Origin of the sequence: Nocardia sp. CY15 (assembly GCF_009829295.1) — a bacterium.
GTDB lineage: Bacteria > Actinomycetota > Actinomycetes > Mycobacteriales > Mycobacteriaceae > Nocardia > Nocardia sputi.
Map to the genome: position 1 here is coordinate 1 of NZ_VUOT01000005.1, position 57,671 is coordinate 57,671.

48 protein-coding genes and 1 pseudogene (1 of these 49 running past the window's edge) are annotated in these 57,671 nt (G+C 67.9%); 37 read left to right on the plus strand and 12 right to left on the minus strand.

Going from position 1 to position 57,671, the window contains the following annotated elements; translation table 11 throughout:
• Window positions 1–8,670, plus strand: an 8,670-nt coding sequence (locus GVY39_RS09405; RefSeq protein WP_159989293.1) for a non-ribosomal peptide synthetase, incomplete at its 5' end; no start/stop codon positions are given.
• Between the two features lie 238 nt (window positions 8,671–8,908).
• Window positions 8,909–9,898, plus strand: a complete 990-nt coding sequence (locus GVY39_RS09410; protein ID WP_159922842.1) for an alpha/beta hydrolase family protein — start codon at window positions 8,909–8,911, stop codon at window positions 9,896–9,898.
• A 114-nt stretch (window positions 9,899–10,012) separates the two neighbouring features.
• Here the strand turns inward: GVY39_RS09410 and GVY39_RS09415 are convergent, their stop codons facing one another.
• Together GVY39_RS09415 and GVY39_RS09420 are read right to left on the minus strand one after the other, a co-directional pair.
• The gene (locus tag GVY39_RS09415) at window positions 10,013–11,038 is read right to left on the minus strand and encodes an SDR family oxidoreductase (RefSeq protein ID WP_159922702.1); all 1,026 of its coding nucleotides are present in this window, start codon (window positions 11,036–11,038) and stop codon (window positions 10,013–10,015) included.
• A 48-nt stretch (window positions 11,039–11,086) separates the two neighbouring features.
• Window positions 11,087–11,899: an enoyl-CoA hydratase gene (locus tag GVY39_RS09420; RefSeq protein WP_159922704.1), complete on the minus strand. Its 813-nt coding sequence runs from the start codon at window positions 11,897–11,899 to the stop codon at window positions 11,087–11,089.
• A gap of 127 nt (window positions 11,900–12,026) precedes the next feature.
• Here GVY39_RS09420 and GVY39_RS09425 point away from each other — a divergent pair, with 127 nt between their 5' ends.
• The gene (locus GVY39_RS09425; RefSeq protein WP_159922706.1) at window positions 12,027–13,256 is read left to right on the plus strand and encodes a TetR/AcrR family transcriptional regulator; all 1,230 of its coding nucleotides are present in this window, start codon (window positions 12,027–12,029) and stop codon (window positions 13,254–13,256) included.
• An 11-nt stretch (window positions 13,257–13,267) separates the two neighbouring features.
• Here GVY39_RS09425 and GVY39_RS09430 read toward each other — a convergent pair whose 3' ends face one another.
• Window positions 13,268–14,794 carry an aldehyde dehydrogenase family protein gene (locus GVY39_RS09430; protein ID WP_159922844.1) on the minus strand — a complete coding sequence of 509 codons (1,527 nt, stop codon included), beginning with the start codon at window positions 14,792–14,794 and terminating at the stop codon, window positions 13,268–13,270.
• A 362-nt stretch (window positions 14,795–15,156) separates the two neighbouring features.
• Between GVY39_RS09430 and GVY39_RS09435 the strand changes: the two genes are divergently transcribed.
• The 3 genes from GVY39_RS09435 to GVY39_RS09445 are packed head-to-tail and all read left to right on the plus strand — an operon-like array spanning window position 15,157 to window position 17,836.
• Window positions 15,157–16,140 carry an ATP-binding cassette domain-containing protein gene (locus GVY39_RS09435; RefSeq protein WP_159922708.1) on the plus strand — a complete coding sequence of 328 codons (984 nt, stop codon included), beginning with the start codon at window positions 15,157–15,159 and terminating at the stop codon, window positions 16,138–16,140.
• Window positions 16,137–16,961 carry an ABC transporter permease gene (locus tag GVY39_RS09440; RefSeq protein ID WP_159922710.1) on the plus strand — a complete coding sequence of 275 codons (825 nt, stop codon included), beginning with the start codon at window positions 16,137–16,139 and terminating at the stop codon, window positions 16,959–16,961. The genes GVY39_RS09435 and GVY39_RS09440 overlap by 4 nt, the downstream gene beginning before the upstream one ends.
• A complete protein-coding gene (locus GVY39_RS09445; RefSeq protein ID WP_159922712.1) occupies window positions 16,958–17,836 on the plus strand; it encodes an ABC transporter permease in 879 nt (292 codons plus the stop codon). Before GVY39_RS09440 ends, GVY39_RS09445 begins: the two co-directional genes overlap by 4 nt.
• Before the next feature lie 40 nt (window positions 17,837–17,876).
• Here GVY39_RS09445 and GVY39_RS09450 read toward each other — a convergent pair whose 3' ends face one another.
• Window positions 17,877–19,073 (minus strand): lycopene cyclase family protein, encoded by a 1,197-nt coding sequence (locus tag GVY39_RS09450; protein ID WP_159922714.1) that lies wholly within the window; start codon window positions 19,071–19,073, stop codon window positions 17,877–17,879.
• Between the two features lie 234 nt (window positions 19,074–19,307).
• Here GVY39_RS09450 and GVY39_RS09455 point away from each other — a divergent pair, with 234 nt between their 5' ends.
• The 3 genes from GVY39_RS09455 to GVY39_RS09465 are packed head-to-tail and all read left to right on the plus strand — an operon-like array spanning window position 19,308 to window position 21,973.
• Complete coding sequence (locus GVY39_RS09455) at window positions 19,308–20,312, plus strand: alpha/beta hydrolase family protein (protein WP_159922716.1); 1,005 nt, start codon at window positions 19,308–19,310, stop codon at window positions 20,310–20,312.
• 17 nt (window positions 20,313–20,329) lie between these two features.
• Complete coding sequence (locus GVY39_RS09460) at window positions 20,330–21,265, plus strand: triacylglycerol lipase (protein WP_236565367.1); 936 nt, start codon at window positions 20,330–20,332, stop codon at window positions 21,263–21,265.
• A 48-nt stretch (window positions 21,266–21,313) separates the two neighbouring features.
• Window positions 21,314–21,973, plus strand: a complete 660-nt coding sequence (locus tag GVY39_RS09465; RefSeq protein ID WP_159922722.1) for an ATP-binding cassette domain-containing protein — start codon at window positions 21,314–21,316, stop codon at window positions 21,971–21,973.
• Between the two features lie 30 nt (window positions 21,974–22,003).
• Here the strand turns inward: GVY39_RS09465 and GVY39_RS09470 are convergent, their stop codons facing one another.
• The gene (locus GVY39_RS09470; RefSeq protein ID WP_159922724.1) at window positions 22,004–22,480 is read right to left on the minus strand and encodes a hotdog fold domain-containing protein; all 477 of its coding nucleotides are present in this window, start codon (window positions 22,478–22,480) and stop codon (window positions 22,004–22,006) included.
• 540 nt (window positions 22,481–23,020) lie between these two features.
• Here GVY39_RS09470 and rpsJ point away from each other — a divergent pair.
• The 12 genes and pseudogenes from rpsJ to GVY39_RS09530 all read left to right on the plus strand — a co-directional run bounded on the left by rpsJ (window position 23,021) and on the right by GVY39_RS09530 (window position 29,341).
• The gene (gene rpsJ, locus GVY39_RS09475) at window positions 23,021–23,326 is read left to right on the plus strand and encodes a 30S ribosomal protein S10 (RefSeq protein WP_003938093.1); all 306 of its coding nucleotides are present in this window, start codon (window positions 23,021–23,023) and stop codon (window positions 23,324–23,326) included.
• 14 nt (window positions 23,327–23,340) lie between these two features.
• Entirely contained in the window at window positions 23,341–24,006 is a 666-nt protein-coding gene (gene rplC, locus GVY39_RS09480; RefSeq protein ID WP_043687243.1) for a 50S ribosomal protein L3, read from the plus strand.
• Window positions 24,003–24,713, plus strand: a complete 711-nt coding sequence (rplD, locus tag GVY39_RS09485) for a 50S ribosomal protein L4 (protein ID WP_159922726.1) — start codon at window positions 24,003–24,005, stop codon at window positions 24,711–24,713. Before rplC ends, rplD begins: the two co-directional genes overlap by 4 nt.
• Window positions 24,710–25,015 (plus strand): 50S ribosomal protein L23, encoded by a 306-nt coding sequence (rplW, locus tag GVY39_RS09490; RefSeq protein WP_011207266.1) that lies wholly within the window; start codon window positions 24,710–24,712, stop codon window positions 25,013–25,015. The genes rplD and rplW overlap by 4 nt, the downstream gene beginning before the upstream one ends.
• A 33-nt stretch (window positions 25,016–25,048) precedes the next feature.
• Window positions 25,049–25,885, plus strand: a complete 837-nt coding sequence (rplB, locus tag GVY39_RS09495) for a 50S ribosomal protein L2 (protein ID WP_043687244.1) — start codon at window positions 25,049–25,051, stop codon at window positions 25,883–25,885.
• Between the two features lie 15 nt (window positions 25,886–25,900).
• The gene (gene rpsS, locus GVY39_RS09500; RefSeq protein WP_159922728.1) at window positions 25,901–26,182 is read left to right on the plus strand and encodes a 30S ribosomal protein S19; all 282 of its coding nucleotides are present in this window, start codon (window positions 25,901–25,903) and stop codon (window positions 26,180–26,182) included.
• Complete coding sequence (gene rplV, locus GVY39_RS09505; RefSeq protein WP_159922730.1) at window positions 26,179–26,607, plus strand: 50S ribosomal protein L22; 429 nt, start codon at window positions 26,179–26,181, stop codon at window positions 26,605–26,607. Before rpsS ends, rplV begins: the two co-directional genes overlap by 4 nt.
• Window positions 26,608–27,402, plus strand: a complete 795-nt coding sequence (rpsC, locus tag GVY39_RS09510; protein ID WP_043687258.1) for a 30S ribosomal protein S3 — start codon at window positions 26,608–26,610, stop codon at window positions 27,400–27,402.
• A 3-nt stretch (window positions 27,403–27,405) separates the two neighbouring features.
• Window positions 27,406–27,822: a 50S ribosomal protein L16 gene (gene rplP, locus GVY39_RS09515; RefSeq protein ID WP_040864842.1), complete on the plus strand. Its 417-nt coding sequence runs from the start codon at window positions 27,406–27,408 to the stop codon at window positions 27,820–27,822.
• Window positions 27,822–28,061, plus strand: coding sequence for a 50S ribosomal protein L29 (gene rpmC / locus GVY39_RS09520; protein ID WP_040864843.1), 240 nt, complete (start codon window positions 27,822–27,824; stop codon window positions 28,059–28,061). Before rplP ends, rpmC begins: the two co-directional genes overlap by 1 nt.
• Before the next feature lie 20 nt (window positions 28,062–28,081).
• Window positions 28,082–28,330, plus strand: a pseudogene (gene rpsQ / locus GVY39_RS09525) (30S ribosomal protein S17); the annotation flags it as partial.
• 189 nt (window positions 28,331–28,519) lie between these two features.
• Entirely contained in the window at window positions 28,520–29,341 is an 822-nt protein-coding gene (locus GVY39_RS09530) for a phosphatase (RefSeq protein ID WP_195071304.1), read from the plus strand.
• Between the two features lies 1 nt (window position 29,342).
• Here GVY39_RS09530 and GVY39_RS09535 read toward each other — a convergent pair whose 3' ends face one another.
• Window positions 29,343–30,254 carry an NAD-dependent epimerase/dehydratase family protein gene (locus GVY39_RS09535; RefSeq protein WP_159922732.1) on the minus strand — a complete coding sequence of 304 codons (912 nt, stop codon included), beginning with the start codon at window positions 30,252–30,254 and terminating at the stop codon, window positions 29,343–29,345.
• A 107-nt stretch (window positions 30,255–30,361) separates the two neighbouring features.
• Between GVY39_RS09535 and GVY39_RS09540 the strand changes: the two genes are divergently transcribed.
• The 5 genes from GVY39_RS09540 to GVY39_RS09560 all read left to right on the plus strand — a co-directional run bounded on the left by GVY39_RS09540 (window position 30,362) and on the right by GVY39_RS09560 (window position 34,427).
• A complete protein-coding gene (locus GVY39_RS09540; protein ID WP_159922734.1) occupies window positions 30,362–30,586 on the plus strand; it encodes a CopG family transcriptional regulator in 225 nt (74 codons plus the stop codon).
• Window positions 30,583–31,029 (plus strand): type II toxin-antitoxin system VapC family toxin, encoded by a 447-nt coding sequence (locus GVY39_RS09545; RefSeq protein WP_159922736.1) that lies wholly within the window; start codon window positions 30,583–30,585, stop codon window positions 31,027–31,029. The genes GVY39_RS09540 and GVY39_RS09545 overlap by 4 nt, the downstream gene beginning before the upstream one ends.
• Before the next feature lie 77 nt (window positions 31,030–31,106).
• On the plus strand, window positions 31,107–31,565 hold the full coding sequence (locus GVY39_RS09550; protein WP_201295190.1) for an NUDIX hydrolase: 459 nt from the start codon (window positions 31,107–31,109) through the stop codon (window positions 31,563–31,565).
• A gap of 191 nt (window positions 31,566–31,756) precedes the next feature.
• Complete coding sequence (locus tag GVY39_RS09555) at window positions 31,757–32,230, plus strand: EXLDI protein (protein WP_159922740.1); 474 nt, start codon at window positions 31,757–31,759, stop codon at window positions 32,228–32,230.
• Window positions 32,231–32,273: 43 nt separating this feature from the next.
• Window positions 32,274–34,427: an MMPL family transporter gene (locus GVY39_RS09560; RefSeq protein WP_159922742.1), complete on the plus strand. Its 2,154-nt coding sequence runs from the start codon at window positions 32,274–32,276 to the stop codon at window positions 34,425–34,427.
• Between the two features lie 233 nt (window positions 34,428–34,660).
• On the opposite strand, the gene GVY39_RS09565 is transcribed toward GVY39_RS09560, so the two are convergent.
• From GVY39_RS09565 to GVY39_RS09590, 6 genes are all read right to left on the minus strand, one after another.
• Window positions 34,661–37,255: a hypothetical protein gene (locus GVY39_RS09565; RefSeq protein WP_159922744.1), complete on the minus strand. Its 2,595-nt coding sequence runs from the start codon at window positions 37,253–37,255 to the stop codon at window positions 34,661–34,663.
• 279 nt (window positions 37,256–37,534) lie between these two features.
• A complete protein-coding gene (locus GVY39_RS09570; RefSeq protein WP_159922746.1) occupies window positions 37,535–38,278 on the minus strand; it encodes a CPBP family intramembrane glutamic endopeptidase in 744 nt (247 codons plus the stop codon).
• A 93-nt stretch (window positions 38,279–38,371) separates the two neighbouring features.
• Window positions 38,372–39,301, minus strand: a complete 930-nt coding sequence (locus tag GVY39_RS09575) for an RluA family pseudouridine synthase (protein WP_159922748.1) — start codon at window positions 39,299–39,301, stop codon at window positions 38,372–38,374.
• Window positions 39,302–39,349: 48 nt separating this feature from the next.
• Complete coding sequence (locus GVY39_RS09580) at window positions 39,350–39,931, minus strand: putative glycolipid-binding domain-containing protein (protein ID WP_159922750.1); 582 nt, start codon at window positions 39,929–39,931, stop codon at window positions 39,350–39,352.
• Between the two features lie 5 nt (window positions 39,932–39,936).
• Window positions 39,937–40,386: a TIGR03667 family PPOX class F420-dependent oxidoreductase gene (locus GVY39_RS09585; RefSeq protein WP_159922752.1), complete on the minus strand. Its 450-nt coding sequence runs from the start codon at window positions 40,384–40,386 to the stop codon at window positions 39,937–39,939.
• A 131-nt stretch (window positions 40,387–40,517) separates the two neighbouring features.
• The gene (locus GVY39_RS09590; protein ID WP_159922754.1) at window positions 40,518–40,670 is read right to left on the minus strand and encodes a hypothetical protein; all 153 of its coding nucleotides are present in this window, start codon (window positions 40,668–40,670) and stop codon (window positions 40,518–40,520) included.
• A 527-nt stretch (window positions 40,671–41,197) separates the two neighbouring features.
• Here GVY39_RS09590 and GVY39_RS09595 point away from each other — a divergent pair.
• From GVY39_RS09595 to GVY39_RS09645, 11 genes are all read left to right on the plus strand, one after another.
• The gene (locus GVY39_RS09595) at window positions 41,198–42,187 is read left to right on the plus strand and encodes an ABC transporter substrate-binding protein (protein WP_159922756.1); all 990 of its coding nucleotides are present in this window, start codon (window positions 41,198–41,200) and stop codon (window positions 42,185–42,187) included.
• Between the two features lie 399 nt (window positions 42,188–42,586).
• The gene (locus GVY39_RS09600; protein ID WP_159922758.1) at window positions 42,587–45,235 is read left to right on the plus strand and encodes an ATP-binding cassette domain-containing protein; all 2,649 of its coding nucleotides are present in this window, start codon (window positions 42,587–42,589) and stop codon (window positions 45,233–45,235) included.
• On the plus strand, window positions 45,235–46,998 hold the full coding sequence (locus GVY39_RS09605) for an ABC transporter ATP-binding protein (RefSeq protein ID WP_159922760.1): 1,764 nt from the start codon (window positions 45,235–45,237) through the stop codon (window positions 46,996–46,998). Before GVY39_RS09600 ends, GVY39_RS09605 begins: the two co-directional genes overlap by 1 nt.
• Before the next feature lie 261 nt (window positions 46,999–47,259).
• A complete protein-coding gene (locus GVY39_RS09610; RefSeq protein WP_159922762.1) occupies window positions 47,260–49,410 on the plus strand; it encodes a GNAT family N-acetyltransferase in 2,151 nt (716 codons plus the stop codon).
• 12 nt (window positions 49,411–49,422) lie between these two features.
• Complete coding sequence (locus GVY39_RS09615) at window positions 49,423–51,240, plus strand: IucA/IucC family siderophore biosynthesis protein (protein WP_159922764.1); 1,818 nt, start codon at window positions 49,423–49,425, stop codon at window positions 51,238–51,240.
• Complete coding sequence (locus tag GVY39_RS09620) at window positions 51,237–53,612, plus strand: penicillin acylase family protein (protein WP_159922766.1); 2,376 nt, start codon at window positions 51,237–51,239, stop codon at window positions 53,610–53,612. Before GVY39_RS09615 ends, GVY39_RS09620 begins: the two co-directional genes overlap by 4 nt.
• 195 nt (window positions 53,613–53,807) lie before the next feature.
• Window positions 53,808–55,352, plus strand: coding sequence for a pyridoxal-dependent decarboxylase (locus GVY39_RS09625; protein WP_236565369.1), 1,545 nt, complete (start codon window positions 53,808–53,810; stop codon window positions 55,350–55,352).
• Window positions 55,345–56,718, plus strand: coding sequence for a lysine N(6)-hydroxylase/L-ornithine N(5)-oxygenase family protein (locus tag GVY39_RS09630; RefSeq protein ID WP_159922768.1), 1,374 nt, complete (start codon window positions 55,345–55,347; stop codon window positions 56,716–56,718). The genes GVY39_RS09625 and GVY39_RS09630 overlap by 8 nt, the downstream gene beginning before the upstream one ends.
• A 32-nt stretch (window positions 56,719–56,750) precedes the next feature.
• Window positions 56,751–57,044 carry an acyl carrier protein gene (locus tag GVY39_RS09635; protein WP_255466141.1) on the plus strand — a complete coding sequence of 98 codons (294 nt, stop codon included), beginning with the start codon at window positions 56,751–56,753 and terminating at the stop codon, window positions 57,042–57,044.
• A gap of 5 nt (window positions 57,045–57,049) precedes the next feature.
• The gene (locus tag GVY39_RS09640) at window positions 57,050–57,466 is read left to right on the plus strand and encodes a hypothetical protein (protein ID WP_159922772.1); all 417 of its coding nucleotides are present in this window, start codon (window positions 57,050–57,052) and stop codon (window positions 57,464–57,466) included.
• Window positions 57,463–57,671, plus strand: partial view of a condensation domain-containing protein gene (locus tag GVY39_RS09645; RefSeq protein ID WP_159922774.1) — the beginning only. Its footprint extends 1,258 nt past the window's final position; 209 of the gene's 1,467 nt are visible here — the first part of the coding sequence; it begins with the start codon at window positions 57,463–57,465; the stop codon falls past the right edge of the window. The genes GVY39_RS09640 and GVY39_RS09645 overlap by 4 nt, the downstream gene beginning before the upstream one ends.

The window sequence follows — 57,671 nt, forward strand, 5'->3', positions numbered from 1 at the left end:
CGTGTCGGTGCGGATGATGATTTCTTCGCTTTGGGTGGTAACTCGTTGTTGGCGACGCAGGTCGCGGCGCGTATCGGCGCGGCGCTGGATGCGCGTGTTCCGGTGCGGGTGCTGTTCGAAGCCTCCACCGTCGCCGGACTGGCGATCAAGGCCGAACGAGGCGCAGGCCGCGAGCGCACGCCGCTGGTCGCCGGGCCGCGCCCCGACCACATCCCCCTGTCGTTCGCGCAGCAGCGCATGTGGTTCCTCAACCAGTTCGACACCTCGGCCTCGGTCTACACCATCCCCGCGGCGATCCGCCTGTCCGGCGACCTGGACGTGGCCGCATTGCAGCAGGCCGTCGCCGACATCGTGGCGCGACACGAGATCCTGCGCACGATCTACCCGCAGACGCCGGACGGCCCGGTGCAGCGGATCCTCGCGCCGCACGAAGTGCCGGTGGAGCTGGCTCCCGCGCAGATCGGCGACGAGCACGTCGCGGGCGAAGTGCAGCGGGTCGTCGCGTCCGGCTTCGACGTGACCACCGAGGTGCCGTTCCGCACAAAGCTGTTCCAGCTAGAGGGCCCCGAGTACGTACTGGTTTTCGTCGCGCACCACATCAGCGCCGACGGCTGGTCGATGGGCCCGCTGACCAGGGACCTGATGCTGGCCTACGTGGCGCGCAGCGGAGGACGGGAGCCGTCCTGGGCGGCGCTGCCCGTCCAGTACGCCGATTACGCGCTGTGGCAGCGCGAGGTGCTCGGCGCCGACGACGATCCCGAGTCACTCGCGGGCACACAATTGGCCTACTGGACGGCCGAACTCGCAGACCTGCCCGACGAGCTGAACCTGCCCGCGGACCGCCCGCGCCCGTCCGCCCAGTCCTTCGTGGGCGGCAAGACCGGTTTCGTCGTCGACGCCGACGTGCACGCCGCGCTGGCGGGTCTCGCGCGGCAGCACAACGCCACGTTGTTCATGGTCGTGCACACCGCGTTCGCCGTGTTCCTGTCCCGTTTGTCGGGCGCCGACGACATCGCCATCGGCACGCCCGTCGCGGGCCGCGGCGAAGCCGAAATCGACGACCTGGTCGGCATGTTCGTCAACACATTGGTACTGCGCACCCGAGTCGCGCCCGGTCTCGGCTTCACCGAACTGCTTACCGCCACCCGGGAAACCGATCTGCGCGCCTTCGCCAACGCCGACATCCCGTTCGAGCGGCTGGTCGATGCGCTCGGCCCCGAGCGCTCGGCAGGCCGCCATCCGCTGTTCCAGGTGGCGTTGTCGTTCGAGAATCTAGCCGCCACCAGCTTCCGACTACCCGGCCTGAGTTTCACCGCCCTCGACCCGGCCGCCGACACCGCGAAGTTCGATCTGCTGCTGACCATGCGCGAGCAGCGCACCGAGTCCGGCGCGGAAGCCGGTCTCGCCGCCGAGTTCACCTACGCCCGCGACCTGTTCGACGAGCAGACCGTGGTCGAGTTCGGCCGCAGGTTCCGTCGCGTCCTGGCCGCCGTGGTCCGGCATCCCGCCGCCGCCGTCGGTGATCTGGAGATCCTGGACGACTCCGAGCGCGCCGACCTGATCGCCCGTGCCGGCGCACCGGCCCTGCCGCCGCGCACGCTACCGGAGCTGATGGCCGCCGCCGTCGCCGCGAACCCGGCCGGAATCGCCGTGGTCGCCGACGGCCGCACCTTCAGTTACGCCGAACTGGACGCGGCCTCCGCGCAATTGGCGCGCGCCCTGATCGACCGCGGCGCGGGACCGGACGTGCTGGTCGCCATCGCGATCCGTCGTTCGGTGGAATCCGTGCTGGCGCTGTGGGCGGTGGCCAAGACCGGTGCGGCCTTCGTCCCGGTCGACCCGACCTATCCTGCCGACCGCATCGCCCACATGGTCGCGGATTCCGGAGTGACCCTCGGCGTGACGCTCACCGCCGAGCTGGGCAACCTGCCCGTCCTCACCGGTGGCGCCTGGGTCGCGTTGGACGACCAGGACTTCACCCTGGACGTCGCCGTGCGCTCGGACCAGCCGCTGCGACCCGGCGAACTGCGCGGGACATTGCGTGCGGGCAACGCCGCGTACGTCATCTACACCTCCGGCTCCACGGGAACGCCCAAGGGCGTCGTGGTCACCCACGCAGGCCTGGCGAACTTCAGCGCCGAACAGGTGGAGCGTTACCGGCTCGACCGATCGACGCGGGCCTTGGCGTTCGCCTCGCCATCGTTCGACGCATCGATGCTGGAACTGCTACTCGCGCTCGGTTCGGCGGGTGGGCTGGTGGTGGCGCCGCCACTGACCTTCGGCGGTGAAGAACTGGCCGAGCTGATCCGCGTCGAGGGCGTCACGCACGCCTTCCTCACTCCATCCGTGCTCGCCTCGCTCGACCCGGACGCGCTGTCGGGGATGCGGGCCATCGTGGCGGGCGGCGAAGCGGTGCCCGTCGATCTGGCGGCCGAGTGGACGGGTGCGCCGGAGCGCGCCTTCCACAACGGTTACGGGCCGACCGAGACCACCATCATGACCAATATCAGCGACCCGCTACAGCCCGGCGAACCGGTCACGATCGGCGGTCCCATCCGCGGCATGCGGTCGCTGGTGCTCGACAGCAGGCTGCGTCCGGTGCCGGAAGGCGTCACGGGCGAACTGTATCTGGGCGGCATCCAGCTGGCGCGCGGCTACCACGCCCGGCCCGGTCTCACCGCCGCTCGGTTCGTGGCCGACCCGTACGCCGCGCCGGGCGAGCGCCTGTACCGCACGGGCGACCTGGTGCGCTGGCGTCGGTCCGGTGCTGCCCCGGTTCTGGAGTACGTGGGCCGCAACGACTTCCAGGTGAAAGTGCGCGGCTTCCGCATCGAACTCGGCGAGATCGACGCCGCGCTCGCGGCTCAGCCCGAAGTCGGCTTCGCCGTCACGCTGGGACGCGAAAGCCGTTCCGGTGCGACGATGCTCGTCTCCTATGTGCTGCCTGCCAAGGGCGCCAGCGTCGACCCGGCCGCGCTGACCGAGCGGATCGGGCGCACGCTGCCGGAGTATATGGTGCCGACGGCGATCGTCGTGCTCGACGCGATCCCGCTGACGCCGGTGGGCAAGCTGGACCGCAAGGCGCTGCCCGAGCCGGAAATGGACGCCCGCGCCTACCGTGCGCCGCGGACCCCGGCCGAACTGGTGATCGCCGAGGTGATCGGCGCGGTGCTCGGCGTCGACCAAGTCGGCCTGGACGACGACTTCTTCGCCCTCGGCGGCGACAGCATCATGTCCATTCAGGTGGTCTCGCGCTCGCGCGCCCGCGGCGTCATTTTCTCCCCGCGTGACGTCTTCGAATGCCGTACGGTGGCCGCTTTGGCCCGCGCGGCCGCGGTAGAGGGCGGATCCGGCGACGAGGCGGGCGAACTACCGCTCACGCCCAACGCGGCCCGGACGGTGGACGAGGGCATCGAGGTGCGGGCCATCGCCCTCGACGTTCCCGAGACCTGCTCCGTCGACACGGTGCGCGCCGCGGTGGCCGCCGTGCTCGACCAGCACCCGATGTTGTGGGTGCGGGTGCGCAACGACGACAAGGGCAGGCCCGTGTTGCGCATCCCGGCTGCCGCCGAGCGCACCGGTGAGGCGTTCCGCCGGCTGGATCCGCAGCGCGGCGAGACCTCGCTGCCCATCGACGACGTGGTGCAGGCGGCCGCGGCCGCGCTGGATCCCGAAGAGGGTCGCAACATCTACTTCGTGCTCACCGGTGATCCTGGAGCCCGCTCGACGCTCATCGTCGTGGCCAGCAGCCTCGTGGTCGACGACGTCTCCTGGCGGACCGTCGTCGACCAGCTCAGCGCGCGATGGAATCGGGCGCGCCATGCCGCGCCCGCGACCCCGGAAACCGGCCTCGGCACGCTCATCCGTGCGCTGTCGGCCAAGGCGCACGATCCGGCCACCCTCGCCGAAATCAATTGGTGGCGACGGGCGCTCGGCACCGTCCCGGAAAGCGCGGGAACCGATGGACGTGATCTGCGCGCCCGCAGCCGGGTATCGCTCACCATCACGGCGGAGGGCGCGGCGGCCGTCGCCGCTGCCGCCGAGGCCTACCACGCCGGGGTGGACGACATCCTGCTCACCGCGCTGGCGCTGGCCCTGCAGACCTCGGCGGGGGAGACCGTCACGCGCGCGATCGGTTCGGTCGTCCGGCTGCCCGCCGACGGTCGGACGGCCACCCATGCCGACGCCCAGAGCATGGTGGGCGGCTTCCTCACCGAGTATCCGCTTCCACTGCGGCTGACCAGGATCGACCTCGATGACGCCCTGATCGGCGGCCCGGCGGCGGGCACGGCGATCGCGCAGATCAAGGAGCTGCGGCGGTCGGTGCCCTCGCGCGGTGTCGGCTACGGCCTGTTGCGCCACCTCGATGCCGAGACCGCCGCCGAACTGCGCGGCCTCGGCCACGGCCGGTTCGCGCTGCGCTACCGGGATCTGCGCCCGGCGCGGGTGCACACCGACATCCCCTCCGACGAGCTGCTGCTGGTGCTGACCGTCGACGCCACCGACGAAGGCCTGCTGGCCCGATTCGACTTCGCCTCCGCCGCGTTCCGCGGCGAGGACGCGAAAACCTTCGCCGAGCACTGGATTCGCGCCCTGGGCGGCCTCGCCGAACACGGCCTGCGTCCGGACGCGGGCGGCTACACCCCGTCGGACTTCCCGCTGGTGCGGCTGAAGCAGCCCGATATCGATCGCTTCGCCCGCGCCTACCCGGACCTGTCCGACGCCTGGCCGCTCACCCCGCTGCAATCGGGCATGCTGTTCCACGCCCTGCTCGCCGAGAATTCGGTGGACGTCTACACCACCCAATTCGTGCTCGATCTCGGCGGCGCGGTGGACCCTCGCCGGATGCGGGCCGCCGCGCAGGCCGTGCTGGACCGGCACGACAACCTGCGCGTCGCCTTCGCCGACGACAGCGAGGGCAATCCCGTGCAGATCGTGCAGGATTCGCTCGAGGCGCCGTGGCGGCTGATCGACCTGTGCCAGCTGGAACCGGCCGCGGCCGCGGCCGAGGTGGAGCGGATCAAGGCGGCCGACCTGGCCGAGCACTTCGACATGCGGACCGCGCCGCTGCTGCGGTTCGCGCTCATCCGTTCCGCCGCCGCCCGGTACCACCTGCTCGTGACCAGCCACCACATCCTCATCGACGGCTGGTCCATGCCGCTGTTGATGAAGGACCTGCTCACCCTGTACGCGTTGGGCGCCAACTCCCGGCACCTACCCGCGGTGCCGTCCTACCGCGACTACTTGGCGTGGCTGGTGGCGCAGGACGCGGAGGCGGCCCGCGCCGCGTGGCGCGCCGCGCTGGCCGGTATCACCGAACCGACGCCGCTGGCTCCGGTCGATCCCGGCCGCGAGATCTCCGCAGGCGTCGGCGAGGTGGGGTTCGAGTGGTCCCCTGCCGACACCACCGCGCTGACCAGGCTCGCGTCGGGTCTCGGCGTCACGGTGAACACCGTTGTGCAGGCGGCCTGGGGTCTGCTGATCGGCCGCACCGTCGACCGCGACGACGTGGTCTTCGGCGCCACCGTATCGGGTCGCCCACCCCAGCTGGACGGCGTCGAGTCGATGGTCGGCCTGTTCCTGAACGCGATCCCCGTGCGGGTGCGGCTCGATCCGACCGGCACCCTGGGCGGGCTGCTGCGCCAGTTGCAGGCCGAGCAGGCCGCACTGCTGGAGCACCACTATCTGGGACTGAGCGACATCCAGGAAGCTGTTGGCGTGGAGGGCCTGTTCGACTCGCTCGTCGTGTTCGAGTCGTTCCCGGTGGACCGGGAGGGCCTGGACCAGGCCGGCGCCATCGACGGAATGAACGTCATCGGCGTCGGCGCGGCCAACGGCACCCATTACCCGTTCACGGTGATGGTGGTGCTGGACAGTCAGCTGCGGGTCTCGGTGAAGTACCTGCGCGACCTGACCGGAGAACCGGCTGCGACGGCGCTCGCGCAGCGGCTCTCGATGCTGATCGGTCGCTTCATGACCACCCCGCAGGCGCGCGTCGGCGACATCGACGCGCTGCTGGACGACGAGCGCGCCGAGCTGGCCGCGCGCAACGCCACCGACGTGCCGGAACTGCTCGACGAGGCGACGCTGCTGTCGCTGTTCGACGCGCAAGTGGCGCGCACGCCGGACGCGCCGGCGGTGCGCTTCGGCGACACCACGCTCAGCTATGCCGAACTCGACTCGCGCGTCCGGTCCCTGGCCGTCGAGCTGATGGGGTGGGGCGTCGGCCCGGAGACGCTGGTCGCCGTGGCCATGCGGCGCGGCATCGACCTCGTCGTCGCGATCTACGCGGTGTTGCGCGCCGGTGGCGGCTATGTCCCGATCGATCCGGACCATCCGGCCGAGCGCAGCGAGTACGTCCTCGACAGCGCCGCGCCGATCTGCGTCCTGACCACCACCGCGGACGCCTTCGACACCGCGACCGGTGTCCCGGTGGTCGCGGTCGATACGCTGTACCTGCCTCCCTACCAGGGCCTTCGGCCCCAGGATCACGTTTATCCGGACACCGTCGCCTACGTCGTCTACACCTCGGGCTCGACCGGTCGCCCCAAAGGCGTGATGATCACGCACCGGCAGATGGTCAACCAGTTCCGCTGGGCGCAGTCGGCCTACCCGCACGACGGCGGTGACGTGGTGCTGCACAAGACGCCGATCACCTTCGACATCTCCACCTGGGAGCTGTTGTGGCCACTGCAAACCGGTGCGTCGATCGTGATCGCCGAGCCCGACGGACATCGCGATCCGGCCTACCTGGCTCGACTCATCGTCGACAACGCCATCACCACGGTGCATTTCGTGCCGTCGATGCTGGAGGCGTTCCTCGACCCGGTCGCCGACCCCACCGCGCGGTACCCGTCGCTGCGGCGGGTGTTCGCCGCGGGGGAAGCGTTGTCCGGGGAGACCGCGGCGGCCTTCGCCGCCACCGCACCCGGCGCCGCGCTGGTCAACTGGTACGGACCCGCCGAGGCCACCGTGGTCACCGATCACCCGGTGCGCGACACCGCGGCGGCGGCGGTACCGATCGGCGTTCCGGTGGCCAACACCCGCGTGCACGTGCTCGACCGGCAGCTGCGCCCGGTGCCGCCGGGCGTGGCGGGCGAACTGTACGTCGCCGGAGTGCAGTTGGCCCGCGGCTATCTCGGCGCCGCGGCCCTCACCGCCGAGCGATTCGTCGCCCATGCCGGCGGCGCCCGGCTCTACCGCACCGGTGACATCGTGCGCTGGCGCAACGGAGCGCTGGAATACCTGGGCCGCAGTGACTTCCAGGTCAAGCTGCGCGGCCAGCGGGTGGAACTCGGAGAGATCGAGGCCGTGCTCGCGCGCCATGCCCAGATCCGGCAAGCGGCGGTCTCGGTGGTGCGCAGCGCCACCGGGGACCGGCTGGTCGCCTATGTGGTCGCCGCGCCGGGAGTGACCGTCGACGAGGCTGCCCTGCTGCTGCACGCCCGCGCCGCGCTGCCGTCCTACATGGTGCCCTCGGCTGTTGTCGCGCTCACCGAACTGCCGCTCAACGCCAGCGGCAAACTCGACCGCAAGGCGCTGCCGGCACCGCGACCGGCCGCGCGTCCGTACCGCGCGCCGGGCACGCCGTTGGAGCGGACCGTGCTGGAGGTGTTCGACGAGGTGCTCGAGCTCGGTGCCGGACAACGGGTCGGCATGGACGACGACTTCTTCGACCTGGGTGGCAACTCGCTGGTCGCCACCCGCGCGGTGAGCAGGTTGCGCACGCTCACCGGCGCCCAGGTGCGGGTGCAGTGGTTCTTCACCGATCCCACCCCGGCGGCGCTGGCGGCCCGGATCCTCGCCGCGCTGGCCGACGACCACGACTACGACCAGGACTCGAACGCGGCGCTCGGTGTGCTGCTGCCGATCCGGACCATGGTGCCGCACGACGTCGCCGCCGCGGGGCCGCTGTTCTGCCTGCATCCGATGTATGGATTGTCCTGGTGCTACGCAGGCCTCGCGCGCTATGTGCCCGCGAGCACCCCGATCTTCGGCCTGCAGTCGCCCGCGTTGACCGAAGAGGGCTACCTGCCGCGGTCGTTGACCGAGATGGCGCACCGCTACGTGGCCGAGATCCGCGCGGTGCAGCCGCACGGGCCTTACCGGCTGCTCGGCTGGTCGCTCGGCGGTGTGCTGGCGCACGCGGTGGCGACCGCGTTGCAGGCCGCGGGTGAGGACATCGGCCTGCTCGCCATGCTCGACAGTCACCCGGACATCGACGTCACGGATTTCCGGGCGGCGATCCGCGAGGCGCTGGCCGAACTCGGTATCGGCGCGGACGCCCTGCTGCCCGGCGACGGTGACATCCACGATCTGAGCGAGGACGCTCTCGCCGCGCTGCACGCCACCATCCCCCCGGACATGGCGGTGCTCACTCCCGACCGGGTCCGCCGGATCTACCGCAGCGCGGTGCGCTCGGCCGAGTTGATCGCCGAGCACCGCCCGGACGTTTTCCGTGGACGATTGGACTACTTCAGCGCGGCCGGTCACGACACCGCGGCCGCGGGCTGGCAACCCTACGTCGAGGGCCGGGTCGACGATCATCCCGTCGGCGTCCCGCACGACCAGATGACTTCGCCGGAAGCGCTGGCGCAGATCGGGCCGCGATTGTCCGAACTGCTGGATCCCCCCGGCTGGGAAATGACACGGAACCCGGGGCGGTCATGATCGACCCGCGACCGTTCCGGCATGATAGGGCAACGGTGCGGTAACGAAGTCCTCTGTTGTGACGACTACATAGGCCGTATGGTCGGGCGTGGTGTCCAGGGCATCCCCCGGCGCGTGGGGCATGCAGAGTGAATCTCGAGACGAAGCGAAGGTGCGAAAATTGATACGTCGACAGACCCGGCGCGGCGGCCTGCGGGCTGCGGCCGCGATCGCGGCAACCGCGGTGCTCGCGGGAGTGATGACCGGTCTCGGCGCGTCCAGCGCGACAGCTGACCCGATCATCGATTCCAAGACCCTGCTGGGCAACCCGGTCGCCCCGGACGGTTCGCGTATCACCAAAGCCGAGTACAAGGACGAGCGCAGCATCCGGTTGTACGTGTACTCGGCGGCGATGGACGAGAAGGTCATCATCGACGTCCAGCGCCCGGCCGACGCGTCCGTGCCGCGTCCCACGCTGTACCTGCTCAACGGGGCGGGCGGCGGCGAGGACGACGCCTCGTGGCAGGCGAAGACCGACGCGCTGGAGTTCTTGTCGGACAAGAACGTGAACGTGATCCAGCCGATCGGCGGCAAGTGGAGCTACTACACCGACTGGATCAAGGACGACCCGGTACTGGGCCGCAACAAGTGGAAGACCTTCTTCACCGAGGAGCTGCCCCCGCTCATCGACGGCGCGCTGGGCACCAACGGCGTGAACGCCATCGCGGGCCTGTCCACCTCGGGCACCACCGTGCTGGCGCTGCCGATCGCCAAGCCGGGCCTGTACAAGGCCGCCGCGGCCTACAGCGGCTGTGCGCAAACCAGTGACCCGGTCGGCTCCCAGTTCGTGAAGCTGACGGTCGAGACCTGGGGCGGCGGCAATACCGACAACATGTGGGGTCCGGAGGGCTCGCCGGACTGGGTGGCCAACGACCCGTACGTGAACGCCGAGGGGCTGCGCGGCCTCGACCTCTACATCTCCACCGGCAACGGCCTGCCCGGCCAGTACGACACGCTCAACGGCCCGTACACCCTTCCCGGCCCCTACGGCCTGGCCAACCAGATCGTCATCGGTGGAGTGATCGAGGCGGGCACCAACTACTGCACGAACAACCTCAAGAACAAACTGGAGCAGCTGGGAATCCCGGCCACCTACAACTTCCGCAACACGGGCACCCACTCGTGGGGCTACTGGCGTGACGAATTCCAGGTGTCGTGGCCCGTGCTGGCGAAGGGCCTCGGTCTCTGATCGCCGCGTAGCCGGTGCATACGGCCGGGAAATCCGGCTGACCTCCATCGACCGCCTGGTTGCGAACCGCGCAACCAGGCGGTCGGTCTTTCACGCGTCACCCGGTGCGTGTGATCAGACCCAGTTCTCGATCCAGTACTTCCAGATCCGCGGCGCGTACGCCTCCAGCGGCGGGACCCTGATGTCGGTGCCGGCCAGGGCCGCGCTGGTGTGCCTGCAATCGAACCAGCAGGCGAATTCGCTGTGCTCCAGAACGTCCAGCGGTACGCCGACCCGGGGCAGCAGCCAGTTGGCGCCGGGGACGCGCAACATCATGTCCAGGGTGCGCTTGGGCACCACCTCGACCAGGTGGGGCGCGCCCGCCTCGTCGGCGAACAGGTTGAGCGCGTCGACCGCGCTCTGCCTGCGCGGATCCACCAGGTGGTAGGTGATCTTGTCCGAACCGGGGCGGTGCGCGATGTGGTCGAGGGCACGGGCGACGAAATCGACCGGGACCATGTTGGTCTCGCCCAGCTTGGGCACCAGGACCGGCAGCAGCCTGGGCAGTTGCGCGCCCATGCGCAGCAGGCGGAAGAAGTAGTACGGGCCGTCGATCCGATCGATCTCACCTGTCCTGGAATGCCCGATCACGATGGACGGCCGGTAGATCCGCCAGCGCAGCGACGATTCCCGGACGATCCGCTCGGCCTCGAACTTCACCCGTTGCACCGGGGTGGCCAGTGTCTGGCCGTGATCGAACATGTCCTCGGTGAACAGGCCCTCGCTGGACCCGGCCACCTCCACCGTCGAGACGTGGTGCAGCAGATCGACACCCAATTCCTCGGCGACATCGACCAAGTGCCTGGTCCCACCGCCGCGTTCGGTGAGGTCGTAGCCGGCGGCCAAGTGGAAGACGTGCTCGATCTCGCCGCGGTGCCGGGTCAGCCAGCTCGGGTCGATGCCCAGCCCCGGGGCGCCCAGATCGCCGCGTACCGGACGGACGCGGTCGCCGCCCGCCCATTCCTGCGCGCAGCAGGCGAACCGGTCGGCCGAGGCGTCGCCCGGCCGTACCAGGACGTGGATGGCACCCTCGCGTTTCAGGAGCTCGGGGATGAGGAACCGACCGATGAACCCAGTTGCCCCGGTAACCAGGTAAGTCATAGCCGATGAACATAGTCGCCTGCCGGTCGGTACGTTCCGGCGGGCTGATCAGTCGGCGAAGACGGCCTTGCGCTTGGTGAGCATGGCGGTGGCGCCCTCGATGAAATCAGGGGAGCGCAGCAGCTCGGTCTGCCCCGCCTTCTCGGCGGCCAATGCGGCGTCGAGGGAGGTCAGCGTGGCCTGGTTCAGCGCCCGCTTGGTGAGTTCCAGCGCGCGGCGCGGCCCGGTCGCGATCTTCTCGACGCCGGCCTCGACCGCGGCATCGAGTTCGTCGTCGGGCACGACCGCGGTGAACAGGCCCGCCGCCGCGGCTTCGCGGGCGGGCAGTCGCTCGCCCAGCAGTGCCATCCGAGCCGCCAGGGGCCGGCCCGCCGCCGCGGCGACCAGCGCGGCCGCCCCGCCGTCGGGCATCAAGCCGATGTTGATGAACGCCAGCAGCAGGTAGGAGTCCTCGCTCGCGTACACCAGATCGGCGGCCAAGGCGATGCCGACGCCGACGCCAGCCGCGGCGCCCCGGATCCGGACGATCACCGGGACCGGCGCGTCGACGATGGCGCGCACCAGCCGATTGGCCGCGTCCATGACCATGTCCGAGGTGATGCCGCGGCGCGCCTCGTCCGCACTCGACGACAGATCGGCCCCGGTGCAGAAATCACCGCCTTCGCCGGCCAGCACGATCGCCCGCACCGCGCGGTTCTCGGCGGCCGCGAGGAAGGTATCCCCGAGGGCGACCATGGTGTCGTAGTCGATCGCGTTCTTCCGCTTGGGGTTGGTGATCGTGACCCGGAGCACCTTGCCGTCCTGGACCGCCGTGAACCGGGTCGCGGGGGCGGCCGGGGCCACGGAATCGTTGGTGCTCATGTTCGCTCCTAAGCTGCAATTCGGCGGACGGCGGGCTGTGAATGATGGTTAACTTTGCGAATTGTGGTTAACTTAGGTTCCATTGTCGGGCGCTGTCAACCAGCGCGGCCGGAGAACGGAGAGGTGCATGGTCGCGGATCGCAGCGAGGTCGGCCTCGCTCCCGCGCGGCCCGAACCGGGCAAGCGGGCGGGTGCGCCGTCGGTGCGACGCCGTCCGAAGGACCGCAAGGTCCAGATCATCCGGGCGGCCGCGCGCGCGTTCAGCGAACGCGGGTACTACCCGGTCGGGGTGGACGAGATCGCCGCCGAGGTGGGCATCTCCGGCCCCGCCCTCTACCGGCATTTCACGAACAAGTACGCGCTGCTGGTCGCGGCCGCCGAGGAGGGCGCGCGGCACCTGCTGACCGTCGCCGAGGCCGCTGACGACACCCGGCTCGACCCCGGGCAGCGCTTGGACGCGCTCATCCGCGCGATCAGCGAGCACACCGTGGAGATCCGCCGCGAGGCCGGGCTCTACCGCTGGGAACGGCGATATCTCGAGCGCGACGACCGGGTTCGGATCAGGAAGATCTACGACGACCTGAACAACACCCTCGCCGCGCCGATCGCACTGCTGCGACCCGACGCGCCACCCGCCGACGTGGCGATGCTCGCCGCGGGCGTGCTCAGCGCGATCGCCAGCATCGCGGCGCACCGCACCGCGCTGTCGAGCGCCCGGCTGCTTCCGCTGCTGCACGAGATGGCCTGGGCCATCCTGCGCACCGAGCTGCCCCCCGCGCCGGACGAACCCGACCCCGGCCCGCCCCTGCGCGGCATTCCGGTGACCTCGAAGCGGGAACAGTTGCTCACCGAGGCCATCCGGATCTTCGGCAGGCAGGGCTATCACGAGGCGAGCATCGAGGAGATCGGCGCCGCCGTCGGCATCAACGCCTCCAGCGTGTACCGGTACTTCGCGAGCAAAGCCGACCTGCTCGCCGCGGCCTTCTACCGCACCGGGGACCGGCTGGCCATCGCGATCACCGAGGCGTTGGCCGAGGCGGCCAGCCGGGAGGACGCCGCGCGCCGCGTGGCCGACCGCTACGCGAGATTGAGTTTCGCCATGCCGGAGATCATGCCGGTCTATTACGCCGAGTTCAGCAACCTGCCGCAGGCCGAGCAGCACAAATTGCGCGCCATTCAACGGCAGAACGTGCTGGAGTGGGCCAACCTGCTCGACGGGGACCCGGTGGAGGCGCGCTTCCGGGTGCACGCCGCCATCAGCCAGGTGATCGATGTGGGCAGGTTGATCCGATTCGATTCCCGGCCACCGCAAGTGGCCCGGGTCACCGCCCTCATGGACGCGGTGCTGCTCGATTGAGCTCGCGCCGGTCAGGGGCGGCGGCCGTGCCGGATCCGGAAGATCGTCCTGGCCACGCGGAGGTGGCGCGGGTGCCGATCGAACGTGGAGAGGTTCACCGGCGCCTGGTACCGCTTGCGCGTGATGGCCAAAGTCCTGCTGAACTCGCGTAGCCCCTGGTCGCCGTGGCTGTGGCCCTGGCCGTATTCGCCCACACCGCCGAAGGGCAGCGCGGGAATGCCCGCGTAGGCGGTCGAGGAGTTGATCGTCACCACGCCGACTCGCAGTTGTTCGGCGAACGCCTCGATCTCGTGCACGTCCCTGGTGAACACCGATACCGCGACGTCGGTGCCGACCGCGTTGATCCGCTCGGCGGCTTCGTCCATGCTCGCCACCTTGTTCACGATGAGCACCGGGCCGATGCCCTCACCGGTGATCGCGATGCTCTCCTCCGGCACCTCGGCCAGCACGATCGGCTCGATGTAGGGCTCGCGGATCGAGTCCAGCCCGCCGACCACCGCGCGGCCGCCGCGGGCCACCGCGTCGCGTACCTGCCTGCGCACCACGTCGACCTGCGACTCCATGATCATCGGCCCGTAGGACGCTTTCCGGTCGGCGCCCGGCCGCAGCCTGCGGGCCTGCTCCACGACCAGGTCGAGAAAGCGGTCGTACACCGACTGGGCGACGTACGCGCGCTGGATGCCGGTGGCGTTCTGTCCGGCGTTGGCCATCGCGCCGAACACGGCGGCCTCGGCGGCGTCGTCCAGCTTGGCGTCGACGTGCACGACCATGCTGCCCTTGCCGCTGCGCTCCACGACGACCGGCGTCATGGTCTGCGCGCACACCGAGATCACCTCGCGCGCGCCCGCCTCGGAACCGGCGTAAGCGATCTTGTCGACCTTCGCCCGGCACAGCGCGGTTCCGGTGGTCTGGTCTCCCGTGACCACCTGCAACACCGGTTGGTTCGGCGCGAGCCGGGCCCAGCTGTCGGCCAGCCACACTCCGACGCCGGTGGTCAGCTCGTGCGGCTTGAACACCACGGCGTTGCCCGCCGCCATCGCGTACGCGATCGAGCCCATCGGGGTGAACACCGGGTTGTTCCACGGCCCGAGCACTCCGACGACCCCCAGCGGCAGGTAGCCGACCGAGGCGCGCTGATTGCGGCTGAGCCAGTTGGAACCGATGCGCCGTCGGTCCAGCGCGCGGCCGGCGTTGCGCGCGGCCCAGTCCAGGTCCTCCACCGCGAGCATCACCTCGATCGCGGCGTCCGCTTGCGGTTTCCCGGTCTCCTCGCACAGCAGGGACACCAATTCGCCCGAGCGCCGGGCGATCTCGCGTTTCCAGTCCAGCAACCACCGTTTACGGCTGCTGAATCCCAGCTCCGCCCACCATTTTTCGGCGGAGCGGGCCGCGCGGACCGCGCGATCGAGTTCGCCGGCGCTCATCACGGCGTAGTTGCCGACGACCTCGCCGGTGCGCGGATCGTAGGACGTCAGCACGTTCGTTCGGCCCGTTCCTCCCGGACGCGCCGCCAACCGTGGCTGCGCGGACTCGGCCATGATCACCTCTCGCAGTGTCGGAAACGGCGTGCGGACCGCTGAGCGGAGCGCAGCCGCGGACGAGTGAGTGTGGTCCCCCGCGAAGCAGACTATGGTCTGGCGCAGTGGGCCGACAAGGCTCGGCCGCCCGCTCTCGCCCGTGCCGGATCGCGCTCACCAGCGTCGATCCCTTGCTCGGCGCATGGACCGGGGGAAATGTGAGTAAGGACACACAGGGTGCATGCCGGTGCGCCTACCGTGCGCGAAGCGAAAGCCGGTTCGATCGGGCCGGTAACATCACGCCGAGCGCGACGGATCACCAATCCGAGCGTGCGCTGCGCTCGGGCGACCTGGTCGCCGTACCGGCCGATAGTGGAGAGTTGATGCCGAGTTCCAATCAAGCAGATTCGCATGCGGGTGAGCCAGCGGTCCGGGTAGCGGACGTCCGCAAGTCGTTCGGCGACGTGCATGCACTGCGGGGCGTCAGCTTCGTCGCCGACCGCGCCTCCGTCCTCGGCATCCTCGGGCCAAACGGCGCGGGCAAGACAACGATGGTGAAGGTCCTCTCCACCCTGCTGCGCCCCGATTCCGGCACCGCCGTCGTCGCGGGCCACGACGTGGTGCAGGACCCGGCGGGCGTGCGCCGATCGATCATGATGACCGGTCAGTACGCGGCGCTGGACGAAAACCTCTCCGGCCGCGAGAACCTGGAGCTGTTCGGCAGGCTGATGGGCTTGGCGAAGTCCGCGGCACGCAAGCGCGCCGACACGCTGCTGGAGGAATTCGATCTGGTCAGCGCGGGCCGCCGCGCCGTGCGCCACTACTCGGGCGGCATGCGCCGCCGCGTCGACATCGCCTGCGGTCTGGTGGTGCGTCCCGAGGTGGTGTTCCTCGACGAGCCGACCACCGGCCTGGACCCGCGTAGTCGCCAGGGCGTCTGGGATCTGGTGACCGCGCTCAAGACGCAGGGCATCACGGTGCTGCTCACCACGCAGTACCTGGAGGAAGCCGACGTGCTCAGCGACAACATCATCGTGATCGACAAGGGCACGGTGATCGCCGAGGGCACCGCGGACGAGCTCAAGGAGAAGACCGGCGGCAGCTACTGCGAGGTCGTTCCGCTGGATCCGAAGAAACTGCGCACCGCCGCGTACGCGCTCGGCGACCTGGTGCCGTCCGCGGTGTTGGCCGACATGAACGGCGGCGACCGGCTTTCCATCCCGGCGCCGGAGGGCGCCGCCACGCTGACCGAGGCACTGCGCAGACTCGACAGCGCCGGTGTCGACCTGGCCGACATCGCGCTGCGCCGCCCCTCGCTGGACGACGTGTTCCTGTCCATCACCGGCCACTCGGGCGGGCACGCGTGACCGCTGCGACCGCCCCGGAGCACACCCACGCCGAGGCGACGCTGTTCGCCGAGCTGCCCGTGGCACGGTTGTCGTCGTTCGCGCAGTGGCGCGCGCTGACCGGCCGCATCATCCGCACCATGGCGACCAAGGGCGAGCTGATCGTTGCGATGGTCACGCCGCTGGTCTTCACGCTCGGCTTCTACCTGCCGCTGCGCTACGTGATGAAGTTCCAGGGCATCGACTACGCCCAGTACGTCATGCCGATCATCGTGTTGCAGACCATGGCCTTCACGATGATGTCGAACGCGCAGCTGGCCGCGTTCGAGGCGCTGACCGGCCTGAGCACCCGCTTGCAGACGATGCCGATCGGGGCGCTGGTGCCGTTCACCTCACGCATCTGCGCCGGGCTGGTCCGCTCGATCACCTCCCTCGCCGCGGCGGTGGCGTTCGGCCACCTGATCGGCTTCCGCTTCGTCGCGGGCTTCGGTCAAGCCGTGCTGTTCTGCCTGTTCTCCCTCGCCGTCGGCACGGTGCTCGCGATCGGCGCCGACGCGCTCGGCAGCCTGACCAAGAGCCCGGAGTCGCTGAGTCAGGCGCTGACGCTGCCGACACTGATCTTCGGCATGCTCTCCTGCGGGTTCGTGCCCGAACGCAGCTTCCCGGAATGGATTCGTCCGTTCGTGCGCAACCAGCCGATCTCGCAGTTCTCCTTCGCCCTGCGCGACATGACGGCCGACGGCGTGACCTGGCAAGTGCTGTGGGTGCCGCTGCTGTGGTTGATCGGGCTGTCGGTGGTGTTCATCCCGGTGGCGATCTGGGCGAGTGTGAGGCGGTCATGAGTTCGGTGGAATCAACCGTGGAGCGCACCTCCCCGCGGGCGGACGAAGAGCGGGCGCGCGCGAGCGAACCCCTGCCGGTCGTCCGGGCGAGGCCGGAAGGTTCGCTGGTCACCTGGGCGGTGCAGAGCCTGATCCAGTGCAAGAGGCTGCTGCTGATCTGGGCGCGGGATCCGGCGACGACCATCCAGACGCTTGTGTATCCGGCGCTGACCTTGTTGATGTTCTACATCGTCCTGAACAACTCGGTCTCCGGTGCCACCGGTATGCCCGCCGTGTACGGCACCGTCCCGCTGTTGACGTTGGTCGCCGCGATGTCCGGTGCGGTGGTGAGCGCGCTCGGCTTCAAGACCGAGAAGATGACCGGACTGCTGGGCCGGTTCTGGACCATGCCGGTGCATCGCGCGGCCGGGTTCACCGGCCGGCTGCTCGCGGAGGCGGTCCGTGTCCTGGTGACCACGTTGTTCGTCGTGGCGGTGGGGCTGCTGCTCGGATTCCGGTTCGGTCAGGGCCCGCTCGCGGCGCTGGCGTTGATCGGCATCCCGGTCCTGTTCGGCGTCGCGTTCGCCGTGCTGGTCACCGCGCTGGCCACCATCTCCGAGGGCGTGATGCTGGTGAACATCATCGGCATCGTCAACACCCTGCTGATGTTCTTCAACTCCGGTTTCGTTCCGGTATTCGCCTATCCGGTCTGGTTGCAGGACGTGGTGGCGAATCAGCCGATGAGCTGCGCGATCGATGCGATGCGCGGATTGTCCTACGGCGGTCCGGTGGCCGAGCCGCTGATCAAGACGCTCGCCTGGACGATCGGCATGATCGTGGTCTGCGCCTACCCCGCGGTCAGGGGATACCGGCGGGCCGCGGAGACCGGCCCCTAGCCACCGCGCCGTCGCGGCCAGGGCCGTCCGCAGGCCCTGGTCACCGGACCTGGCGTCCGGCCGATTCGCGCGATGGCGCGAAGTCGTAGTCCAGCCAGCGGTCCCGGTTGGTCCAGCCGACCAAGTCGTAGCGCCACCGGAACGGCCAGGTGTGCGCCACGGTATTCCACAGCACGGCGCCCAGGGCGGTGTAGTCGTCGTGCGCGGACAGCAGGGCGCGCTGGCCGCGGGGTGAGGCGCTGAAGAACGCGTCGAACATGGCGATGGACTGCGCGGTGGTGAGCCTGCCGAGTCCGTAGAGGCCGCGCATCCGCATCCAATACACCAGGCGCGCCCGCGGCGGCCACAAGTCGGCGACCGGGTCGCGGCCCTGCCGCAGCGCGGTGAGCGCGGTGTCGACCAGCGCCAGCGAGTCGGCGACGCTGTACCCCGTGCACGGGTGCATCATGCCGCCGCGCGAACCGAACGGGATCGCGCGCGCCGTACCCTTTCGGGGCGGCGGCTGGTCGAGTGGATAGTGCGCCGCCTCGCTCGACTCGTCGCCGGTGAGCCGGATGCCGTGCGCGGCGAGGCGGTGGAGGGTGCGCTTGCGCAGTTCGTGCTGCGGCATGCCGCCCCGCAGGCCCAGGCTGGTCTCTTCGAAGATCACCGTGCCGTCGCCGAGGGGCACCGCGTAGAGGAACGACGGCGGCTCGTCCGGGCCTGCGCCGTTCTCCGGTCGCCAGTCAAGTAGCAAGCCCGAGCCTTCGACGATCATCGGCGCCGCCGTCTCGGCGTCGACGAAGATGCCGTGCGCGCTCGCCGCCCTGCGGCGTCCGAGTGACGGCAGCCCGCGGGTGTCGAACACCGCCGCCGCCCGGTGCACCGTGCCGTCGGTGAGTTCGACTTCTCGCGCGTCCACCCGGACGGCGCGGCCCGCTACGACGGTGGCGTCGTCGAGCGGCAGGGCCGCGCGCAGGCCGGGTTTGGACAGCACACAGTAGGGCCGGTCGATCCGGTGTTCGGTTTTCGTCCAGACCGTGGGCATCGGGATGGTGGTCGCGATGGCGGTGGACGGCAGCCACTGCGGCAGCTCGTCCACCCAGCAGGAGAACGTGGGCGGCCACAGCCGGTCGGGGCGCGGGTCGATCGCGGTCACCGACAGCCCGGCGCGCATCGCGCGGTGAGCGAGCGCCCGACCGGTGGGGCCGAGCCCGACCACGCACACATCGACTTCCCGGCCCGCGCTGACACCCATAGAGGCATTCAATCCGCTCCGCCGATGTACGCGCAACTATTCGCAGCGTGCGAGCCCAAGGAATTCGGGTCTCGCGAAATCGAAATCAGACGAAACGCGATACGGCGAGAATTCCGTGTTCGCGCGTGCCCCCAGAATCAGTGGCCCAGCAACTTCAGTCGTGAAATGGGTTGGGCCGCACCATAGCCTGAGCTCGGAACGCGAGGCGTTCCGGGATTCGGGATAAGGGGAGTCATGAGAGGAAGCCACCTCCGCCGGCTGGTGCTGTCGGCGGCGATCGTTGCCGCCACCGCATCGGCGGTCGTGTCGGTGCGGGCACATGCGGCGCCCACGGAGTCTTCCATCGTCTCCGTGCGGGAGCACGACGCGCGCAACGTGACCTTGACGGTGCGTTCCGCCGCCATGGATCTCGATATTCCGGTCGAAGTGCAGCGCGCCGCGGATACCAGCGTGCCGCGTCCGGTGCTGTACCTGCTGCTCGGCGCGGCCGGTGGCATCGACGGCTCGACGTGGGCCACGAAGACCGACGCGATGCAGTTCCTCGCGGACAAGAACGTCCACGCGGTCACGCCGATCGGCGGGATGTTCAGTTACTACGCGGACTGGCAGAAGGACGATCCCAGACTCGGGCGCCAGAAGTGGAAGACCTTTCTGAGCAGCGAACTGCCGCCGCTGATCGACACCTATCTCGGTACCAGCGGGCGCAATGGCGTCGCGGGTTTCTCCATGTCGGCGACGACGACGCTCGCGCTCGCCGCGACCACCGGCGACCTGTTCTCCAGTGTCGCCGCCTACAGCGGTTGCGCGCAGACCAGTGATCCGATCGGCCGCGAGTTCGTCCGGCTCACCGTCGAGGAATGGGGTCTGGCCGAACTCGACAACATGTGGGGGCCCGCGGACGACCCGCAGTGGAAGGCCAACGACCCGTACGTGCACGCGGAAGGTCTGCGTGGGAAGTCCGTCTACATCGCCAGTGGGAATGGCCTCCCCGGCGTCTACGACCAGTACGGCGGCAAATACTCCCTGAACGGCCCGTGGGGTTTCGCGAATCAACTCGTGGTGGGCGGGGTCATCGAAGCGGCCACCAATTATTGCTCACACAACATGAAAGCCCGGTTGGACAGCCTCGGCATCCCCGCGCGATACAACTTCCGGCCCGAAGGAACCCATTCGTGGGGTTATTGGGAGGACGCGCTGAAGGACTCGTGGCCGACACTCGCCGCTCCATTGGGAATCTGATCGGTCAGGAATTCGAGATGCCTGTTGTCTTCCGTGCCGCGCGAGTCGCGGGCCTGCTGATGGCCGCGGCCTGTGCGGCGCTCTTGCACACGCCCGGCGCGACCGCCGCCCCACCGACTCCGGCGCTCGACGGCGCCAACGACTGGTCCTGCCGTCCCACCCGGGCACGACCGGAACCGGTTGTGCTGGTCCACGGTTCGGGTACCGATATCGGCCGCAGCTTCTCCGTGCTCGCCCCCGCCGTGCGCGCCGAGGGCCATTGCGTGTTCGCCGCGAATCTCGGTGCCCCGCCGGGCGTCATCGACGCGGTGAGTGGGCAGTCCGGGTCCAGTTCGACCGGTATCGGCCCGATCGGCGCCGCCCTGGCGGGGCGAGTGCTGTACGGGGTGGCCGACATCGAGCGGATGGCGGGCGAACTCGCCGAAGTGGTGCGGTCCGTGCGGGAAACGACCGGTGCGAGCCGGGTTGCGCTGGTCGGCCACTCCACCGGCGGCACCGTGATCCGGCAGTACCTGCGGGACGGCGGCGCCGGCGCGGTGTCGCAGGTGGTGACGCTCGGCACGCCGTATCGCGGCACGACCTGGGACGGGTTGCGCGCGGGCTACCCGGACCTGGCCGCACTCGGTCTGGGCAAAGCGCAGATCGCGGCCCAGGTCTTCGGAGCTCCGGGACAGCAGCAGGTGGTCGGGTCACCGCTGCTGAACCGGCTGAACGCGGGAGGCGAGACCGTGCCCGGTCCGCGGTACACGGCCATCGCCTCCCGCGCCGACCTGGTGATCACGCCGCAGGACACCGCCCTGCTCACCGCTCCGTCCGCCACCGACCGCAATTTCTGGCTCCAGGACGGATGCCCCGGCAACACCGCCGATCACAGCGGCATGCTCGAGGACCCGCGCGCCGCCGCCGCCGTTGTCTCGGCGCTCGCCGGAGATCTGCGGGCGCTGCCCTGCTGATCGCACCGCAGCCGGACAAGATCATTGGAGACGAAACGGAGAACCTCGGTGGGTCTCGGCATTACTTGTAGCGGGCTGCGCCGTGAATTCGCGGGAGTCGCCGTGGTCGATGATGTGACGTTCCAGGCCCCTGCGGGGCGAGTCACCGCCGTAGTCGGTCCGAACGGCGCGGGGAAGACGACTCTGCTGTTGATGCTCGCGGGCCAATTGCGACCTCACAAAGGGTATATCCGTGTGGGGCAGACGGATCCGGCTGTCGAACCATGGGTGGTCCGCTCCCAGGTCGGCTGGGTGCCCGACGTCTACGAGAGCAGCGAGACGTGGTCCATCGCGGAGGTGCTCCATTATTCGGCGAGCATCGCAGGACACAACGGGAGCCGATCCGCCGAACTCGTCGAGCGGGCATTGGATCTCGCGCGTTTGCGGAAATATTCCGCCGAACCCGTTCTGCATCTTTCGCGGAGTACGAAGAAGTGGTTGAGCCTGGCCAGAGCGCTCGTCTCCGACCCCGCCGTGCTCGTGCTGGACAACCCCATGGCGGACTTGGATGACGAGGGTCGCGGCTACCTCTCCGAATTGTTGCGAGACTTCGCGAGGCAGAACATGACCATTGTCGTCTCGGCCCTCGCGACGGATGGGCTCGCCGGATGCGCGCAGGAATCCGTGCACCTCGATCACGGTCGAGTCGTCGGCAGCCGTGGGCTGTGAGGCCGAGCACCGACTCCCGGGCGACCGCGACTACTTCGGGGTGACCCAGGTGGTGATATCGGCGTGCACCACCTCCAGGCCGTGCTTGTCGTAGATCGACACCGGCACCACCAGTTCGAGGCCCTCGGTGACGGTCGCGAAATCGGGAATTTCGGGCAGCTTCGCGACCGCCCGCAGACCGGTCTCGGCCTTGGCCAGGTATTGCACGTTCATCGCCTTGGGGATCCACCGATGAGTGGCGGGCACCGTCGCCTCACTCAGCATGCCCATCGCGACCTCGGCCAGATTGCACGCCGCGATGGCGTGGAAGGTGCCCAGATGGTTGTGGATGCCGAACCACTTCGGTGAAGTCACCTCGCACAACCCCGGCTCGAGCCGCACCACATTCGGCAGCACGGTGCCGAAGTACGGCACCCTGGCCACCATCCCGAGCGAAAACAGCGCATGCCCCAGCCGGTTGTCCGGCAGCTTCTTCCAGCCGCGATAGGTCACGGTCTCTTTCGTCATGCGCGTATATTACTCAAAAGTAAGTTGCGTGTGCGCCGACGATGGGGTTCGGGTGCGACCCCGCTGTCACCCCACCGATTTGAAGTGGCTCGACGGCGTCGTGCATACTGTTCGGGTTGCCCTGCACCGGGCCATGTCTGTTTCCTCGTGAAACGGGTGGTCGGGCGGGGCGAGCAGTACCCCATCGTGTACCTCACCGGGTTTCCGGTGTGGGTACGTCCGGGACAGCGTTCCAGGCCTGAGATGCTTTGCGATCCGAGGCCGAGGAATAAGCGGGAGAGCGACACGCCCGACCGCGTGTGCCGGAGAACCATGACAGATGAACAGCGGCGAGGATCGGGCGTGCCCGGTCGTGGTCTCCACTGTGTCGGATCTGGCTCGACCGAGGGCCCTGCGTGAATCGCAGGCTGCCTCCTCCGGGCTCGACCGATCGGGCTGGGACGTCTTCGTGTGTTCGGGCTGTGCAAATGAGGGTGGTCCAGAAGGTCGGCACAGCCGGCTTCCGGGCCACGAAGGAAAGCGGAGAAAAGGACACTTAGCGTGGCGGGACAAAAGATCCGCATCAGGCTCAAGGCCTATGACCACGAGGCGATCGACGCATCGGCGCGCAAGATCGTGGAGACGGTGACCCGCACCGGGGCACGCGTCGTCGGCCCGGTGCCGTTGCCGACCGAGAAGAACGTGTACTGCGTCATCCGTTCGCCGCACAAGTACAAGGACTCGCGCGAGCACTTCGAGATGCGTACGCACAAGCGCCTCATCGACATCCTCGACCCGACGCCGAAGACGGTGGACGCGCTCATGCGCATCGACCTGCCGGCCAGCGTCGACGTCAACATTCAGTGACGGGGACTCGAGACATGACTGACAACAAGAACAGGCCGGCCGCGGGCATCCTGGGCACCAAGCTCGGCATGACCCAGGTCTTCGACGACAAGAACCGCGTGGTTCCGGTCACCGTCATCAAGGCGGGGCCGAACGTCGTCACCCAGATCCGCACCGTGGAGCGCGACGGCTACAGCGCCGTCCAGGTCGCTTTCGGCGCCATCGACCCGCGCAAGGTGAACAAGCCGGTCTCCGGCCAGTTCGCCAAGGCGGGCGTCACCCCGCGCCGCCACGTCGTCGAGATCCGCGTCGCGGACGCCTCCACCTTCGAGGTCGGCCAGGAGATCAGCGCCGACGTCTTCGAAGAGGGCAGCTACGTCGACGTCACCGGCACCAGCAAGGGCAAGGGCTTCGCGGGCACCATGAAGCGCCACGGCTTCCGTGGTCAGGGTGCCTCGCACGGTGCGCAGGCCGTGCACCGCCGCCCGGGTTCGATCGGTGGCTGCGCCACCCCCGGCCGCGTGTTCAAGGGCATGCGCATGTCGGGCCGGATGGGTAACGACCGGGTCACCACGCAGAACCTCTCGGTGCACAAGGTCGACGCCGAGAACGGCCTGCTGCTGATCAAGGGAGCGATCCCGGGTCGCAAGGGCGGCGTCGTGATCGTCAAGAGCGCCGTGAAGGGTGGTGCGCACGCATGACGAGCTCTGCTGTGAACACAGAGAAGAAGTCTGCAAATCTCACGCTGCCGGTCAAGGAGATCGGTGGCAAGACCAACGGCACCGTCGATCTCCCCGCGGAGATCTTCGACGTGACCGCCAACCTCGCGCTGATGCACCAGGTCGTCGTGGCCCAGCAGGCCGCGGCCCGCCAGGGCACGCACGCGACCAAGACCCGTGGTCAGGTGCGCGGCGGCGGCAAGAAGCCGTACCGGCAGAAGGGCACCGGTCGCGCCCGTCAGGGTTCGACCCGCGCGCCCCAGTTCGCCGGCGGTGGCACCGTGCACGGCCCCCAGCCGCGCGACTACACCCAGCGCCTGCCCAAGAAGATGAAGGCCGCCGCCCTGCGTGGCGCCCTGTCCGACCGGGCTCGCAACGAGCGCATCCACGTGATCACCGAACTGGTGGCCGGCCAGACCCCGTCCACCAAGACCGCGAAGAGCTTCCTGGCCGAGCTGTCGGACCGCAAGAAGTTCCTGGTCGTCGTCGGCCGCGAGGACCTCGCCGCGTGGAAGAGCGTGGCGAACCTGCAGAACGTGCACCCGATCGCTCCCGACCAGCTCAACACCTACGACGTGCTCAACAGCGACGACGTGGTGTTCAGCGTCGAGGCGCTCAACGCGTTCGTGCACGGCCCCGCGGAGTCCGCGCAGGACAACGCGGCGATTGCACAGGAGGAGAGCAAGTGACCACCATCGCCGACCCCCGCGACATTCTGCTGGCGCCGGTCATCTCCGAGAAGTCCTACGGACTGATCGAGGAAGGCACCTACACCTTCCTGGTGCACCCGGACTCGAACAAGACGCAGATCAAGATCGCCGTGGAGAAGGTCTTCGGTGTGAAGGTGACCAGCGTCAACACCGCCAACCGTCAGGGCAAGCGCAAGCGGACCCGCTTCGGTTACGGCAAGCGCAAGAACACCAAGCGCGCGCTCGTGACCATCTCGGCCGACAGCAAGCCCATCGAGATCTTCGGAGGCCCGGTCGCCTAAGCGCCCGGGAATCCAGAAAGCAGAGAAGAACTCATGGCAATCCGTAAGTACAAGCCGACAACGCCGGGCCGTCGTGGCGCCAGCGTCTCGGACTTCGCCGAGATCACCCGGTCGGAACCGGAGAAGTCGCTGCTGCGCCCGCTGACCAAGTCCGGCGGCCGCAACGCGCACGGCCGGATCACCACCCGCCACCGCGGTGGCGGTCACAAGCGCGCCTACCGGCTGATCGACTTCCGTCGCCTGGACAAGGACGGCATCCCGGCCAAGGTCGCCCACATCGAGTACGACCCGAACCGGACCGCGAACATCGCGCTGCTGCACTTCGTGGACGGCGAGAAGCGCTACATCATCGCCCCCAAGGGCGTGACGCAGGGCACCCGCATCGAGTCCGGCCCCACGGCCGACATCAAGCCGGGCAACAACCTGCCGCTGCGCAACATCCCGACCGGTACCACCATCCACGCGGTGGAGCTGCGTCCGGGCGGCGGCGCCAAGCTGGCCCGTTCGGCGGGCATGAGCATCCAGCTGCTCGGTAAGGAAGGCCCCTACGCCACCCTGCGTATGCCCTCCGGCGAGATCCGTCGCGTCGACGTGCGCTGCCGCGCCACCGTCGGCGAGGTCGGCAACGCCGAGCAGTCGAACATCAACTGGGGTAAGGCCGGCCGCATGCGCTGGAAGGGCCGCCGCCCCACCGTCCGTGGTGTCGTCATGAACCCGGTCGACCACCCGCATGGTGGTGGTGAGGGCAAGACTTCCGGTGGTCGCCACCCGGTCTCGCCGTGGGGTCAGCCGGAAGGCCGCACCCGCAAGCCCAACCGTCCGAGCGACAAGCTCATCGTCCGCCGCCGCAAGACCGGCAAGAAGCGCTGAAGGAGGAGGTAAGAAATGCCACGCAGCCTCAAGAAAGGCCCGTTTGTCGACGACCACCTCCTGAAGAAGGTGGACGTGCAGAACGAGAAGGGCACCAAGCAGGTCATCAAGACCTGGTCGCGTCGTTCGACCATCATCCCCGATTTCATCGGGCACACGTTCTCGGTGCACGACGGCCGCAAGCACGTGCCGGTGTTCGTCTCGGAGTCCATGGTCGGGCACAAGCTCGGTGAGTTCGCGCCGACCAGGACGTTCAAGAGCCACGTCAAGGAAGACCGGAAGAGCAAGCGGCGATGAGCGAAGCGAAGAGCAATCAGACACTGCTGACGACTCCGTCGAACCCGACTGCGCGCGCGACCGCCAAGCACGTTCGCGTCACGCCGATGAAGGCACGCCGTGTCGTGGACCTGGTCCGCGGCAAGCGTGTCGAGGACGCCCTCGCCCTGCTGAAGTTCGCGCCCCAGGCCGCGAGCGAGCCGGTCGCCAAGGTCGTCGCCAGCGCCGCGGCCAACGCCGAGAACAACCTCGGCCTGAACCCGGCCACGCTGGTCATCTCGACGGCCTACGTCGACGAGGGTGCGACCATGAAGCGGTTCCAGCCGCGTGCCCAGGGGCGTGCGTTCCGCATCCGCAAGCGCACCAGCCACATCACCATCGAGGTCGAGAGCATCCCCACCGCCGGTGGAGCCACTCGTAACCGCCGGAAGGGAGGGGCAAAGTAAATGGGACAGAAAATCAACCCCCATGGCTTCCGCCTCGGTATCACCACCGACTGGAAGTCGCGTTGGTACGCGGACAAGCAGTACGCGGACTACGTGAAGGAAGACGTCGCGATCCGCAAGCTCCTGGCCACCGGCATGGAGCGGGCGGGCATCTCCAAGGTCGAGATCGAGCGCACCCGTGATCGCGTGCGGGTGGACATCCACACCGCGCGTCCGGGCATCGTGATCGGCCGCCGCGGCGCCGAGGCCGATCGCATCCGCGCCGAGCTGGAGAAGCTCACCGGCAAGCAGGTGCAGCTGAACATCCTCGAGGTGAAGAACCCCGAGTCGGATGCGCAGCTGGTCGCCCAGGCCGTCGCCGAGCAGCTGTCCAACCGTGTGGCGTTCCGTCGCGCGATGCGCAAGGCCATCCAGTCGGCCATGCGTTCGCCGAACGTCAAGGGCATCCGCGTGCAGTGCTCGGGCCGCCTCGGTGGCGCCGAGATGTCGCGCTCGGAGTTCTACCGCGAGGGTCGGGTGCCGCTGCACACGCTGCGCGCCGACATCGACTACGGCCTCTACGAGGCCAAGACCACCTTCGGTCGCATCGGCGTGAAGGTCTGGATCTACAAGGGCGACATCGTCGGTGGCAAGCGTGAGCTGGCCGCCGCTGCCGCCGCGCCCGAGCGTCCGCGCCGGGAGCGGCCGAGCCGCCCGCGTCGGTCCGGTTCCACCGGCACCACGGCGACCAGCACCGAGGCCGGGCGCGCCGCCACCGCGGTGGCCGACGCTCCGGCAGAGACACAGGAGGGCTGACGCATGCTGATGCCTCGCAAGGTGAAGCACCGCAAGCAGCATCACCCGGGCCGTTCGGGCATGGCCAAGGGCGGCACTTCGGTGGCGTTCGGCGAGTTCGGCATCCAGGCGCTGGAGCCGGCGTACGTCACCAACCGGCAGATCGAGTCGGCGCGTATCGCGATGACTCGCCACATCCGCCGTGGCGGCAAGATCTGGATCAACATCTACCCGGATCGCCCGCTGACCAAGAAGCCCGCCGAGACCCGCATGGGTTCGGGTAAGGGTTCGCCGGAGTGGTGGGTCGCGAACGTCAAGCCCGGTCGCGTGATGTTCGAGATGAGCTACCCGAATGAGGAGACCGCTCGTGAGGCGCTGCGCCGCGCGATGCACAAGCTCCCGATGAAGTGCAGGATCGTGACCAGGGAGGAGCAGTTCTGATGGCTACCGGAACACCGGCCGCAGAGCTCCGCGAGCTCACCGAAGAGGAGTTGGTGGCCAAGCTGCGCGACTCCAAGGAAGAGCTGTTCAACCTGCGCTTCCAGATGGCGACGGGGCAGCTGGACAACAACCGTCGTCTGCGCGTCGTCCGTCACGAGATCGCGCGCATCTACACGGTCATGCGTGAGCGCGAGCTCGGTCTGGCCACCGGACCCGCTGGCAAGGGAGATGCTGCATGAGCGACAAAGTAGAAGGGCAGCGCGGCACCCGTAAAGTGCGTGTCGGTTACGTTGTCTCCGACAAGATGAACAAGACGATCGTCGTCGAGCTGGAAGACCGTAACCGGCACCCGCTCTACGGCAAGATCATTCGCACCACCTCGAAGGTGAAGGCGCACGACGAGAACGAGATCGCCGGTATCGGTGACCGCGTTCAGCTGATGGAGACCCGTCCGCTGTCGGCCACCAAGCGGTGGCGTCTGGTCGAGGTCCTGGAGAAGGCCAAGTAAGCCTATTCCACGGCGTGAAACCGCAAGGCCCGCTCCCCGTCCCGGAGAGCGGGCCTTCGCCGTATCCGGGCAGTGCCCGATAGCTGGGCCGCCGATAGGTACTGTCGTGTTGCGGCAGCAACCGGCCGCCGCGTCTCGGTGACCGGAACGGTGATCGGTTGTACCGACGGCCATGTGGAGGTATGAGCGGTGGGATATGCGACTCGACCCGGTCGATCCGATGACCGCGAGCTGCTTCGAAAGCACCTCCTGGAGACACGGATAGCGGGGGACGTCGCGACGCCCCGGGAGGGGAATCTCTCGCACTATCGCAAGATGGTGGAGAAGGAGCCGAGGTACCAGTTCGGGCTGACACTGAGGGATTGGACCTTCGACGAGACCTTGGCGATGATGGCGCGACTGTGCGGGGTCAGCCCGGATCCGCGTCATCTGCGGGGCCCCGACACCATCGATGCGGAGCTGACTCTCGACGCGCTGGATGCGATGGGGGCGCGGATCGGGCTCGCGGCTCGCCGCCGGGAGACCGTGATCCTGGCGACCGGGCATCCGGAAACGCTCATGGATGTCTATCGAGCTGTCGAGGATGCGTTGCGCGCGGCGGGATGCGTGGTGCTGACGCCTGCCGCCGGGTGGTCCTACCGGGTCACCGCTCGCATCGGGTCGCAGAATCGCGAAATCGTCTACACCTCGGGGGTGGCGGCGCTCGGCGACGACGGGCGGCTGAAGCACACGCACGATCCGCACCCGATGCGGGCGGTCCTGCGGGAACTGCGCGACGCCGGGGCCGGCCACTGGCCCGACCTGGTCATCGCCGATCACGGCTGGGCAGGCGCCGCAGGCGAAGCGGGCATCGAAACCGTCGGATTCGCCGACTCCAACGACCCCGCACTGTTCGCCGGGCAGGTCGAGGGCAAGATCGCCGTCACGGTTCCGCTCGATGACGGGGTGCACCCGGAGTACTACCGGCCGCTGACCACCTATCTGCTCGACCGTGCCGGGCTCGGTGGGTGAATCAACCGGGTCCGGGCGAGTGCCCCCCGGCCGCCCAGGTATCCCGAACGATGGTGTCGAGCTCGGAATAGGACGGATACCAGGGTAGTTCGGTTATCGCCCGGGTGGGATCGCTGATCAGCGTGGCGGGTTCGGATGCCGGTGGCCGATGGATCAGCTGGATCCGGCGGCCGGTCCGCCGCTCGACGGCGGCTACGACGTCGAGGACGCTGCTGCCGTGGCCGCTGCCGATGATGTACCGGCGGAACCTGTCCGGCGGCGGGTTGTCGACGCAAGCGACGAAAGCCGCGGCGGCATCGACGACGTGCAGGTAATCGCGAACCGCGCTGCCGTCGCCATTGACCTGCAATGCCGAAGCATTCACCGCGGCGGCGAGCGCCCGGGGAATCAAGCGCGTGGGGTCGCGGTCCGCGCCACCGGCCACGTTCGTCAAGCGCAGCACGGTGGCCGACAAGCGGCCGGTTCGCGCCTGGGCCGAGATCGCGGACTCGGCGGCCAGTTTGCTCGCGGCGTACGGGTGCGGCGGTGCGTCGGGCAGGCGCTCTGTCATCGGTTGGCGCTCGGGCGTCCCGTAGATCGAGCCGGTCGAGGCGAAGACGATCCGCGCGACCCCGGCAGCGGCCATCGCGTCCAGTAAGGCGACGGTCCCGCCCGTGTTGACGCGAAAGTACCGGAGCGGATCGACCGTGGACTCTCGCGCCCGAGTCAGCCCGGCGAGGTGGCAGACCACCTGTACTCCGCGCAGTGCGTCGCGGAGCCCGCTCTCGTCGAGGAGGTCGGCGACCCGAGTGGTCTCCCGCATGGCCGAAGCGCCCCCGCGAACCATCGCGATCGGCTCATGGCCTGCTCTACCCAGCAGATCCACGACCGCCCGACCGAGATAACCATTCGCTCCGGTGACGAGAACGCGCACCACTCGATCTTGTCACCGCGTATGAGTCCGGATCAGCGAGGTCGGGCGAGATAGCTCGCGGACGGAAGGGCACAGAACTGCGGTATCACCTCTGATACCATTAATGTATGGCTTGGACCATGCGATTGCCGGACGACGAAGAGGCGGCGCTCAACGCGCAAGCGGACGCCGAGGGGCGCTCCAAGCACGAGATCACTCGTGACGCGGTCCGGGCTTATCTCATGCGGCACCGCAAATGGGAGACGCCCCTGCTCGGCGATGACGAGACGTTCGATCTGGGTGGGCCGATCGCCAAGGACGACATCCGCAATGCGATGAACCGACCCGCATGATCGTCGTGGCCGACACTTCTGGAATTCTGGCGCTATTCAATCGTTCGGACCCCGAGCACTTCGCGGTGTGTCGAGCAGCCGATTCGGCGGGCGCGATCGTCGTCAGTCCGCTGGCGCTCACCGAGGTGCATCATGTTGCGAGTGTCCGGGCCGGACGTGCGGTCGCCGACGGCATTCTCACTCTGATCGCGGAGCGAGTCGCGTCGACGCGGATCGTCATCTCGAACGTCGATGCGGGGCAGTTGCGCACTGCGGTCGACATCCGGGGGAAGTACGGCACCCTGAACCTCGATTTGGTGGACGCGGTGTGTGTGGCTCTGGCCGACGAATTCGATACCGACACCATCCTGACGCTCGACCGACGTGACTTCCGAACTTTGCGGCCCCTCGGTCGCTACTCCGCATTTCGCATCCTGCCGGACGACTTGCGCCCCACGTCCTAGGTAGGCCGCGTATCGGCAGCTCGAGCCTCGGCTCGGCGTTGCGGCCCTGGCGGCGTCTTCCGTGGTTGGCTGGGGTGGTGGCGGAGTTCGGGCGAGCGCGGTTGGCTGCGGGGGCGTTGTTCGTTCGCGGCGACGAAGTGTTGCTTGTGCACAAGACCTATGGCAATGGCTGGGATCTGCCGGGTGGGTATGTGGAGCCGGGGGAGGCGCCCGCCGCGGCTTGTCGGCGGGAACTCGGTGAGGAGTTGGGGATCGACCGGTTCGTTCGTCGGCTGCTCGTGCACGACTGGGCTCCGAGTCCCGAGGAGGGGGACAAGGCGCTCTACGTATTCGATTGCGGTGAACTCGGCGCCGAGGAGCGGACCATCCGATTGCAGGAGTCGGAACTCGACGCCTGGCAGTGGGTTTCGATCGGCGCTCTCGATGACTACCTGATACCGCGTCTCGCTCGGCGGGTGCGGCAAGCACATCTCGCGCACATCGACGGCTGCCCCCGGTATCTCGAACATGGCCGTCCGGTCGGGCGGGGTGATTAGCCGAGCGGCGGCCCGGCGTGCCCTGCGGTGAGTCAGCGCTTGCGTTATACGTATACATCTACTTATAGTGACATGGCAGCCCGGCCTTCCTGGAAACATCGAACTCGCACCTCCACAGCGGATTCGGCACGGGCCGGCTGACGGTAGGCGCACGCTCGGGTGTGCATTCATCCATGAAATGGGGATTTGCCATGACCACCGATCCGAATAATCCGGCCGGTGTGGCCACCGCCGACGAGCAAGCCGGCGGCGTCACCTTCCTGAAGGATTCCGGCGAGCGGGGCGGGGTGGAGGATCTCCGGGAGATCGTGTTGCGGGTCGGCCCCGGCGGCGGGCGCAGACAGCGGTTTTTCGGCAGACTGCTCGGCGAGTCCCGGGAGTACACCAAAGCCGGGATGGATGTGGTGCGGGTCTATGTGAGCCGTAAAGGCAAGTTCGTGGTGCACCGGCGGGAATCGTCATGGCGCGAAATGTCCGTCGCGATCGACTGGACCGAATGGAAGACCTGGCGGGACCTGCTCCGGTCCGGCGGCCGCGAGTGGGGTGATTACACGGTCGAGATCGTGGACTCGCCCGCCGAACTGCTGGGGCGGATTCCGGAGCACATCTATCGGACCGTCGTCGATGTGGCCGAGAACCCCACCTCGCAGGACCTCCAGATCTGAGAGACCGAAGCTTTTCCCGAATCCGGAAAGGATTTCACAGCAGATGTTCGCACGACTGGGGGCCGTGGTCGTCCACAATCCGTGGAAGGTGATCGGCCTGTGGGTGCTGCTCGCCATCGCGGTGGTGGCTACGGCGCCGGAACTGAAATCAACGACCGACCAATCCGCCTTCCTGCCTTCGCATTACGAGTCGATTCAGGCGCTGGAATTGCAGCAGAGGGCTTTTCCGGAAAGCTCCGCTCCCGCGGCGATCATCGTGTTCGCCCGGAAGGATGGTGCGCCGCTGACCGAGGCGGACTCGGCTTCGGTGGTAGCGGTCGCCGCTGATCTGCGCGGCGCGAAGGTCAAGGACGTCACCGCGATCCAACCGGCCCCACCCTCGGAGAACCGGCTGATCCAGATCATCGCGGTGCAGATGACCAAGGTGACCGATCCGAGCGACACCACGCAAGGCGACGCGGTCAAGGCGCTGCGCACGCGGCTGAAGGAGAGCGTCGCGGACACCGACCTGAAGGCGGGCATCACCGGCCAGGCGGCGCAGGTGCTCGACCAGCAGGAATCCAGCGAGAAGGGCCTGGCCATCGTCGGCGTCGCCACCATCGTGCTGATCCTGGTGCTACTGCTGATCATCTTCCGCAGCCCGGTGATCGCGTTGTTGCCGATCGTCGTGATCGGCGCGATCTCCAGCATGGTCGGCGGATTGATCGCCATGGTCGCCAGAGCCTTCGACCTGCAGATCGACGCATCGATCAACGCCATCCTGGTGGTCGTGCTGTTCGGTGTCGGCACCGACTACATCCTGTTCCTGATGTTCCGTTACCGCGAGCGGTTGCGCGCGGGTGAGGATGCCAAGACCGCCATGGTCAGCGCCGTCAGCCGGGTCGGTGAGGCGATCACGTCCGCGGCGGGCGCGGTGATCATCGCGTTCATGGCGCTGGTGCTGTCCACCCTCGGCATGTTCCGCGCCATGGGCCCGGCACTGGCGATCGCGGTGGCGATCGCGCTCGCGGCAGGGTTGACGCTGGTCCCCGCGGTGGTCTCCCTGTTGGGCACCAAAGTCTTCTGGCCCTCGAAAGCGTGGCGGACCGAGCCGAAGGGAGCTCGGTTCACGGCGGTCGGCAACGCACTCGGCCGACGACCCGGTGCTTTCGCCGCGGTCTCCGGCGGGGTACTGGTCGCGCTGGGGATCTTCGCCTTGGGCTTCCACCCGACGTTCGACCTCAGCTCCGGGCAGACCTCCGAGGCGTCCGAATCCGTGGTCTACAGCAAGGAACTGGTCAAGGGCATGCCTGCCGGTACTACGCAGCCGTCGGACGTTCTGTTGCGGTCCGGCGGCGGCGAATTGACCGCCGATCAGCTCACCGCCTACCGGGCCGCGCTCGCCGCCGTATCCGGTGTGGGACAGGTAGCCGAGCCGCAGTTGTCCGCGGACAAGACGATCGCCGACTTCGCGGTGACGCTCGATGCCGTGCCGGAGTCCGATGCCGCGCTGGAGACCGTCAAGGGACCGCTGCGCGATGTGGCGCACTCGGCGGCTCCCGCCGGTGCCACGGCCGCGGTCGGCGGTCTGACCTCCGTCTTCGTCGACTTCCAGGACGCGATGGCGCGCGACTACGCGATCGTGTTCCCGGTGGCGGCGATCCTGATCATGATCGTGCTGGGATTGCTGTTGCGCAGTCTGGTGGCGCCCTGGTACCTGATGGCGTCGGTGTTTCTCGGATTCGCCGCAACGCTCGGCGCCGCGGTGCTGGTCTTCCAGCAGTTCCAGGGCGAGTCCGGGCTGATCTTCACGCTGCCGGTGATCATGTATCTGTTCGTGGTGGCACTCGGCACCGACTACAACATCCTCATGGTCGCCCGGTTGCGGGAAGAGGCCCGCGAGGGCAACGAGCCGAAACAAGCCGCGGCGCTGGCCCTGCGGCACACCGGACCGACCATCGCCGCGGCCGGGGTGATCCTGGCGGGAACGTTCGCGTCGATGATGCTGGCGGGCAACAATGTCCTCGCCCAGATGGGCTTCGCCATCTCGGTGGGCATCGCGATCGCCGCGTTCGTCATGGCGATGTTCTTCACGCCCGCGGTCACGGCGCTGATCGGGCACAAAGCATGGTGGCCCGGACACGGCGACCAGGCTGCCGAGAAGGTTTCGGTCACCAAGAGCGGGCCCGAGGTGGATAGTCGAACGCGCGCGCTCTGACGCCGCCGGCAGAGCAAAGGGCTGTGCACCGGGAATCCGCCCGGTGCACAGCCCTTTCCGATACGAACCGGTTCGCGTCGGCGGCGCAGGGTGCGCTGAAGACCAAGCCACCGAGTGGTTGCACCGGATGCGGACATTCCGCGGCTCGATCGAGCAACCTCGCTCGCGTCGTCGCCTCGGAGCATCAGCCGTTGGCTGTTCTGGCCACCTCGGAACGCCGCTGACCGGCTGTGTCAGCCGATGACCGCGTACGGGCGATGGACTTTGATGGCCGAGTCCAGAACTCGGGTGACCGCCGCGCGGGAGACACCGAGTTCGTTCGCGATGGCGGGAGTCGAGCCCCCTTGGTCGGCGAGCGTGAGGATTTCCCTGACCTCCTCGATCGGCAAGCTGGACAGGCGCCGGGTGGTGATGGCCCGCGCGATCGCCGAGATCTCGTCGTCGTCGGTGTCGGCCTCTTCCGGCTCGGCGGGGAGTTCGCCGTCCTCGTCGTCGTCGGCATCCAGAATCGACAAAGGTTCCGGGCGCGGTGGTTCCGGGGATTGCTCGAGGGCGAGTTGTTCGCCCTCCGGTTCGGCGGAGCGATCGTTCTGCTCGCCGGACAGCGACTTTCCGCGTTTCGCCGCACGCGCAGCGGTGGCGTTCGGATGCACCTGCGTGGCGGCGTCCGTGGTGGCCGGGGCCGGTGTGCGCCCGGGTTCGGCGGCGCCGGCGCTCGGGTGCCGAACGGGGTCGTTTCCGCGATGCGCGCGATCCGGATGACCGCCGTGATCGACATGCGGATGCGGCGATGCCGCAACGGCGGTGCCGTGCTCGCGGTTCGGCGGTACGAGGCGACGCTCCCGTAATTCGAGTCCATCGTGCAGGTCGTCGAGCGAGATCTGCTGAGACGTCTGCGTGGGTTCGGGACGCGTCTCCTGCGTGGTGGTATCCGCCGGGTCCGCGATCGTGCCGCCCGCGTCGACCGACGAAGGAGCGCCTGCCTGGCTCGGTTGTCCACGTTCCGCGTCCGCTTCGGAAGTGGGCGCCGGGGCGTCAGCCGCTCGGGTCGTGGGCTCGTGGGTGGGGAGATGGAAGACGTAATCGGCGACAGCGGAGGTCGAATGATCCGCAGGCGGGGCTGTCACGTCCTCGCCGTTGGCGGTGGAGGAATGTGTGCTTTCGTCGGGCGTGAGGCTGCCCGTATGGCCGTTGGTGGCAAGGGGAGGGGTGTGTCCGTTGACCCGCAGGTCCCGACCGCGGAGGCCGGGTGAGATCCCGGCGGCGTGGCCGTTTGTGTTCGCACGACCGCCGTGTCCGTTGCTCTGCGCGTGATGTGCCGCGTCCGTGACGCTCTCGGCGCTGTATCCGTTCGTGGTCGGACGAAAGGTGGATTCGTCACCGTGCGTGCGTCCGGTGGGGGAGTTCTCGGCTGTGTATCCATTGGTGATCGGACGGACGCTGTGTCCGTTGGTCCGCACGTCATGGGCAGCGCCGGTGGTGGAGTTCTCGACGGTGTGGCCGTTGGAAGCCGGACGGACGCGGCGCTCATCGAGGCGAAGCTCGGCGGCGTTGCCGTCGGCGCTCTCGCCTTCGATCGGCAGGGCAGCGTGGCCATTCGGAAGGATGTGACCGTTCACCGTGGTCTCGGCCCTGCGGCTGTTCGTGACGTGGGGGAATGCGTGGCCGTTCGCGGGGTAGGCGACCGCGTGGCTGTGCGCCGGCTCCGCGTTGACGTTGCCTCTGTTCGCCGAGTCGGTGGTGTGGCCATCAGACGATGACGTGACCGGTGTGTTCGTTGTGGCTGATTTGCCGCGCGGGGAATCGGAGCGGTCGACAACCGCCGTGTCCGCCGAACGGTGGGCAGCGGTATCAAGTCCGGCCCGTGGGACGTGCACGCCGTCCGGCTGACTGATGCGCCTGTCGGATTCCGCACCGCGTCCCGGATCGAAGTCCTCGTGCCGATGGGCCGCTGTGTCCCATCCGAATGCGCTGTGAGCCGAATTCACGCCGTCGAGCGGGCGAAGACGATCCCTATCCGAGAGGCCAGGAATACGCTCCGCGTCGATCCGAACCGGCTGCGGTTCGCGCTCGATCACCGGCGCGCCGTCGATCAGCACCGCGTACCGCGCGGAAACCCAGGCGTGCAACCAGATCACCACGCCGACCATCACCGGAGCGATCGCGTACTCGGCGGCGCGGCCGAGGTCCCCCGCGGCGAGATGCGGTCCGGTATTGAGCGCCACGGTCGTACCGAGCAGAGCCGCCTCGAAGAGGATCACTTTGCCGCGCGCCAGCTCCCGGCCCCACCGTGCCGCGGTCGTCGCCGCCACCATGATGGTGATGATCGGAATCGAGATCATCGCCTCGATGCCGTAGCTCAACCAGTACAGCGGATCGGACATGTCGCCGCTGGGCACCAGATTGTGCTGCACGTTGACCCCTGCCCACACCATGCCGAGCACGACGACGGCGATCAACGCACGCGACGACCACTCCGCCCGCCGGTAGAGCTGCGCCAATCGCGCGTCCTCGCTGGACACCCGCCGCCGCGCCGCCAGCGCGCGCCGGTGCCAGCGGGCGTCGGCCTCCTCCGACCGGCGCAACGCGGCCGCGGACTTCCGGTCACGCCGCTGTGCGGCCAGCTCTTCCTCGATCTCCAGTCGCCGCTGCTTGCGTCGCTGCGCGCGGATCCATTCCGCGAGTTCGCGCTCCGCGCTGATCTCGCGTTCGGACAGCACTTGCAGCAACGCCGGGTCCAGCTGCAGGGGCAATTTGCCGCGCGCGGTCTCGACTTGCTGCGCCAGCGCGGCGATCTCGGAACTACCGTTCGACAGTTCGTCGGGCATCGCGAGCCTTCCCAAGAGCAGATGTCATGCCGGGTGGTGGAGACATGAGTGCTCGAACATATGTGTGATCGCCAGTGAGACTAAACCGCCCTCTGCTCGTGGTCAACGTGGCCGAATCCGCGCCGACGGCGACACGCCGAACTGCCGAAATTCACGATGCGGCTCGATTATCCGGATGAGCGGCCATTTCGTAGCCCACCTGCGTGTCGAAACTCAGTTCGAATTCACATCCCGTCCGGAGCGGCTTTTTCACCGCCCGGGGTTGCCCGGGGGGCGGGATCAGCTCAGCGTGGTGTGCCAGACGATAGCGGCCGCCAAGGCGCCCGCGCCGTTGACCGACCAGTGCAGTGCGATCGGGGCGAGCAGGCTGCCGCTGCGGTGGCGCAGCCAGGTGAACACCGCACCTGCGGCGGCCGTCGCGACCACGGCGAGCAGGATTCCGATGACCTGTCCGGCGACGCCCCCGCCGATGACTCCGCTCAGGCCGCGGTTGCCCGCGGTGAGGCCGAAGGAGGAGGCGATGTGCCAGAGACCGAACAGCAGGGAACCCGCCGCGAAGACGCCGCGCGCGCCGTACGCGCGCAGCAGTGTGCCGTGCAGCACACCTCGGAATGCCAGTTCCTCGGGGATCACCGTTTGCAGGGGGATGACGATCATCGAGGCGATCAACGCGCCCGAGATGGTGGCGTAGCGATCGGCCAGGAAGAACGGCCGGGTCAGCGGGAGCGCCGCCCCGATCGCGACGACGGCGAGGACCAGCGCCGCCGCGCCGAGCGCGTAGAGCGAGCCGCGCCGCCAGTGCCGAGGGGAAAGCCCGAGCTCGGACCAGCCGAGGCCGCGCCTGCGCACCAATGCGAGCAGCGCGATCGCCGCCACCGGCACCGTGACGATGCTCGCCCACGCGGTGGTGAAGTGCGCGATCAGATTGGTGCCCGCCAAGACCAGCACCACGACGGCGACGTCGATGTATGCGCGCATCTTGCGTCGTTGCTGGACTGTTGCTGCTAGGTCTGGCTCAGGCATCCCGGACCAGTGTACGGATCTGGAACAGGTTCGCTACGCGCCCCGCCCCACTGATGAATAGGCCACTTCTCCCTGGCGTGCGGACCGCTTCCCTCAGCCCGCCCACCCGTGCGGATCGGTCCACGCCCGCAACGTGCGAGTGGTCTCGAAGCGGCGCGGCTCGCGGGTGATCGGGTCTGTGAACTCGAGCGCGGCGGCCAGCAACTGGAGCGGTCTGGTGAAGTCGTCGACGGGTTTCTCGGTGAGCACCGGATAGAAGTCGTCGCCGAGAATAGGAATGCCGAGGCTGTTCATGTGCAGGCGCAACTGGTGGGTCCGGCCGGTGTGCGGGCGCAGCCGGTAGCGGCCGAGGCCGTCGCGGTGCTCGAGCAGTTCGATCTCGGTTTCCGCGTTGGGCTCGCCCGGCACCTGTTGGGCCGCGAGCACCTGCTTCTCCTTGATGATCCGGCTGCGCACCACGCGGGGCAGCGTGAGGCCGGGATCGAACCGGGCGATCGCCTCGTACTCCTTGCGCACGGTGCGCTGGTGGAACATGGTCTGGTACGCGCCGCGACGGGCCGGATTGATCACGAACAGCACCAAGCCCGCCGTGACGCGGTCGAGCCGGTGCGCCGGGACCAGATCGGGGAGGTCGAGCTCCCGGCGCAATCGCACCAGCGCGGTCTGCAGGATATGCCGACCGCGCGGGATCGTGGCCAGGAAGTGCGGCTTGTCCACGACCAGCAGGTCGTCGTCGCGATGCACGACGGGGATGTCGAACGGGACCACCGCCTCCTCGGGCAGATCGCGATGGAACCAGACCGCGCCGCCCGGAACGTACGGTGCGTCGGGAGCGATCGGCCCGTCCAGGTCGACGATGCCGCCCGCGTGCAGCAGTTCGTCTATGCGCGTCGCGGGCACCCTGGGCAGGCGCTCCACCAGGTGGTCCCGGATGGTCGCCCAGTCGCCCTGCTCCGGCAATCGCAGCCGAGCCGGGTCCAAGCCGTGCCGTTTCGGCAACGGCGGTTGTTGCCGCCTTCTCATCGGTGTCGACCCTAGCCGCAGGCTGGTCGCGGGAGGTCCGAGGCCGCCTCAGTGGGCGCGAACCGCGATGCCCGGGTAATCGAGCACCAAGCCGGACTTGTCGTACTCGAGGCAGCAGGTGAAGTCGACGTCGGGGGCGGCGTAGTCGAACCGAGGGCCGTGCTCGCCGTCGGCGATGCGGGCGTAACGCTGTTCCAGCCGCCCCACCGCAGCGCCGGAGGCGTACACGTAGGCCGCGGGCGCGTGAGCGGCATCGCCGACCTCCTGCGCCGACCGATGCACCGGAAGCGCGTTGGTCAGCGCCGAGGACTCCAGGTCGACGTCGAGGCAGCCGTCGAGCAGCGGCGCTGGCATGCTGTCCAGCAGCCAGGACCCGGCACCGTCCGATTCCAGCACCAGCGTGTTCCAGCCACCGGGTTTGCGCACGGCGACCTGGGCCCGGCGCGTACGCCATTCGGGATCCAGCGCTATCCGGTAGTCCACCACCCAGGCCGTGCCGTCCTCGACGGCCGTCGTGCAGCCGTCGATCAGCACGCCTTGCTCGGTGACCCGGAAATAGGCCACCTCGAAGCCCTCGCGTGCGGTCCGATGCCGCCAGGCGGCGGTGGACGGCGGCGGCGCGAACGTCATCGGGATCAGAACCCGCGCAGCCGATCCGGGGTGACGCGCAGGACCACGGAGTACTCGGCGTAGAACTGCTCGCCGGTCATGTCGATCGAGCGAAGGCCGTCGGTGTATTTCGTGGTGAAGGCGGCGATTTCATCCGCGCCGGGCCGCTGTTCGTCGACGCGCGCCGCGCCGGTGAGCACGACGACGTCGCCGCCGGTGACGGTGCTGTTCAGGTTCAGCGCGACCCGGGGATTGCGCAGGATGTTGCGGATCTTCGGCTGGCCGGGCTTGCTGAAGATCAAGAATTCACCGTTACGCCACTGGAACCAGACCGGGTTCGGTTGCGGTGTTCCGGTGGGGCCGACGGTGGTCAGCCAGAGGACGGATTCGCGGTTCAGGCGTTCGGCTACCTTCGCGCCGAACTCGGTCTCGGTGTCGACGACGGGGGCGGATCGGTCGGATGCCGTTGTGGTCATGGCAGAGACAACACCACGGCACCCGGGACGATTCCGCTCGGGACAGAAAAGCCAATTCGGTGTATGCGAACCCGCCGTGGGCCCGCAGAGGCACCGAGCGCACGACCGCGGGGCGCGCATCGCGGACGTCATTACGGCGTTGCCCTCTCGTCCAGCACCATCAATCGGGCCTCGACCAGCGTCCTGCGCGCGCGACGCCGGACCCGCCACAGTTCGACGCTGCAATCCAGGTGCACCTGCATGGCCCGGCGCGCTTGGCCCGCGGTGAGTTCGCCGGGGGTCACGGGCGCAATTCGCGAAAACCGAGAAAATCTCCGTGCCATACATATTCGGTACTCCTATGTGGTCAATTGCTTTACTTTCCGTCGAAGTTAGCGATGCGCGGGAGCTGTCGGACCACGATGCGTCGCCGTTCATGGAGGTTTCCCCGGCCGGTCGGTAGCTCGAAACCGCTGTCGCTTCAATAGTTTTCGCACATCGACGAAAAAAGTCGTGCAGGACAACAGTCAGTGAGCCGAGGGGCTGATTCGGATAAGCCGTCGCGAATCGCGGGTGATCGGTCCGCCGATGTCGTGACACGACAGAGCCGACAACCGCCGAGATGCATTCCGGTCGGCGCGCCGGTTCGGTGCTGGTCGCGGACGCCCGCAGCCAGGAATGAAGGTTTCGATTACGCGCATCGTGGCGTCCGGCTTGCTCCGTACTGGCGACACGGCCCGCTGGGCCGTCGACGGTCGCCTGACATATGCATTAGCTTAGGCTTACCTCAATCGGCCGAATGGTCGGAGTCGAACTGCAAAGGAGCTACGGAATGAAGCTGGCACGAACGGCGGCGCGGCGTGGTGTGCTCGCGCGGTTGGGATCAGCTGTGGTAGTGACGGCGCTCGCCGTGTCGGTGCCGGCCTGCGGCTCCGACGCCGGGAGCGACGGTGGCGAGGGAGTCACCATCAAGCACGGCCTCGGTGAGACGACGGTCGAAGGCATGCCGGAGCGTGTAGTAGCGATCGGCAATCAGTGGCTCGATGCCACCTTGTCACTCGGCGTGACGCCGGTCGGTTACGCCGACAACGTCTCGGTAGTGGCGGGCGGGCAGAAGGTGCCGTGGGAACCCGACTCGCTGTCAACAGCCACGGTGCTGAAGCAGGGCTCCGATATGGCCGAGCAGATCGCCGCCCTCGATCCCGATCTGATCCTGGTGCCCGCCTTCCTGGTGGACCGGGCGATGTACGACAAGCTGTCCAAGCTCGCGCCGACGATCGGCCCCGTCACCGAGAATGCGCAGGTCGATCGGTGGACCGATCAAGTGACCGCGCTCGGCAAGGTGCTGCACAAGGAGGATGCAGCGACCAAGGTGATCGCCGATGTCGAAACCAAGATCAAAGATGTCTCCGCCGAGTACCCGAACCTGACTGCCAAGACCTTCCTGACCTGCATGTTGACCGGTTCTTCGCAGCTCATGGTGCTGGCCGACCCTGAAGACGGTTCGGCGAAGCTGTTTTACGACCTCGGCCTGAGCATGCCGCAGAACATCGTGGCCGAGGCGCCCGCGGGCGGTCGGCTGGCGCTGTCGCCGGAGCGGCTGAGCGAGCTGACCTCCGACATCCTGATGTGCGGCGCGATGCCCGAGTTCGAGCAGAAGTTCAAGGAACTGCCGGGCTACAACGATCTGCCATCGGTGAAGTCGGGCGGTATGACCTTCCTCGACACCCTGACTATCAGTGCGATCAACACCCCGACCGCGCTGTCGGTGCCCTATGTGCTCGAACGGCTCAACCCGACCTTCGCCGCGGTCGGAAAGTAGGCCGCGATCGACTGGGTACATCCGAGCCGGGTGTATCCAGCCATCCGCGGTTCATCCGGCCTGTTCGCGCGAATGATCCGCGGTCACCTGCACGAGATTGGTGCCTGATGGGCCTTGGTTTGTCTTGGTCGGGGCCTGGCGAGCGGACTCGCGACGTCCTGGTCAATCGAATCTGGTATGTGTAGGCTAACCAAAGTTTGCAAACGGTGACAGTGAAGCGGAGACGAGATGGCAAGGCGCGCTTCGGTCGCCGTGGACTGCCGATCAATGGCGCGTGGGCGATCCGACCTGCTGCGGAACGCGATGAGCGGGATCGTCACCACCGCCACACCCGAATGCTCAGTCGATGCGGTGTCAGGTCGGCTACTTGCGGCATACCGGATGGAGGACAGGTAATACATGGCGCGCAGAGGATTCGCGGCGGTGGTCTTGAACGCGTTCGGCGTTCAGTACCACAACGCGACGGTGCTGAGCACCGAACAGACGACACCACGGATGCGGCGGGTGTGGCTCAGCGCCCCCTCGCTGTTCGATGAGATCGACCTCGAACCCACCGCCTGGTTACGCATCTGGTTCCCCGACCCGGCAGGCTCGGAGACCGAGTTCCAGCGCGGCTATACCATCGCTGAGGCAGATCTGGAATCCGGGCGCTTCGCCATCGATTTCGTCCTGCACGAACCCGCCGGGCCTGCATCGGCGTGGGCGACCTCCGTTCGGAGTGGCGAGACCATCGAGGTCACCTCGTTCGGATCGAAGGGCTTCTCGGTCGCCGAGGATCAGGCCGGATACCTGCTGATCGGCGATTCCGCATCGATCCCCGCCATCAACTCCATCCTCGCTGCCGTGCCGCCGCAGGTACCGGTCGAGGTGTATCTCGAGCAGCATCACGACGACGATCTGCTCATCCCGCTGACCCCACACCCGCGCGCACAGGTGCACTGGGTGCCGCGCACGTCCGAAGAGGCCCTTGCCGCCGCCCTCGCGGCGCGCGACTGGTCGAATTGGTACGCGTGGGCCGGTCCGGAGTCCAAGGCGCTCAAACACATCCGTGCCCGGCTGAAGGAATTCGGTTTCCCGAAGACCGACGTCTACACCCAGGCCTACTGGGTGCACGGGCGTGCCATGGGCAAGCAGCGCGACGGCGCCGAGATCGAGGCCACGCAGACCACCGACCTCGTGCCCGCCTCGGCAACCGAGACCACGGTCGTGGTTGCGCCGACTGCCGCCGAAGCAGCACCGGAACCCGCGTCGGCACCCGAGCCTGCTGTCGCGGCCGCCGACTCCGCCCCAGCGACCACCGCGCCAACGGGCACCTGGCGTTCGCAGGCGGCGAGCAGATTGTTCGCCGAGGTACGCCCGAAGCTCTACATCGCGGGCGTGCTCCAGTTCCTCATTACCCTGGTTCAGCTGGCGCCGTACGTGCTGCTGGTGGAGCTGGCGCGCAACCTGCTCGAGGGCAGCGATGAGTCCACCCTGTGGGCGCTGGGTGTGTGGGTGCTCGCGCTGCTGGGCCTCGGCGCCCTGCTCGAACTGGCGCTGCAATTGTGGTTGCACAGCGTCGACGCGCGGTTCGGCCGCGACCTGCGCGGACGCCTGCTGACCAAACTCGCCCGGTTGCCGCTGGGCTGGTTCACCGGGCGCAGCTCGGGGCAGGTTGGCAAGCTGATCACCAATGACACGCTGTCGCTGCACTATCTGGTGACGCACGCCGTCATCGATGCGGTGGCCGCTGTCGTCGCACCGCTGGTGGTGCTCGGCTACCTGCTGTGGGTGGACTGGCGGCTGGGACTGGTGTTGCTTGTGCCGGTGCTCGTCTACGTCTTCATCATGTTCTCGATGGTGGCGCAATCGCGCATCAAGATCGTGCAGGCGCAGCGCTGGGCCGAGCGGATGAACGGCGAGGCCACCTCCTACCTCGACGGTCAGCCGGTCATCCGGATCTTCGGCGGCGCGGCGGCCTCGCCGTTCCGGCGCAGCCTCGATGATTACATCCGGTTCCTCGACACCTGGCAGCGTCCGTTCGTCGGCAAGAAGGCCGTGATGGACATCGTCACCCGTCCCGTCACCTTCCTGTGGCTGATCCTGGTCGTCGGTACCGCGCTGGTGTCAACCGATCGCCTCGATCCGGTGAATCTGCTGCCGTTTCTGTTCCTCGGCACCACATTCGGCTCCCGGCTGCTCAGCATCGGCTACGGCCTGGCCGGGCTGAAGGAAGGCCGCATCGCCGCGCGTAACATCCAGCTAACGCTGGACGAGGCCGATCTCGGCGTGCGAGCCGCCGGTGCGGGAACGGCCGAACCCGCGGGCCGGGTGGTGCTCGACGAGGTGACATTCGGATACCGCCCGGGCGTGCCCGTGGTGGACGCCGTGTCGCTGACCCTCGAGCCGGGCACCGTCACCGCCCTCGTCGGGCCGTCGGGTGCGGGCAAATCGACGCTAGCCGCGTTGCTGGCGCGCTTCCACGATCTCGACAGTGGCAGTATCCGGGTGGGTGGCCGCGATATCGCCACCCTCGCCCCCGACGAGCTGTACCAGCACGTCGGATTCGTCTTCCAAGAGGCGCAGCTGGTGCACGGTACGGTGCGGGAGAACATCGCCCTCGCAGTGCCGGACGCCACCGAAGAGGCAGTGCGGCAGGCGGCCCGCGACGCGCAGATCCACGAGCGAATCCTGCGCCTGCCCCAGGGCTACGACACGGTGCTCGGCGCCGATGCCGCACTCTCGGGCGGCGAGCGTCAGCGCATCACCATCGCCAGGGCGCTGCTCGCCGACACCCCGGTGCTGATCCTGGACGAGGCCACTGCATTCGCAGACCCGGAGTCGGAGTATCTGGTGCAGCAGGCCATCAACCGCCTGACCGTCGGGCGCACCGTGGTGGTGATCGCCCATCGTCTGCGCACTATCACCGGCGCCGACCGAATCGTAGTGCTCGAGGGCGGTCGGATAGTCGAGTCGGGTACCCATCCCGAACTGCTCGCCGCCGACGGCCGCTACCGTCAACTGTGGGAGGCAGGCGCCGTCGCCGCCGATCTGAAGGAGAACGCCTGATGACGCGCACCCTGCTGAGTCTGCTTCCCCCGAAGCGTCGCGGGCGCTTCGGCGCGTACCTCGCGCTGATCGTCGTCTCGACCATCCTGCGCGCGATCGGCGTGGTGCTGATAGTCCCGCTCGTCGCCGCATTGTTCGGCGACGATCCCGCCGAGGCATGGCCGGTGGTCGGCGCGCTGACCGTCGCGGTGGCCGCTGGCTGGATCGTGGACTCCATCGCCTCGCGCGTCGGCTTCGACCTCGGCTTCACCATCCTCGACCACGCGCAGCGCGACGTTTCCGCACAGGTCGCCCGCATCCCGCTGCGCTGGTTCGACGAAGAGAACTCGGCCGCCACCCGCCGAGCCATTGCCAGCACCGGCCCCGACTTGGTCGGGCTACTCGGCTATCAGGTGGCGCCGCTGGTGCAGTCGGTACTGCTGCCCTTCGCTATCGGCATCGGGTTGGTGCCCGTCGCCTGGCAGCTCGGCGCGGCGTCCTTGCTGGCCGTCCCGCTGCTACTCGGCGCGCTGTGGGCGAGTGGGCGGATCACCCGCAAGGCCGACGAGGTGGCCAAGGATTCCAACAGTGCGCTCACCGCGCGCATCCTCGAGTTCGCCCGCACCCAGGCCGCGCTGCGGGCCGCCCGCCGGGTGGAACTCGCACGCAGCCAGGCCGGCGCTGCGCTCGCCGCGCAGCACGGAGCGACGACTCGGCTGCTGCTGCTGAACATTCCCGGTCAGATCCTGTTCAGTGTGGCCAGCCAGATCGCGCTGGTGCTGCTCGCGGGTACGACTGCCTGGCTGGCTGTGAACGACACCATCGGTGTGCCCGAGGCGGTGGCATTGATCGTCGTGGTTGTCCGGTTCCTGGAACCGTTCGGCGCGCTCGCTGATTTGGCGCCCGCCCTGGAGACCAGCCGGAGTATCCTGCGCGATATCCGCGCCGTCATCGACGCGCCCGAGCCTGCTGCCGAAGCGGTCACCGAGCCGCAGTCCGCGGCGGGTGGAGCGGGAATCGAACTGCGCGGGGTGTCTTTCGATTACGGGCACGACGCGCCGCCTGTTCTCGATGGGTTCGACATCGAGTTCCGCTCTGGTGAGGTCACCGCCGTGGTCGGGCCGTCCGGCTCCGGCAAGAGCACTCTGCTCAGCCTGGTTGCCGGGCTGGAGAAGCCAACGGCGGGCCGAGTCCTGGTCGGTGGAATCGATCGCAGCGCGCTCGATGCGGCGCAGCGTCCGGTGGTGACCAGCATGGTGTTCCAGCAGCCGTACCTGTTCGCGGGCACCATCCGGGAGAATGTGCTCGCGGGTAATCCTGCGGCGACCGAGGAAGAACTGGCCTCGGCATTGCGGCTGTCGCGAGTCGAGGAGTTCGCGAGCCGACTGCCCGACGGGCTCGATACCTTGGTGGGGGACGCGGGCACCGCGCTGTCCGGCGGTGAACGCCAACGGGTTTCGATCGCCAGGGCACTGCTCAAGCCGTCGTCGGTGCTGCTCGTGGACGAGGGTACGAGCGCGCTGGATGCGGAGAACGAGGCCGCAGTGGTCACCGCGATCACCGACGATCCGCAGCGCCGTACCCGGGTGGTGGTGACCCACCGGCTGTCCACCATCGCGGGCGCCGATCGTGTGCTCTTCCTCGAGGAAGGCCGCATCGTGGAGGACGGAACGGTCGAGGAGTTGCTGGCCGCGCACGGCCGGTTCGCCGAGTTCTGGGCGCATCAACACGACGCCGCCGAATGGCGGATCACCTCGAATTCGGCACCGCTGAATGCCAATTGAGCGACGGGGACATTCGCCTGAGCGGCGGGTGTCCCCGTTTCGCGTGTGGGCCTTCTCTGGCGGAGTAGGCCCAGCGGCGGCTAAACTAGCTTAGCCTAAGCTAAGTTGAAGGTCAACGTCGTAGTGATGGTTGTTTGTCACACCGCAGCACGCTTGTCGCGAGGTCGGGATTGGCTATGCTCGGATAGATAGTTAGCCCACCCTAATTATTTTTAGGGTAGACTAACTAGGCGGAGTTCTTGATCTGCGAGAGGCGTTCTGATGGTGGTTGCTCGTTCAGAGCTGGGTACGGAGATCGATCTCCGAGCGCAGATCGCTTCGCTGCTCGAGATCTCCGCCGACGAGATCGATCGGGGTGGCAACCTGATCGAGCAGGGCATCGACTCCGTTCGGATGATGCGGCTGGTGGGCCGGTGGCGCCGACTCGGCTACGACATCGATCTCGCGCGGTTGTCGGCCGATCCGACGATCGACGCGTGGGCGGCATTGCTCGCCGAATGTCAGATGGGCGAAAGCGATTCCATCGCTTTTGATTTCGACGACACGGATCTGGCAGCCGCCTTCCCGCTCGCGACCACCCAACACGCGTACTGGACCGGCCGTTCGCGCGATGACGCACTGGGCGGCGGCGCCGCACATCTGTACGTCGAATTCGATGGCCCGGCGATGGATCCGCAGCGTTTCCACGTTGCGGTGGACGCCCTGCTGGAGCGCCACCCGATGTTGCGCGTTCGCCCCCTGCACGACGGTACCCAGGTCATCGGCACCGCTCATGCGGACGTGGTCGCCGTGCACGACCTGCGTCAGGATTCGCCGACGTCTGTCGCCGAGACCCTGGAACAGCGACGGCAACAGGGCACACATCGAAGCCTGCCGATCGAAGAAGGTGCGGTGCTGCGCGCGGAGCTGACCCTGTTGCCGGAGGGCCGCGGACGGGTCCACCTGGCGGTGGACATGATCGCCGCCGACGCCATGAGCTACCGCGTGCTCGTGGACGACCTGGCGCGGCTCTACCTCGGCGAGGACCTGCCGGAACTGGGAGTCACCTTCCCGGCGCTGTCGGCTCGCCGCCGCGCGCGGGAAGCCGATGTGGCCTGGTGGAAGGCCAGGGTCGCTGAACTGCCCGGCCCGCCTGAACTTCCGGTGAACGAAGACGGCGCGGACGCGGCGCCCGCGACACTGCGCCTACACCACTTGATCGACGCCGCCGCCCGGCAGCGGCTGGAAGAAGGCGCCCGCAAGCGCGGGGTGACGCCCGCTGCGGCGATGGCGGCAGCGTTCGCCGAGGCCGTCGGCGCATTCTCGGCCAGCAGGCGCTTCCACCTGACGGTGCCGCTGTTCGATCGTGATGCCGTGCACGTCGGTGTGGATGAGGTGGTCGGTGCGTTTACCTCTACGATCGTCGTCGACGTGGACCTCGCCGAGGAGCAGGCCTTGGCCGAGCGTGCCGACGCCATGCGCGTGGCGATGCACGAGGCGGCGGGCCGTGGCACCGGTGGGAGCCTGGATGTGCTGCGCGAGTTCGGTGAACCGGTGGTGTCCCCGGTGGTGTTCACCAGTGCGCTCGGGCTCGGTGAGCTGTTCTCCCCGGTGGTGTCCGAGGTGCTGGGCGAGCCGTCCTGGATCGTCTCACAGGGGCCGCAGATGGTGCTCGACGCGAAGGTCGTCGAGGTGTCGGGAGGTCTGCTGGTCAACTGGGGCGTACGCACCCCGGACCTGGCGCCCAAGACCGCGCGGTCGATGTTCGACTACTACGTGCGCCTGCTCGATCTGCTGATCGAAGGGAAGTGGGACAGCCCCGCTCCCGGCCCGGAGAGCGTGACCACGCCGGTGTACCACTTCGAGTCCCGGCCGATGGATATCGAGCGCGATGCGGTGGTCGCCCACCGCTGGCTCAATCATCCGAAGTCGGCGTACTGGGGCATGCTCAACAGCAGCGTGGCCGACGTGGTGGAACTGATCCGAGAGGCGGGCACCGATCCCGACCCGCGATTCGGTATGCGCATCGGCTACTTCGAGAACGAACCGCAGTTTCTCTTCGAGCTGTACAACCCCGTGACCAGTGATCTGGCCGAACCTGGCACCGGGTATACACACGAGCCGGGCGATATCGGCATGCACCTGCTGGTCGCCAGCACCGATCGCCGGTTACCGGCGTTCACCGGGAACGTGATGCTGCACATCATGCGGACCGCGTTCTTCGAACTGGGCGCGCAGCGCGTCGTGGTCGAGCCGGATGTGCGCAACCTGGATGTGCAGGCACTCAATGCCGTGGTCGGGTTTGTGGTCGTCGGCGATTATCCGGTGGCGGACAAGGTGGCACGGCTCAGCTACTGCACTCGGGCGGATTTCATTCGGATGACCGACAACGGGCGGTCTTTGGCAGCCATCGATCAACGTTCCAATTCCTGAGAAGGCAGCGTTTTGAGTAGTACCGCGGCTTCGGCCCACAGTTGTTCGTATTGGCAGACCTACAACGCCAGGATCGCGAAGAAGATCCTGTCCGAGTTCTGCCATGAGCGTTTCGTGCAGCCCGTCGAGCTGTCGTCCGGTGTGTACGTGGTCCATTCCGACGACGGCCGTACCGAGTACCGGTTCCGCGCCGAGGTCCTGTCGCTGGACAGCTGGAGCATCGACGAATCATCGCTGCGGCGGGTACGCGACGGCGAAGAACTGCGCATCGACGCGATCGATCTCATCGTCGATCTCAGCAACTCCCTCGGCATTGCCTCGCACGCCCTGCCGGAATACCTCGAGGAGTTCACCAACACCCTGGTCGTCAGCACGAACCGCCCCGACTCGCGGCGGATCGCGGCAGTGGAGCTGGCGGAAGCGGATTTCCAGACCATCGAGCGCGCGATGACCGAGGGGCACCCCTGCATCGTCGCCAACGCCGGACGGCTCGGCTTCAGTGCCGACGACGTGGAGCGCTATGCACCCGAATCGGGTGAGCGATTCCCGCTGACCTGGGTGGCCGTGCTGCGGGAGAACACCGATTTCGCCGCGGTGTCCGGGCTCGACTACGACAGCCTGGTGCGCGAAGAGCTCGGCGCGGAGACGCTCGGGCGTTTCGACGCCGTGCTCATCGCCCGTGGCCTCGAACCGGCGTCCTACTACTACATGCCGGTGCACCCGTGGCAGTGGGTGCAGAAGATCGCGCGCATCTACGCGGTCGATATCGCGGAGCAGAAGATCGTGAAGGTCGGCGACGCACCGGATCTGTACCAGCCGCAGCAGTCCATCCGAACACTGTTCAACGTGTCGAATCCGGCCCGCCACTACGTGAAGACGGCGCTGTCGATCGTCAATATGGGCTTCACCCGTGGCATGTCCGCCGATTACATGCGGACCACCCCGCCGATCAACGACTGGGTCCGCGCCCAAGTGAACGGCGACCCATATCTGAAATCGCTCGGCTTCGAGGTGCTGTACGAGGTGGCGGCCATAGGCTACCGGAGCACCACTTACAACGCCCTCACCGAGCCGGGCTCGGAGTACCGCAAGCTGCTGTCGGCGCTGTGGCGTGAGAGCCCGGTTCCGCTGCTCCACGAGAACGAGCAGCTCGCCACCATGGCCGCGCTGCTGCATCTCGACCACCACGGCGATCCGCTGGTCGAGGCGATAATCCGTCGTTCGGGTCTGCCCGCCGAGGAATGGCTGGCCGGGTACCTGCGCTGCTACCTCCAGCCGATCATGTATCTGTTGTACAAGTACGAGTTCAAGTTCTCCCCGCACGGCGAGAACCTGATTCTCGTGCTCGACGGCGGTGTGCCGGTGCGCGGCATCCTCAAGGATATCGGTGAAGAGGTCTCCATTTTCGCGGCGCCGGAAGGTATTCCGGACACCTGCCGTCGTGCAGTGACCGAGGAGGCCGACGAGATCCGTAATATGGGCGTGCTCTCGGATATCTTCGATGATTACCTGCGCCACCTGGCACTGATCCTGCACTCGCGCGGACTGGTTGCGGACGAGGACTTCTGGGCCATTGTCGCGCGGGGCGTGATCGAATTTCAGCAACAGCATCCCGATATGGCGGAGAATTTCCGGAGATGGGATCTGTTCACGCCGACCTTCAAGGCGATTCATATGAATCGTCTTCAGCTGTCGAACAACCGGCGCATGGTGAATCTCGGTGATTCGTATTCGACCCTGGTCGACGCCCACCACGAACTGGTGAACCCGATCGCGGGCCATCGCCCTGCGGCCGAATCGGTGCGCCCCGAGGAGGTGGCGGTCTCATGACGACCGGCAACGCCGTGACGGCGGACCTGGAGATCATGCGGGATGCCGAGGGCATCCCCCATATTGTCGCGGATTCGGCCGAGGGCGCGCTCTTCGGCCAGGGTTATGCGTGCGGGGTCGACCGGGCCTGGCAGCTCGAGTTCATCCGCCTACGTGCCGAGGGTCGCAGCGCGGAGGTCTTCGGGGTGGACGGCATCGGTTGGGACGAATTCGCCCGTCGTGCCCAGCTCGACCGTGCGGCCCACCAGATCTATGAAGCGTCGTCGGAGCGTTCGCAGCGGTTGATCCGCGCCTACGTCGACGGTGTCAACGCCACAGTCGACACCGCGGACGCTATCGAGCTGACCGAACTAGGCCATCGGCCGACACCGTGGCAACCGTGGACCCCGATCTCGGCTTTCCTGTTGCACCACATCCTTTTCGGGCGCTTCACCACGAAGCTGTGGCGTGTGCACGCGGTCCGCGGGCTCGGCGCCGACGCACTGGCGCTGTTCGACTGCGAGGGCGTCGACACCACTTCCGAGACCGTGCCCGACTACCCCGACGAGGCATTCGTCACCGACCTGCTCGCGCAGTTCACCGGGGATGCCGCGCCGGGGACCACGGCACCGCGCGAATCGTTCGGTGAACCCCTGTCCGGGAGCAATGCGTGGGGTGTCGCCGCGACGCGCACCGCGAGCGGTGCGCCGCTGATCGCGGGCGATCCACATCGCTTCTTAGAACTGCCCGGCATCTACCAGCAGTTCCACCTCGCCTGCCCGGAGTTCGACGTCGTCGGCTTCTCCTTCGCCGGTGTTCCCGGAGTTCCGCACTTCTGCCATTCCGGCACGGTGGCGTGGGGGATCACCAATGCCATGGCCGACTATCAGGACCTCTACCTCGAGCGACTCAGCCGATCGGGCACCCAGGTGCACGCCGAATCGACCGACGGTGTTCGCGCGGCCGATATCCGGCGTGAGCAGATCTTGGTGCGCGACGGCGACCCGGTCGAACTCGAGATCATCACTACCGGCAACGGACCGGTGCTGTTCGGCGGGCCGGATGAGTCCTTCGCGCTGAGCCTGCGCAGCCCGATGCTGAACGACCCTGAGGTCACCTTCGACGCCGCGCTGGACGTGCTCTTCGCCAAGACCGTCGGCGATGTCGAGCAGGCCATGCGGGAGTGGGTGGAGCCGGTCAACCGGATTGTCATCGCCGACACCAGCGGGCGGGTGACTCACCATGTGGTCGGCAAGATTCCGGTGCGTGCGGACGAGAACTATTGGCTGCCGGTCCCCGGCTGGGACGAGCGCTACCAGTGGCGCGGCTACGTCACGCCGTCGGTGACCGACGACAGCTTCGACGCGGGCGTAACCGACTATTCGGTGATCGCCAACCAGCGCATCTCGGATTCGCTTGCGCTGCAACCGGTCACCACCGAATGCGCGGCATCGGCGCGCGGGGCGCGGATCGGCGAGCTGCTCGCCGCTGATCCGGCGGTCTCCGTGGATGGCTGCGAACGCATCCACGGCGATGTCGCCAATGAACAAGCCGACGTCATCCGCGGCATGCTACCGGCGCTGACCGCATTGACCCCGGCCGGTGACGAGGTGCGTCGCAGGCTGCTCACCTGGGACGGCGCCATGCGGGCCGACAGCACCGACGCGTACGTGTTCGCGGAAGTACGCACCCGCCTGGTCCGCGCCATCGCCCGCCACGAGTCCCTCGCCGGACTGGCCGAGCCACATCTGTTCTCACCGGTGCTCAACCCGTGGTTCGTGGTGGAGACGCGGCTCGCGGCGGCCCTGGACTCGGTGCTGCGCCGGGCACCCGGTGTCGGCGTGGACGTCGACCGGCTACTCGCCGAGTCGGTCGAGGCGGTCGCCGCACATCTGGCCGAGCTGGCGACCGTTCCGACCTGGGGCAGCGTGCACGTGCTGCACCCGCTGCACGGCATGGATCTGGCCGGGACGTCGCCGAAGCATCCCGAGATGTCCGCCCGCGTGCGGCCGAGCCGGTGGCCGTTGGGCGGAGATTCCGAATGCGTTTTCGCCAATGCGAGCGCGGTCGGGTTCTCCCATGCGTGCAGCCTGGGATCGGCGGCGCGATACGTCTGGGATCTGGCCGACCGCGACGCCGGCCGCTGGATCGTGCCGCTGGGTGTCAGCGGTGATCCGCGCTCGCCGAACTTCGAGGATCAGGCGCCGTACTGGGCGCGCGGGGAACTCATTCCCATTCGCAGTGACTGGGCGAGCGTGCGGGCATCCGCTCACCGACGTGTGGTCTTCGACCGGGCCGCGACCTCCGACGCTGATTCCGGTACCGCGGCATACCGGCTCGCGCGGACCGATCCACCGGGAGTGATGGAAGACCCGACGCCGGGAGGAACATGACCGTCTCGACCTACACCCGGCCGGAACATGCGCGACGGCGGGTCCGCTCGGGCGCGCGGGCGGCGGCGGTGCCGCTACGGCCGGGGTAGCCACGGCGAGGTGATGTGCGGTCGCCGCGACAAGGCTCGCGCGCGCCGACCATCTCGGCCGAAAACAAGTTCGTTCTCGAAGTCATTCAACGTAGCGGGGCTTTCAGTGTTACATGAATCCACCTCCCCTTGGGGGAGGTCATCGAAGTTCGCCGATCCGGGCGACGGTTGGACCGCCGCAGGTGGCGGACTCGCACAGCTGGCCGCGGCGGTCCAGGAGAGCCGTCACCATCGGTCGCCGCTGCCATCCGGTGATCCTGCCGAGGTGCTCGACGTCGTCGCGGAAGCGCTGGGGCCCGAGCGCATTCCGGATACCGGGGTGGGCGAATCGGCCGCATTGGCGCAGCTGGCCGATCTGATCGCCGCCTACGGCCTGGACCTGACCCACAAGCTGTGCGCGGCGCACCTACAGCCGCCGCCGCTGACCGTCGCGGTGGTCGCCGACGCGCTGGCCAGCGCCACCAATGCCTCGCTGGACACCTACGACTCCGGCCCGGCCACGCTGGCCATCGAGAAGTGGACCGTCAGCGCGCTGGCCCGGCTGGTCGGCCTGCCCGAGACCGCCGGTGGTGTCTTCGGTCCCGGCGGGTCCTACTCCAATCTGCTGGCGCTGCTGATCGCTCGTGACTACGGTGCGGCACAGCTCGGCATCGATATCCGGCAGAACGGCGTGAGCGCGCTGCCCCGTCCGGTGGTGCTGTGCTCGCGGGTGGCGCATTTCTCGATCCACCGCGCGTGCGCCACGCTGGGTCTCGGTGAAGCGGCGACGAGCCCGGTGCCGGTCGACTCCGAGCACCGGATGATCCCGGAAGCCCTCGATCAGCTGCTGACCGAACTCGCCGAGAGCCACACCCCGGTGGCGGTCGTCGCCACCGCGGGCACTACCGACTTCGGCTCGATCGACCCGCTGCCCGAAATCGCCGAGATCACTGCCCGGCACAAGGTGTGGTTTCACGTCGACGCGGCCTACGGCTTCGGATCGCTGTTCTCCGACAAGTTGTCCGGTCTGCTGACCGGTATCGAACGCGCCGATTCGGTGACGCTGGATCTGCACAAGGTCGGCTGGCAGCCGGCCGCCGCCAGCGTGCTCCTGCTTGCGGATCAGGAGCGCTTCGCCTCGCTGAATCGCTCGGTCGCGTACCTCAACCCCGACGACGACGTAGAAGCCGGTTTCGGCGGTCTGCTCGGCCAGACTCTTCAGACCACCCGCCGTCCGGATGTGCTCAAGGTGGCCGCGACCTTTCTGGCCTACGGCCGCGATGGGTTGGGCGAGATGCTCGACACCTGCCATGAGCTGGCCCGCTTCGCCGAGCGCCGGATCGGCACCGAGCTCCAGCTCGAGTTGGTGGCGCCGGTAACCCTGACCACGGTGGTGTTCCGCTACCGCTGCGAGGATCTGGATTTGGACCAGGTGAACGGCGAACTGCGGCGCCGCCTGATCCGCTCCGGCAAGGCGCTGATCGGGCGCACCCAGGTGCGGGTGCACGGCGAGGGTGCGCCGCGCACCTGCCTGAAACTCACTCTGCTCAACCCCGAATCGACCGAGCAGGACATTGATTTGTTGTTCGATGAACTTCTGCGCATGGGCCTGGAAGTGGAGTCGGAAGGCTTGCGCAGCGATCGCGACGAGATGGTGAAGATCCTTGAGTGAAGTCCAGAAGGTCGACATCCTGGCGATCGGATGTGGTCCGTTCAATATCGGCCTGGCGGCCATGGCCTCGACGGTCGACGATGTCGAGGTGCTGGTGGTCGACTCCATCGAGGAGTTCCGCTGGCATCCCGGCCTCATGTTCGAGGAGGCCAAGCTCCAGGTCAGTTTCCTGTCCGATCTGGTCACCCTGGTCGATCCGACGCATCCGATGTCGTTTCTCGCCTACCTGGCCGACGTCGACCGGCTGTACCCGTTCCTGGTGCGCGAGGACTTCTTCCCGACCAGGCGCGAGTACGAGGCGTACTTGCTGTGGGCGGTCGGCAAGCTCTCGTCGCTGCGGTTCTCCACGACGGTCGAGGCGGTGCGCTGGGACGAGCAGGCGCAGCACTTCGAGGTGTCGGTGACCAGTGACGGCAACGCCTCGGTGATCCACGCCGGCCACGTGGTGGTGGGTGTGGGCACAGAACCGGCAATCCCTCGCGAACTCTTGACCGCCTCACCCGCGTTGGTGCACAGCTCGCAGTACCTTTTCCATCAGGATGCCGCGCACCAGGCTGATTCGGTCACCGTGATCGGCTCCGGCCAGTCCGGCGCCGAGATCGTCATCGATCTGCTCGAGGCCAACCTGCGGGGCGGTCCCGCGGTGCAGTGGTGGACCCGCACTCCGTGGTTCGCTCCGCTGGACTTCACCAAGCTGTCGCTGGAAATGACCACCCCGGCCTACATGGATTATTTCCACAGCCTGCCGGAGGAGACGCGCGATCAGGTGCGGGCGGGACACTGGCAGTTCCATAAGGGTATCTCCAGCGAGACCCTGGCACGCCTGCACGATCTGCTCTACCGTCGCCGGCTGCTGGAGAAGCTGCTGCCGGTGCAGTTGCGCAACGGTGTCGCGGTCGAGGGCCTCGACACGCTGGCCGATGGCCGGTTGCGCATCCGCGGACGGCATCTGGACACCGGTTCATCGCTGGCGCACACCGCGGACCTCGTCATCGCGGCCACCGGGTACACACAGCGCAAGACCGATTTCCTCGCCCCGGTCGCCGACCGGTTGCGGCGTGATTCTCGCGACCGCCTGGTTATCGAGTCCAACCACGCTGTTGCCGCCGATGAGGCGTTGTCCGGCCGGATCTTCGTGGCCAATGCCGAGGCGCATGCCGTCGGTGTCTCTGCGCCCAACCTGGACATCGGCGCGGTCCGCAACGCGAAGATCCTCAACTCCGTGCTCGGTCGTGAGGTGTACCGCCTGCAGCGCAATACCGCGTTCACCAGCTTCGGTGTGACGGACGAGGAGGTGTTCGAAGAGGACACACCCACTGGCGCTGGGGTCCAGCGATTCCCGGACCATGCGCCCGCACGCCGATGACCATGCACCCGGGTGGTGCGCTTTCCGGGGCCATGCCTCGGCAGAACAATCGTTTCGTCTCTGAGGAGTACCTGATGTCCGACCACATCCGTGACACGCTGAACAGCATTCTGGAAGAAGATCTCGACCTCCCGCTCGCCGACATCAGCCGGTCCTCGCTGCTGGTCGAGGATCTTGGCATCGACTCGGTGGCGTTCGCCATCGGCGTCGTCGCCATCGAGGAGCGGCTCGGCGTGCAGCTGACCGAGCGGGAGATGTCAGAGGCCGCCTCGGTGGGCGATCTGGAAGACCTCATTCGCTCGAAAGCGGGCAGCGTTGCGCAGTAGTGCGCTTGGCCCACCGGCCGCCGGACATCTCGATACGCGACGCCACCGCGGCGGACCTCTACGTCCGTGACGAGGTCCCCTCGCTGGAGAAGCTGGAGCGGTTGTACGCGGCGTTCTACAACCCGAACATCTCCATCGATCGGAAGGTCGAGGTCAGTTACGGCGGCGACAAGGTGCGCCCCGTCGTCGAGCAGGCCATGTCGTTCAGTCAGACGTTCGACTGGGGCGTTCTGCCAGAACGTCGATTGCGCGGGCGACCCGCAGTTCGACTACTGATTCCGAGCACAGCCCGGCAGGCCGGGCGAAACGGCGGACCAACCGTTGCCGTGCGGTGGACTTCGGGCATTCATCGCGCGGATCGTGCTCGCGGGCGGGTGCGCCCGAAAGTTCCGCCCCGCCCTCCACGGCTAGGAGAAACATGAACGTACTGACTGACGCGCAAATGGAACTCATGCGACGGCGGCTCGCCGAAGCGGGCATCGCGGGCGATCAGAGCGCGGCCGGCGCCGAGCCCACGCGGCCCGAACCGTCGGACGGCGGCCTCGGCATCGCCGAGCGACGGATGTGGAAGATCTACGAGCTGGACCCGTCATCCATCTCGCACAACTACGGCGTTCTGCTGCAATT

What these genes read in the sequence shown, in the direction of transcription:
- GVY39_RS09410 (WP_159922842.1), top strand. Translation starts at nt 8,909, where the DNA reads ATGACCGGTCTCGGCGCGTCCAGCGCGACAGCTGACCCGATCATCGAT.
- GVY39_RS09415 (WP_159922702.1), bottom strand. Translation starts at nt 11,038, where the DNA reads ATGACTTACCTGGTTACCGGGGCAACTGGGTTCATCGGTCGGTTCCTC.
- GVY39_RS09420 (WP_159922704.1), bottom strand. Translation starts at nt 11,899, where the DNA reads ATGAGCACCAACGATTCCGTGGCCCCGGCCGCCCCCGCGACCCGGTTC.
- GVY39_RS09425 (WP_159922706.1), top strand. Translation starts at nt 12,027, where the DNA reads ATGGTCGCGGATCGCAGCGAGGTCGGCCTCGCTCCCGCGCGGCCCGAA.
- GVY39_RS09430 (WP_159922844.1), bottom strand. Translation starts at nt 14,794, where the DNA reads ATGGCCGAGTCCGCGCAGCCACGGTTGGCGGCGCGTCCGGGAGGAACG.
- GVY39_RS09435 (WP_159922708.1), top strand. Translation starts at nt 15,157, where the DNA reads ATGCCGAGTTCCAATCAAGCAGATTCGCATGCGGGTGAGCCAGCGGTC.
- GVY39_RS09445 (WP_159922712.1), top strand. Translation starts at nt 16,958, where the DNA reads ATGAGTTCGGTGGAATCAACCGTGGAGCGCACCTCCCCGCGGGCGGAC.
- GVY39_RS09450 (WP_159922714.1), bottom strand. Translation starts at nt 19,073, where the DNA reads ATGGGTGTCAGCGCGGGCCGGGAAGTCGATGTGTGCGTGGTCGGGCTC.
- GVY39_RS09455 (WP_159922716.1), top strand. Translation starts at nt 19,308, where the DNA reads ATGAGAGGAAGCCACCTCCGCCGGCTGGTGCTGTCGGCGGCGATCGTT.
- GVY39_RS09460 (WP_236565367.1), top strand. Translation starts at nt 20,330, where the DNA reads ATGCCTGTTGTCTTCCGTGCCGCGCGAGTCGCGGGCCTGCTGATGGCC.
- GVY39_RS09470 (WP_159922724.1), bottom strand. Translation starts at nt 22,480, where the DNA reads ATGACGAAAGAGACCGTGACCTATCGCGGCTGGAAGAAGCTGCCGGAC.
- rplC (WP_043687243.1), top strand. Translation starts at nt 23,341, where the DNA reads ATGACTGACAACAAGAACAGGCCGGCCGCGGGCATCCTGGGCACCAAG.
- rplD (WP_159922726.1), top strand. Translation starts at nt 24,003, where the DNA reads ATGACGAGCTCTGCTGTGAACACAGAGAAGAAGTCTGCAAATCTCACG.
- rplB (WP_043687244.1), top strand. Translation starts at nt 25,049, where the DNA reads ATGGCAATCCGTAAGTACAAGCCGACAACGCCGGGCCGTCGTGGCGCC.
- rpsS (WP_159922728.1), top strand. Translation starts at nt 25,901, where the DNA reads ATGCCACGCAGCCTCAAGAAAGGCCCGTTTGTCGACGACCACCTCCTG.
- rplV (WP_159922730.1), top strand. Translation starts at nt 26,179, where the DNA reads ATGAGCGAAGCGAAGAGCAATCAGACACTGCTGACGACTCCGTCGAAC.
- rpsC (WP_043687258.1), top strand. Translation starts at nt 26,608, where the DNA reads ATGGGACAGAAAATCAACCCCCATGGCTTCCGCCTCGGTATCACCACC.
- rplP (WP_040864842.1), top strand. Translation starts at nt 27,406, where the DNA reads ATGCTGATGCCTCGCAAGGTGAAGCACCGCAAGCAGCATCACCCGGGC.
- rpmC (WP_040864843.1), top strand. Translation starts at nt 27,822, where the DNA reads ATGGCTACCGGAACACCGGCCGCAGAGCTCCGCGAGCTCACCGAAGAG.
- GVY39_RS09540 (WP_159922734.1), top strand. Translation starts at nt 30,362, where the DNA reads ATGGCTTGGACCATGCGATTGCCGGACGACGAAGAGGCGGCGCTCAAC.
- GVY39_RS09545 (WP_159922736.1), top strand. Translation starts at nt 30,583, where the DNA reads ATGATCGTCGTGGCCGACACTTCTGGAATTCTGGCGCTATTCAATCGT.
- GVY39_RS09555 (WP_159922740.1), top strand. Translation starts at nt 31,757, where the DNA reads ATGACCACCGATCCGAATAATCCGGCCGGTGTGGCCACCGCCGACGAG.
- GVY39_RS09560 (WP_159922742.1), top strand. Translation starts at nt 32,274, where the DNA reads ATGTTCGCACGACTGGGGGCCGTGGTCGTCCACAATCCGTGGAAGGTG.
- GVY39_RS09565 (WP_159922744.1), bottom strand. Translation starts at nt 37,255, where the DNA reads ATGCCCGACGAACTGTCGAACGGTAGTTCCGAGATCGCCGCGCTGGCG.
- GVY39_RS09570 (WP_159922746.1), bottom strand. Translation starts at nt 38,278, where the DNA reads ATGCCTGAGCCAGACCTAGCAGCAACAGTCCAGCAACGACGCAAGATG.
- GVY39_RS09575 (WP_159922748.1), bottom strand. Translation starts at nt 39,301, where the DNA reads ATGAGAAGGCGGCAACAACCGCCGTTGCCGAAACGGCACGGCTTGGAC.
- GVY39_RS09580 (WP_159922750.1), bottom strand. Translation starts at nt 39,931, where the DNA reads ATGACGTTCGCGCCGCCGCCGTCCACCGCCGCCTGGCGGCATCGGACC.
- GVY39_RS09585 (WP_159922752.1), bottom strand. Translation starts at nt 40,386, where the DNA reads ATGACCACAACGGCATCCGACCGATCCGCCCCCGTCGTCGACACCGAG.
- GVY39_RS09595 (WP_159922756.1), top strand. Translation starts at nt 41,198, where the DNA reads ATGAAGCTGGCACGAACGGCGGCGCGGCGTGGTGTGCTCGCGCGGTTG.
- GVY39_RS09600 (WP_159922758.1), top strand. Translation starts at nt 42,587, where the DNA reads ATGGCGCGCAGAGGATTCGCGGCGGTGGTCTTGAACGCGTTCGGCGTT.
- GVY39_RS09605 (WP_159922760.1), top strand. Translation starts at nt 45,235, where the DNA reads ATGACGCGCACCCTGCTGAGTCTGCTTCCCCCGAAGCGTCGCGGGCGC.
- GVY39_RS09610 (WP_159922762.1), top strand. Translation starts at nt 47,260, where the DNA reads ATGGTGGTTGCTCGTTCAGAGCTGGGTACGGAGATCGATCTCCGAGCG.
- GVY39_RS09620 (WP_159922766.1), top strand. Translation starts at nt 51,237, where the DNA reads ATGACGACCGGCAACGCCGTGACGGCGGACCTGGAGATCATGCGGGAT.
- GVY39_RS09635 (WP_255466141.1), top strand. Translation starts at nt 56,751, where the DNA reads ATGCCTCGGCAGAACAATCGTTTCGTCTCTGAGGAGTACCTGATGTCC.